Consider the following 57,671-nt stretch of genomic DNA (forward strand, 5'->3'; position numbering starts at 1 on the left):
AAACTGGTGATGGTGCGCCTCTCAGGCTTTGGCCAAACCGGGCCGATGAAGGATCAACCGGGTTTCGGAGCCGTGGGCGAATCCATGGGTGGCTTGCGCTACATCACCGGTTTCGAGGATCGACCGCCGGTGCGCACCGGGATCTCCATCGGCGATTCGATTGCGGCGCTGTGGGGCGTGATCGGCGCGCTGATGGCGCTGCGTCATCGTGAGGTCAACGGCGGTTTGGGCCAAGTGGTTGATGTCGCACTGTATGAAGCAATCTTCGCCATGATGGAAAGCATGGTGCCGGAGTTCGACGTGTTCGGTTTCATCCGCGAGCGCACCGGCAACATCATGCCCGGCATCACGCCCTCCTCGATCCACACCAGCGCCGACGGCAAGCATGTGCAGATCGGCGCCAATGGCGATGCGATTTTCAAGCGTTTCATGCTGACCATCGGCCGTGAAGATCTGGCCAACGACCCGATGCTGGCCAGCAACGACGGGCGCGACAGTCGACGTGACGAGTTGTATGGGGTAATCGATCGCTGGGTCAATTCGCTGCCACTGCAAACCGTGCTGGATCTGCTCAATCAGGCCGACGTGCCGGTCAGCCGGATCTTCAGCGCCGAGGACATGTTCACCGATCCACAATATCTGGCCCGGGAAATGTTCCTGCACGCCAAATTGCCGGATGGCAAACCCTTCAAGATGCCCGGCATCGTGCCGAAACTCTCAGAGACACCGGGCTCCTCCGAATGGGTCGGGCCGCAGCTTGGTGAACACAATGCGCAGGTACTCCACGATCTTGGCTACGACGAGAAGCAGATCGCCCGGCTGCGTGAAGACGGAGCCATTTGAGCTGAAACGCCTGCAGATATCGGACGCTCCAAACGCCCTCCACTGGTGGACGTGGCGGCTGTTCGGCCTGTTGTTTCTGCTGGCCCTGCCGGCCTGGGCACAGGCGAAACCGACGTTGATCTGGTTACTGCGCGACATGCCGCCACTGACCATTTTCGAAGGTCCGAAAAAGGGTCAGGGAGTCATCGACCACCTGATGCCGATGCTGATCGCCGGCATGCCGCAATACGAACACACGCTGATGCGGGTCAACCGCGCCCGGGGCATTCAGATGCTTCAAAACGCAACCTTCACGTGCGACCCGTCGCTGATGTGGAGCAAGGAGCGGGCGCAATGGATCGCTTTTTCCATCCCGGCGTTCCGCGCTGTCAGCAATGGGCTGGTGGTGCGCCAGAAAGATCACGACGTATTGGCGCCTTTTCTGGTGGACGGTGAGGTCGATCTGGCGGCGCTCCTGGCCAATGGCGAAGAAAAGGTCGGCGTCGTCGCGGAGCGCAGTTACGGTGAGTTGGTCGACAATTTGCTGCGCCAGGCACCGAAGGATTCACTGACCGCTCATTACGGCAACGACGCCCTGAACAGTCTGCTGCTGATGCAGCGCCTCGGGCGGTTGCAGGTGGTCTTGGGATACTGGCCGGAGATCCGTTATCAGGCTCAATTGGCGCACATTGCCGAAGACGAATTGCGCTTCTATCCGATTCGCGACAACGGCAAATATCTTTCGGGTTACATCGGCTGCTCCAACACGCCTCAGGGGCGCCAGGCGATCACCGAGATCAACCAGTTGCTGCGCACCCTCCCTCACGATCCATTGAACCAGCGCTACGCCGACTGGCTCGATCCTGAGAGGCGCACCGATTACGTCGAACAGGCCCGAAGGTTTTTCGAAAATCAATCGGCGCATTGAATAAATTGCGGACAAAAGAAACCCCGAGAAGTGGGGAGACGACTCGGGGTTAAACGTGGCCTACATAAAGGCCAGTAGCAGCAAGCGACAAGCACCGGAGCACAATGCTTGATCTTGCTGTTACGGGGTCTGACTGACAGGGATGCAGGAAGGTTCCCACAAAGGACATTTCATTTTTCAAACCGCCGGACGCTTATCCAGAGCTGCATTGCGCAAGGCCGCGATCACGCAGGGTTCCAGGCGTCCTTCGGCAATCAGGATGTCACGGTGCAGGCCGTCGACAACATCGGTCAACTGACGCTTGTCGGTCAGTTGCGCCTGATTGAATTCACGTTCCACCACAATCGCGCCGCTGCTGTTCTTCAAGCTCACCAGGCATTCGCCATGAGCACCGTTTGGAGACAACGAAACCTGATACGGGCTCAGAGCCTCACCGAGCAATAGACTGATACTTTCCATCTCGATCTCCACTCAATAGTCCGAAAACATTGTGTCTGGGGCATGTCTACAGTAAATGACAATCGGCCCGAGAAGAAAGTTCTGTATTCCGGTCGCAAGCATTGGAGTGTCACCGGTCTGTCAGAGCATGCACGGCGAAGGTGACAGAAAAAAAACCGTACGCATCAAACCTCGGCGGGTTGCAGGGGCGCGATCAGGTAACTGTCCAGCAAACCTCGCATCAATACCGCCGATACCGGCGTTTGCAGACGTCCCAACAGTCGCAATCGATGAGTGCTCAACAGCGGCCCGAGATCGTTCAGCAGTCTCGGTGCGACCGCGCCCAATAGAATCAGCGCACGCGCCTCACGCTGCACCGCCAGATGCTGGATCAACGCCAGGCCATGGCCGCCCTTGAGCTGTGGATCGCAAATGGCGATGTCGACCGCACCACGATGATCCAGCGAACACAAGGCCGATGCCAGCGACGGCGCGGTGAGTACGTTATAGATGCCGATGGCATTGAGCATTTGATGCAATGCCATCATCTGAAACGGATCGGGTTCAAGAATCAGGACTTTAAGCGAGCGCATGGGCGACCTCTGGGGCGACAATCGCGGACTCACACCGCATTTATCGTCCACTCTAGGGCAGCCCTCTTAAGCCTCCCATCGGAAAAGTAGCCGCGTCTTATAGGACATTTCCGATCTTCAGTGCTGACATCGGCACCCACTTTCCGTCCGACGCTGGGTTATGTCCGTCCACCCGCCCAGCAAACCACGCAGATTGCCGTCGGCACTGTAGAACGGCACGGTCCACTGATAGACCTCGCGGCGACCGCTCTTGAGCTGCAAATAGCGCTTGCTGAAGCGCGACTTGCGCGTGCGCAACTGCACCATGAACTCGTTGTGCAGCATCAGCGCTGTCGCTTCGGGCAACGCATCGCTCTCGATCAATAGCCGCCCCTGAATCTGATCCAGCCGAACCGAAAGCGCCTCTTCGTAACTGCGGTTGCACATGATCAAACATCCCTGCAGATCACGAACGAATATCGGATCGGGCATGGAGTCGATCAGCGCATGTTGAAAGGCCAATTGATCGCCAAGGCTTTTCTCGGCCGCGCGCCGCTGCTTGATGACCACCGTCAGCCGTCGGTTCCACACCAGCGAGAGCAGGCCGAATATGCCAGTGACTACCGCTGCCCAACAGCCCCACTCAATTATCCGTTGCCAGAGCGAAGGCGCCGGAGCCGGGGATATACCCTCCAGCCATTTGAGGCGAATGGCGCGCAGTTCGGCCGCGGGAAACGCCTCCAGCGCCTTGTTGAGGATACTCAAGAGTTCGGGCATGCCTTTGCGTACCGCCAGGTGCTCAGCCTCCCACTTGCCCTCCACCAGAGCGCCAACCTTGAGCAACCCCAATGGATAAAGCTGCGCACCGATTTCGTTTTCGATGGTTGCGTAGGCCTCACCGCTCTCGACCAGTGCCCGCGCTTCGGCGTAGGTCTTGACCGAGCGGATCTCGATCGATGGGTATTCGCGGCGGATCACATTCTCCAGAGCATGCCGGGCCGGTAGCACCAGCACCCGCGTGGCCAGTTGCTCCAGAGACTCGACCGATGGCGCTCCGGCGCGGCCGACAAACACCCACCCTGCGCCGCCAAATGCATGACTGAAATCCAGAAACACTTTGCGCTCATCGCTCATGGCCAGGGTGGTACTCATCTCCGCCTGCCCACTCTCGAGACGCTCAAGCATCTGATCGGTGGAAAACGACTCGTGATGCTCAAACCGCAGCCCGGTCATCGCAGTGACGCGCTTGAGCACATCAATGTTCAGACCGCTCCAGTGCCCATGTTCATCCTGAAACAGATACAACGGGTACTGCACCGACGCCACCGTCACCTTGGGGTTGTCGCGAATCCATTGGCGCTCGCGGGCGTCCAGCTCGACAGGCTGGACGCCAAGCAAGTCGGCGTTTTCATGCAGTGCCAGTTGCGCCGCCACACTGCAGCGCACCAGTCCCATCACTGCGAAAAAGACCAGGCAAACCAGTGCCGGTTTCAATCCTCTATAAAACAGCATTGCCACATCCTTCGTGATCGACTCACCCGTCCTTCGTGGGTGAAAACCCGAACAGTGTGGCAGTAGAAACAAAAAAGCCCGTCAGGAGACGGGCTTCAAAATGTGACAGCTTTCGCGGGCTTAAAGTGGCTTGCCGCGGTTGCCATGCTGGCTGACAAAGGCCTGCACGGCTTTCAGGTCATTCGGCAGAACGGTGCAGCGCTCATTTCGCTCAAACAAATCAGAAAGATGTGCAGGGAGCTCGAGAGCTTTTCCTACACCGGCCTTCTCCACCGCATCCGGGAATTTCACCGGATGGGCAGTACCCAAAATGACCATCGGGATGTCCAGGCTGCGACGGCACTCGCGCGCGGCTTTGACACCGATGGCCGTGTGCGGATCCAGCAGTTCACCGGTCTGCTCGTAAACGTCGGCAATGGTTTCACAGGTCTGCGCATCGTCGACGGCCAACGAGTCGAACAGTTTGCGGGCTTCGGTCCAGCGCTCTTGTTCGACGCTGAACCCACCGCCCTGCTTGAACGAATCCATCAGCCCGGCAATCGCTGCTCCGTTACGACCGTGCAGGTCGAACAGCAGGCGCTCGAAGTTCGACGAGACCATGATGTCCATCGACGGCGACAATGTCGCGTGCAGGGTTTCCTTGACGTACTGGTTACCGCTCATGAAGCGGTGCAGGATGTCGTTGCGGTTGGTGGCGACGATCAACTGGTTGATCGGCAGGCCCATGTTGCGCGCCAGGTAACCGGCGAAGATGTCGCCGAAGTTGCCGGTCGGCACCGAGAACGACACCGAACGCGCCGGGCCGCCCAACTGCAGGGAGGCGTGGAAGTAGTAAACGATCTGGGCCATGATCCGCGCCCAGTTGATGGAGTTCACTGCCACCAGACGCGTGCCTTTGAGGAAGCTTTGGTCGGCGAAGCTGGCCTTGACCATTTCCTGGCAGTCGTCGAAGTTGCCTTCAATAGCGATGTTGTGGATGTTCTCGCCGAAAATCGTCGTCATCTGGCGACGCTGCACTTCGGACACACGGTTGTGCGGGTGCAGGATGAAGATGTCGACATTTTCGCAGTGCTTGCAGCCTTCAATGGCAGCCGAACCGGTATCACCCGAGGTGGCACCAACGATCACCACGCGCTCGCCGCGCTTTTCCAGCACGTAGTCGAGCAGACGACCGAGCAGTTGCAGGGCAAAGTCCTTGAACGCCAGGGTTGGGCCGTGAAACAGTTCCAGCACCCATTCGTTGCCGTTCAGTTGACGCAGCGGCGCGACGGCACTGTGCGAGAACACGCCGTAGGTTTGTTCAAGAATCTTTTTGAAATCGGCGTCCGGAATGCTGCCGGTCACGAACGGTCGCATAACCCGAAAGGCCAGCTCGTGATACGGCAGGCCAGCCCAGGAAGCGATTTCTTCCTGCGTGAAACGTGGCAGGACTTCCGGGACGTACAGACCGCCATCGGTGGCGAGACCTGCCAGCAGGACGTCTTCGAAATTCAGGGCCGGTGCCTGGCCGCGGGTACTGATATAACGCATGAGGGCAAACCTTTGGTTTGAGCTGCAAGCTTCAAGCTACAAGCGCAAGAAAAGGCCGAACCGCTTTGTCTTGCCGCTTATGGCTTGCCGCTTGTAGCTGCTGTTAATTCAAATGTTCGACACGGATCCGCACAACCGGACCGTCCACGCCGGCCAGGGCCTCGAGAGCGGCGATCGCATCGTTGATCCGCTGTTCCACCACTCGGTGGGTCAGCAGGATCATTGGCACCAGACCGTCGTGTTCCTCGACTTCCTTCTGCATGATCGACTCGATGTTGATGCCACGCTCCGAGAGGATGCTCGCCACCTGAGCGAGAACGCCCGGATGGTCCTTGGCCTGAATGCGCAGGTAATAGGCGCTTTCACAGGCTTCGATCGGCAGGATCGGATGGGCCGACAGCGAATCCGGCTGGAAGGCCAGATGCGGTACGCGGTTTTCCGGGTCGGAGGTCATGGCGCGAACCACGTCCACGAGGTCGGCGATCACTGACGAAGCCGTCGGCTCCATGCCAGCGCCAGCACCGTAGAACAGGGTCGAACCGGCAGCGTCGCCGTTGACCATCACCGCGTTCATCACGCCGTTGACGTTAGCGATCAGACGATCGGCCGGGATCAGCGTCGGGTGTACGCGCAACTCAATGCCGGCGTCAGTGCTGCGCGCCACGCCGAGGTGCTTGATGCGATAGCCCAGCGCTTCAGCGTAATTGACGTCAGCCGTGGTCAGCTTGGTGATGCCTTCGGTGTAAGCCTTGTCGAATTGCAGCGGAATGCCGAACGCGATGGAGGCCAGAATCGTCAGCTTGTGCGCCGCGTCGATGCCTTCAACGTCGAAGGTCGGATCGGCTTCGGCGTAACCCAGTGCCTGAGCTTCGGCCAGCACGTCTTCAAAGGTGCGACCCTTCTCACGCATTTCGGTGAGGATGAAGTTGCCCGTGCCGTTGATGATCCCGGCGACCCAGTTGATCCGGTTGGCGGACAGGCCTTCACGGATCGCCTTGATCACCGGAATGCCACCGGCCACTGCCGCTTCGAACGCCACGATCACGCCTTTCTCGCGTGCCTTGGCGAAAATTTCATTACCGTGAACGGCAATCAGAGCCTTGTTCGCGGTGACCACATGCTTGCCATTCTCGATGGCCTTGAGTACCAGCTCGCGGGCAACGGTGTAGCCGCCCATCAGCTCTATGACGATGTCGATCTCAGGGTTCGTGGCCACTTCGAAGACATCGTTGGTAATCGCAATACCGGTCGTCTGGAACTGAGGCTTTGGCGTGCGCATGGCAATTTGTGCCACTTCGATCCCACGCCCGGCACGACGAGCAATTTCCTCGGCGTTGCGCTGAAGTACGTTGAAGGTTCCGCCACCGACGGTCCCTAACCCACAGATGCCTACTTTGACCGGATTCACTGTGAACTCCCCATAAAACGGCCGACGCAGGGTCGGCCGGAAAACAACCGCGTGCTCGCGGCTCTCTATTAATGGCCCGGCGATGCTACCACCGGACCATGATCGTCAAAGGCTGACCGTGACGATGCGAATTACTTGGCGCCCAGCGCCAGTTTGGCGACTTGTGGCGCCGGCTGATAGCCCGGAATGACTTGTCCGTCGGCCAAAACGATGGCCGGTGTGCCGTTCACGCCAATCGACTGACCGAGGGCGAACTGTTTGGAAACCGGGTTCTCGCACTTGGCGGCCTTGATTTCCTTGCCATCGACCATTTTGTCCATGGCGGCTTTCTTGTCTTTGGAGCACCACACGGCTTGCAGTTGCTCGTCACCCGGCGAACCGAGGCCCTGACGCGGGAACGCCACATAACGCACTTCGATACCGCGCTTGTTCAGCTCAGGCACTTCGGCGTGCAGTTTGTGGCAGTACGGGCAGGTGGTGTCGGTGAATACGGTGATGTGCGATTTGGTTTCGCCCACGGCCGGGTAAACCACGGTTTCGGCAACCGGAATGGCGTTGACCAGTTTGGAGACGCCCAGACGTTCGGTCTTCTCGGTCAGGTTGACCGGCTTGCCGTCCTTGAGCTGAAACAGATAGCCCTGAACGATGTACTGGCCGTCGGCGCTGGCGTACAGCACGCGGCTGCCCTTGAGCTTGACTTCATACATGCCTGGCAGCGGGCTGGCGTTGATGCTTTCTACCGGAACCTCGAGTTCGAGTTTTTCGAGGCTTTGACGAATTGCTTTGTTGGCCGCGTCATCGGCGACGGCAAAGGTACTGACCAACGCAATGGCTGCGGCGGCGAAAATCTGGGTCAGACGCATGAGAACTCCTGAAGGCGGACAAATGGATCGATCAGAACGCCCGTGCCGAAACACCGGGTCATAACCGTCCACCGTGCAAACCGGCAAAGCCTAACACATAAGGCCACGGTGGCCGAATGCGCCTGTCACAACACTTGTGGCCACGTTGATCAGCCTCTGGGGTGGTGCTTGGCGTGCAGGTCCTGCAAGCGTGCCCGGGCGACGTGGGTGTAGATCTGCGTGGTCGAGAGATCGCTGTGCCCAAGCAACATCTGCACCACGCGCAAGTCCGCGCCATGGTTGAGCAAATGCGTGGCGAACGCATGGCGCAAGGTGTGCGGCGACAGCGACTTGCCGATCCCGGCGACCTTGGCCTGATGCTTGATTCGGTGCCAGAAGGTCTGGCGAGTCATCTGCTCGCCCCGCTGACTGGGGAACAGCACGTCACTGGGCCGGCCGCCGAGCAGCTCGCTGCGACCGTCACGCATATAACGCTCGACCCAGACAATCGCCTCCTCGCCCATCGGCACCAGCCGCTCCTTGCTGCCCTTGCCCATCACCCGCAGCACGCCCTGACGCAGGTTGACCTGTTCGAGCGTCAGACTGATCAACTCGGTGACCCGCAGACCACAGGCGTAAAGCACCTCAAGCATGGCGCGGTCGCGCTGACCGATGGCTTCGCTCAGATCCGGCGCTTTGAGCAGTGCCTCGACGTCGGCTTCCGATAGTGACTTGGGCAGCGGCCTCCCGAGTTGGGGCATGTCAATGCGTAGCGTCGGGTCAACGGTGATGATCTTTTCTCGCAGCAAATACCGATAAAAGCCACGCACGCCGGAGAGAAATCTGGCAGTAGAGCGTGGCTTGTAATTTTGCTCCAGGCGCCAGGACAGATGATCGAGAATGAGTTCGCGACCGGCGTTGATCAGCTCCAGGTTCTTTTCCTGCAGCCAGCCGTTGAATAGCGCCAGATCACTGCGGTAGGCGTCGCGGGTGTTGTCGGACAGGCCTTTTTCAAGCCACAAAGCGTCGAGGAATTGGTCAATCTGCGGATGGTCGATGGCAGGCATGGGCGCTCAAGGCATGCAGTCTCAAAGAATGCACGCAAATGAAGAGTGAACTGTAGGAATGGGCGCTAGTCTTTCATAGCCCGCCATTTCAAGGAACAGGGAGCTTCAATGAACGAACAGCAAATCCTGATGGCGTTTGGCGCAATCGGAGCGGCGGCGCTGGGGTGCCAGTGGCTGGCCTGGCGCTTGAAATTGCCGGCAATTTTGTTTCTGTTGCTGACCGGCATTCTGGTAGGCCCGGTGCTGGGCTGGCTTGATCCACAGGAAATGTTCGGCCCCCTGTTGATGCCGCTGGTGTCGCTGGCAGTGGCGTTGATCCTGTTCGAGGGCAGCCTGACCCTGCATCTGTCGGAATGGCGCGAGATTGGTAGCGTCGTCCACCGACTGGTGACTATCGGTGCGATCTCGACCTGGATAGTCATCGCGGTCGCGACCCACTTTCTGCTCGGGTTCGACTGGATGCTGGCCATTCTCTTCGGCAGTCTGACGCTGGTGACCGGGCCTACGGTGATCGTACCCATGCTGCGTGTGGTGCGCCCAAAAGCGTCTATTGCCAACATTCTGCGCTGGGAAGGGATCGTCATTGATCCGATCGGCGCCCTGCTCGCCGTTGTGGTCTACAGCTTCATCATCGCCAGTGCCGAGGGGCATGGCCTCAAGCAAAGCCTGTTCACTTTCGGCGGCGTCATTTTGTGCGGCGCGGTGTTCGGGATCGTCGGTGGCTGGGTGCTGGGCACGGTCATTCGTCGGCAATGGCTGCCCGAGTACCTGCATAACCTCGCCTCCCTGGCGGCAGTGCTGGGGATTTTCATTGCGTCCAACGAGGTCATGCACGAGTCCGGCCTGCTGGCGGTGACGCTGATGGGCATGTGGCTGGCCAACATGAAGGGCGTGGATGTGCGGCACATTCTGCACTTCAAGGAAAACCTCAGCGTGCTGCTGATTTCCGGATTGTTCATTCTGCTGGCAGCGCGTCTGGACCTTTACGCCCTGATCGGATTGGGGCCGCTGGTGTTGATTCTGTTGCTGGTGATTCAGTTGATCGCCCGGCCGCTGAACGTACTGCTCAGCACCGCCGGTTCCAGCCTCAGTTGGCGTGAGCGGGCGCTGTTGTGCTGGATTGCCCCACGGGGAATAGTGGCGGCGGCGGTGTCGGCGATTTTTGCGATTCGCCTCGACGAAGCCGGACATGAAGGTGCGCTGCTGCTGGTGCCGCTGACCTTTGCGGTGATCATCGGCACGGTGGTCCTGCAAAGTGCCACGGCGCGCCCCCTTGCCCGACTATTGAAGGTCGCCGAGCCGGCCCCCAGCGGTTTTTTGATCGTTGGCGCGAATGGTCCGGCGCGGGAGCTGGGCAAGTCGCTGCAACAACTCGGCAGCCGGGTTTTGCTGACCGATTCCAGCTGGGAAAACATTCGTGCCGCACGCATGGAAGGCATACCGACGTACTTTGGCAACCCGGCGTCGCAGCATGCAGATGCGCACCTGGATCTGGTCGGGCTGGGGCACTTGCTGGCGCTGTCGCCGTCAGGAGAACTCAACACCCTGGCGGCAATGCGCTTTCGCCACGACTTCGGGCATCAGCGCCTTTTCGGATTGGCGAGCGGTCATGAAAGCCGCCGCAGCGATAAGCATCGGGCGAGTCTGGAGCACCGTGGTAATCAGTTGGGCAGTGAGGCTCTCACTTACGCGAAACTGGCCAGCCGGCTGAGTCAGGGTGCCGAGTTGTACAGCACGACGCTGACGGATGGGTTTGGCTGGGATGATTACCGCGCGCTGCATGGTAATCGGGCGACGCTGCTGTTCATGCGCGATGACAGTGGATGGGTGCATGTGGTGACGCCGGAGACTACGGTGAAGCCGGGATCCGGGTGGACAGTGTTGGCTCTGATTCAGCCTGAGATCAGCGGCGCCTGACCTGACGTCTTCGCGAGCAGGCTCGCTCCCACAGGTTGTGTGCCGGACATGAATTTCGTGTTTACCCTGATCACTGTGGGACGAGCCTGCTCGCGAATGACGCGACTCAGTTCTGGATCAGGCAGCAAACCCTGGCAGCACCGGCACCGGGCGCTTGTCATCATCAATTGCCACAAAGCTGAACTGACCATGAATCGCTTTCTCGCGACCGTCGCAGCTCATGCTCTCGACAAACACTTCCACTTCGACCTTGAGGCTGGTGTTGCCGACCTTGATCACTTTCCCTACCAGCTCAACGATGGAGCCCGCCGGGATTGCATGATTGAAGTCGATGCGGTCAGTGGACACGGTCACCAGCGGCAAGCGGCAGAAACGCGTGGCGGTGATGAACGACACTTCATCCATCCACGCCAGCGCAGTGCCGCCGAACAGGGTGTTGTGGTGGTTGGTGGTCGGCGGAAAGACAGCTTTGGTGACGCGGGTCACCGAGAGTTCGGTGCGGCGTTCGATTTCCTGGTCGCGGAGGGTCATGGTGTTACTGCTCTTGTGTGACGGGCTTCCGAATGAAAAGCAAGATCAACAGATCGCAGCCTTCGGCAGCTCCTACAGGGGAGATTTGGTGAATTTCGGACAACAAAAAAGCAGCCCGAAGGCTGCTTTTTTCTGCATCGGAAGCTGGACTTAAGCCAGTTTTTCCTTGATGCGAGCTGCTTTGCCCGACAGGTCGCGCAGGTAGTACAGCTTGGCTTTACGTACGTCACCGCGACGTTTAACAGCCATGCTGTCGATCTGCGGGGAGTAGGTCTGGAAAGTACGTTCTACGCCAACACCGTTGGAGATTTTACGTACGGTGAACGCACTGTTCACGCCGCGGTTACGCTTGGCGATTACAACGCCTTCGAACGCTTGCAGACGGGAACGATCGCCTTCCTTCACTTTCACCTGAACGACAATGGTGTCGCCTGGGGCAAAGGTAGGGATTTCTTTGGTCATCTGCTCTGCTTCGAGTGCAAGGATGATTTTGTTGGTCATGCTGTGCTCCTAAGGTAAATCAACTGATCTACCATCGATACGTTGTTAACTATCGTCCCGCTCGCGGATATATTCCTCGAGCAGCTTCTTCTCTTCTCCAGAAAGCGAGCGGCTTTCCAGAAGATCGGCGCGTCGTTCATAGGTCCTACCAAGGGACTGCTGTAAACGCCAACGCCGGATATGCGCGTGATTGCCACTTAGCAACACGTCGGGAACACGCTGATCCGCATACACCTCAGGTCGGGTGTAGTGCGGGCAATCCAGCAAACCATCCGTAAAGGAATCTTCCTCAGCGGAGTCCGCATGCCCTAAAGCTCCAGGCAGCAGCCGTGTAACCGCATCGATCAGGACCATGGCCGGCAGCTCACCGCCAGACAGTACATAATCGCCAATCGACCACTCTTCATCGACATGAGCCTCAATAAAGCGCTCGTCAATGCCTTCATAGCGGCCGGCAATCAGGATCAATGCATCCGATTGTGCCAACTCGCGTACCGCCGACTGATTCAGTTGACGGCCTTGGGGGGACAGGTAAATAACCTTCGCCTCCTCCCCGGCTGCTGCCTTGGCCTGAGCCAGCGCATCTTCCAGGGGCTTGATCTTCATCACCATGCCCGGACCACCGCCAAACGGGCGATCGTCCACAGTGTGATGCCGATCCGTCGTGTAATCTCGCGGATTCCAACAGGTCAGCTGCAAGAGCCCCTGTTTGACCGCACGACTGGTGATGCCGTAGTCGCCAATGGCGGAAAACATCTCGGGAAACAAACTGATCACTTCTACGCGCAAGTTAGCCACGCTTAGAAGTCCGCGTCCCAATCCACCTTCATCTCGCCCGCTGCGAGGTCGACTGCCAACACGCATTGCTCCGTATAGGGCAACAGGCGTTCGCGATCATCCAGGCTGCCAGCGCAAGGCTTGACTACCATTACATCATTGGCGCCGGTTTCCAGAAGATGATCGATTTTCCCGAGCAGCTGGCCCAGTTGATCAATGACCTTCAGACCTTCGAGTTGGTACCAGTAGTACTCACCGTCGGTCAATTCAGCGAACATGTTGCGTGGCACGCAGATCTCGTAACCGGCCAGAAGACGAGCTTCTTCACGATCATCAAGATCCTTGAGCTTTGCGACCAGGAACTTATCGCTCCCGCGTCCACTGACCAGCTCGACCTGTTTGACATTGCCTTCGCGCTTGAGCGTCCAGGTTTTGTACTGCAACAGGTTTTCAGTCGGATCAGTAAAGGAATAAACCTTCACTTCGCCGCGAACGCCATGAACAGAATAAATTTTGCCAATAACGATCAAATCATCAGCAACAGCAGGCGTCGCGTTCATATTGCTCAGGCCGCAGCCTTGGCAGTTTCCTTCAACAACTGAGCAACGCGCTCAGAAGGTTGTGCACCAACGCTCAGCCAGTAGGCTACGCGCTCTTGGTTCACGGACAGACGGATTTCCTGACCACGGGCAACAGGGTTGAAGAAGCCAACCTGTTCTTTGTGGGAGCCGTCACGCGGGTTACGCGAGTCGGTTACGGTCAGGTGGTAAAACGGGCGCTTTTTGGAGCCGCCAAGGGCAAGACGGATTGTTAGCATGTGAACATCGTTCCTGTAGTCGGTGCTGCAAATCTAAATGCACAGCGGGCATAGGTGCCCGAAAGGCCGCATATTCTAAGGAATATCCGGACTTTTGCAAATGACTTTTTCCGGCGCCTATGGCATGCCGTGCAGATTTGCATATAGAGCCGTCGTTTAAAACGGCCAGTCAGCTCCCGCCAAGCGCGGGTTTGCTGTTGATCCCGCATCCTTGCGGGGCCTGCGCCGGTGCGACGACCGGCGAGTTTCTGCGATCTCGCCTCTCTCATTTCACTCACTTTTGGCGAGACGCAGCCATCAGTGAGCAGAATGGGTGAGGCAGGACACCTTACATTTTTGGCATGCCGCCGCCGGGCAACATACCGCCCATGCCGCGCATCATTTTCGCCATTCCGCCTTTGGCGGTGAATTTCTTCATCATCTTCTGCATCTGCTTGTGCTGCTTGATCAAGCGACCGATGTCCTGCACCTGAGTGCCGGAACCCATGGCAATCCGGCGTTTGCGCGAACCGCTGATCAGCTCAGGGTCGCGGCGCTCGGCCGGGGTCATGGAGTTGATGATGGCTTCCATCTGCTTGAACTGCTTCTCTGCGGCGTTCTGGGCATTGCCCATTTGCGACAGGTTGACGCCGCCGATGCTCGGCAGTTTGTCCATGAGACCACCGAGGCCGCCCATGTTTTTCATCTGTTGCAGCTGATCGCGGAAGTCTTCGAGATCGAAGCCCTTGCCCTTCTTCAGCTTTTTAGCAAGCTTGTCGGCTTTGTCTTTGTCGAGGGTCGCTTCAGCCTGTTCGATCAGGCTGAGCACGTCGCCCATGCCGAGAATCCGCGAAGCGATACGCTCAGGATGAAACGGATCGAGCGCTTCGCTCTTCTCGCCCATACCGATGAACTTGATCGGCTTGCCGGTGATGGCGCGCACCGACAGGGCAGCACCACCACGTGCATCGCCGTCGACCTTGGTCAGGATCACACCGGTCAGCGGCAGTGCATCACCGAAGGCCTTGGCCGTGTTGGCGGCGTCCTGACCGGTCATGGCATCGACCACGAAGAGGGTTTCGACCGGGTTGATCGCGGCGTGCAGCGCCTTGATCTCGCCCATCATCTCTTCGTCGATGTGCAGACGACCGGCGGTGTCGACGATGACCACATCAATAAACTTGAGCTTTGCTTCTTTAATAGCTGCGCTGGCGATGTCGACCGGCTTCTGGCTCAGGTCGGACGGGAAGAAGGTCACACCGACTTCACCGGCCAGCATTTCCAGTTGCTTGATCGCTGCCGGGCGGTAAACGTCCGCCGACACGACCATGACCGACTTCTTCTTGCGCTCTTTAAGGAAGCGCGCAAGTTTACCGGCCGTGGTGGTTTTACCCGCACCCTGCAGACCGGCCATCAGAATGACGGCGGGCGGCACGGCGCTGAGGTTCAAGTCTTCGTTGGCTGCGCCCATCAGGCTTTCGAGTTCGGCCTGGACGATCTTCACGAACGCCTGGCCCGGCGTCAGGCTGCGCGACACCTCGGTGCCGACAGCGCGCTCCTTGACCGAATTGACGAAGTCCTTGACCACCGGCAGGGCGACGTCGGCTTCAAGCAACGCCATGCGCACTTCACGCAGGGTGTCTTTGATATTGTCTTCAGTCAGCTTCGCCTTGCCGGTGACATGGCGCAGCGTCTGCGAGAGACGGTCGGTTAAGTTTTCAAACATTGCGCGATCCTTTCAGGCCCTGTGTAGACCGGGATAATGGCGGCCCAGACCGGAATCAACATGTGCTCGGCGAGCCTGCGGCGTGGGCAGGTCGCGGATTATAGCGAAGACTGCGTCTGGCGGACACCTCGCTGTCAGCTTCCTGAGTCTTTCGTGTCATGGGGGTTCTATGCCAAACTCAGCGCCTTTCGGGCTTGCCTAACAGGATTTATGCTCCCCTTGTCACCCAGTTTGCTGACTACCCTCGCCGCCGCCCTTCTATACGCCGCTGCGACTATTTATCAGAGCACTCGTCTGGCCACCGGCGCCAAGGCGAACAAGCGCCTGCTGGTTACGCTCGGCGTCCTCGCCGTGGTGGCTCACAGCGCCAGCCTGCTCACTCATTTGCTGACCCCGATCGGTCTGGGCCTGGATTTCTTCAGTGCCTCCAGTCTTATCGCGGCGGCAGTGATCGCCCTGACGCTGCTCGCCTGCTCGCGGATTCCGGTCGAGAACCTGCTGGTGTTGCTCTTCCCGCTGGGTGCGATCACCGTGTTGCTCGCGCAATTCGCGCCGACCGGCACGGTGCAGATCATCGATGAAGAGCCGGGTATCCTCGCGCACATTCTATTGTCGATCCTCGCCTACGGCATGTTCACCATCGCGGTGTTCCAGGCCTTGCTGCTGCTGGTGCAAGACCACCAGCTCAAGCACAAGCACCCGTCCGGGCTGATCAAGAACTTCCCGCCGCTGCAAACCATGGAAAGCCTGCTGTTTGGTTTCCTCTGGGCCGGCTGGACGCTGCTGTCGCTGTCGTTGATCTCCGGGTGGCTGTTCGTCGAGAACCTGTTCGCCCAGCATCTGGTGCACAAGACCCTGCTGGCGTGCCTGGCCTGGGTCGTATTCAGCGTGCTGTTGTGGGGCCGCAACCGTCTCGGATGGCGTGGCCACAAGGCGATTCGCTGGACCCTCGCCGGTTTCTGTCTGCTGATGTTGGCGTATTTCGGCAGCAAACTGGTTCGTGAATACATTCTGCACATCTGACGGGCGGCATAAATGGACGGTTTGCCCATAGGGCCGATGCTCGCGGTATTTGTCCTGCTGGTTTTATGGTCGGGGCTATTTACCGCCGTCGAAATCGCGCAGCAGCACCTGCTCGCACAACGCACCGCCTCACGCGCCAGCGATAAACCGCTGGCGAAGCTGAGCTTCCCGCTCGACAGCCTGATCCTCTGCAACACCCTGTGCCGTGCGCTCGCGGTGGTGATCGCCACGTTACTGGCAATTTTCCTCTGTGAAGAAAACGGCCCTTGGGCGGCGTGCCTGGGTGTCGGTGCGGTGTTGTTGGTGTTTGCCGATTACTTCCCGCGCACCATCGCCCGGCGTTATCCGGATGCCGTGCTGGCGTTTGGCAATTCGCTGCTGGCGGTGCCGCTGAAGATCATTTATCCGTTGGCGTGGCTGTTCAGCCGCATCAGCGCTTTGCTCCTGGCGCCGCTAGTGCGCAAAGCCCAGGTCGTGCAGCAAAGCGAAGACGATGAGCCGGTTGATCGTCACGCTGACCCGGAGCACCCGGTTCGCGCGCACCCGGTGTCGGGCATCCACGCCCTGGACAACATTACGGTCAACGACATTCTGGTACCGCGCAGTGACGTCGACGGTATCAACCTCGACGACCCGATCGAAGAAATCATCGAACAACTGCGCAACACCAAGCGCACGCGCCTGCCGCTGTTCCACAGTGATATCAACCAGGTTGAGGCCGTGCTCAACACCCGGCAGATTCGTCACTTGCTGAACAATAACGACCTGACCCGCGAAGCACTGCTGGCCGCCAGTTACGAGCCGTACTTCGTACCCGAAAGCACACCGCTGCAGCTGCAACTGCTCAACTTCCACAAGCAGCAGCGACGCTTGGGCATGGTGGTCGACGAGTACGGCGAAGTGCTCGGCATCGTCACGCTGGAAGACATTCTCGAAGAGATCGTCGGCGAATTCGAAAGCGAGCACAGCCTCGATAATCCGCACATTCACCCGCAAGCCGATGGCCGCATGATGATCGACGGCGCCGCCTCGATCCGTGAATTGAACAAGTGCCTGGGCTGGCACTTGCCCAGCGATGGGCCGAAAACCCTCAATGGCCTGGTAACCGAGGCGCTGGAAACCATTCCCGAAAGCGCTGTTTGCCTGAAGATCGGCCGTTATCGGCTGGAGATTCTCGAGACCGAGGAGAACCGGGTGAGCAAGGTGCTGATCTGGCATACCTCTTCTGTACCTGTTCTGGTGCCTGCCATTTAAAAGCGCAAAAAATCGTCCGAAGGCTCGGGCCGCGTTCGGACGATCTTTGCTCTTGTTCAATCGTTAGCCACCTTCCTATAATCGAGCCGGCTTACCCAAGCCCTGCCGAGCCTTGTGCTTACCCCGCACAAAACAGGTCTCGACCGTTTGCGCTTCACTCCGACGACTGTTCCTACTCGAAACAGCGCTCGCGTCTCATCCCACATCCCTGGGTGCTCAACCATAATAATTCGCTCCACCGGAGCTCATGACTGTCAGGGATCATTGCATGACGACCAGTACCGCTTTCAGCGAAACCGCATCTGCCCAACCGACCAACTCCGCCACCCGCGTGGCGACGGCGAGTTTTATCGGCACCGCGATCGAGTTCTACGACTTCTATGTCTACGCCACGGCTGCCGCACTGGTGATCGGGCCGGTGTTCTTTCCGCAAACGTCCGGCACCGCGCAGATGCTTTCGGCTTTCCTCACCTTTGGCATTGCCTTCCTCGCTCGACCATTGGGTTCGGCGCTGTTCGGTCACTTCGGTGATCGCATCGGGCGCAAATCGACGCTGGTCGCCTCGCTGCTGTTGATGGGCGTCTGCACAACGCTGATTGGTGTGCTGCCGGGATACGACAGCATCGGGGCCTGGGCGCCGATTTTGTTGTGTGTGCTGCGCTTTGGTCAGGGCCTGGGATTGGGCGGTGAATGGGGTGGCGCCGCGCTGCTGGCCACGGAAAACGCGCCGAAAGGCAAGCGAGCCTGGTTCGGCATGTTTCCGCAACTCGGTCCTTCGATTGGTTTTCTCGCCGCCAATGGTCTGTTCCTGACGCTGGCCATGACGCTGGATGACGAACAGTTCCGCAGCTGGGGCTGGCGCATTCCGTTTCTGCTCAGCGCAGCGCTGGTGATGGTCGGTCTGTACGTACGTCTGAAACTCCACGAAACGCCAGTGTTCGCCAATGCCATGGCGCGCCAGGAGCGGGTCAAACTGCCTCTGGTCGAACTGTTCAGCCAATATTGGGCGCCGACCCTGTTGGGCGCGGCGGCGATGGTGGTGTGTTATGCGCTGTTCTATATCTCGACGGTGTTTTCCCTGAGCTACGGCGTGTCCACCCTGGGTTACAGCCGTGAGACGTTCCTGGGGCTGCTGTGTTTTGCCGTGTTGTTCATGGCCGCCGCGACGCCACTGTCAGCCTGGGCCAGCGATCGTTATGGACGCAAACCGGTGCTGATCATCGGCGGTGTACTGGCGATTCTTTCGGGGTTTCTGATGGAGCCGCTGCTGACCCAGGGTTCGACCTGGGGCGTGGCGCTGTTTCTGTGCATCGAACTGTTCTTGATGGGCGTGACGTTCGCACCGATGGGCGCGTTGTTGCCGGAGCTGTTCCCGACCCACGTGCGCTATACCGGCGCGTCGGCGGCGTACAACCTCGGCGGCATTGTCGGAGCCTCGGCGGCGCCGTTCTTTGCGCAGAAACTGGTGGCGATGGGCGGTTTGAGTTATGTCGGCGGGTATATTTCGGGAGCGGCGGTGATCAGCTTGATCGCGGTGCTGTGCCTGAAGGAAACGCGCAATAACGATCTGAATCAGATTGCCTGACAAAAGATCAAAAGCTTCGCGAGCAGGCTCGCTCCCACAGGGTCCGTGCAGTACACAGAATTTGTGAATACAGCCGAAACTGTGGGAGCGAGCCTGCTCGCGAATGCCGCGCCTCAGTCTTAGAGATCTACAACAACAGCCTGAGCAGCACGGGTCGCCTTGGCACGAGCAGCCTCAATCGACTCGTCCCGCGCCAATGCCACACCCATCCGGCGCTGCCCATTCACTTCAGGCTTGCCGAACAGACGCAGCGCCGTATCCGGCTCGCTCAGCGCAGCACCCAGGTTGGCGAAGGCTGTCTGGGTCGACTGCCCTTCGACCAGAATCACCGCCGAAGCCGATGGGCCGAACTGACGGATCAGCGGCACCGGCAAGCCCAGAATCGCCCGGGCATGCAGGGCGAACTGCGACAGGTCCTGGGAAATCAGGGTGACCAGGCCTGTGTCATGGGGACGCGGCGAAACTTCGCTGAACCACACCTGATCACCTTTGATAAACAGCTCGACACCAAACAGACCACGGCCACCCAGCGCCTCGGTTACCGCTTTGGCAACACGCTCGGATTCCGCCAGCGCAACCGGGCTCATGGCTTGTGGCTGCCAGGATTCCTGATAGTCGCCCTTCTCCTGACGGTGACCGACCGGTGCGCAGAAGGTCGTGCCACCGATGTGGCGCACGGTCAGCAAGGTGATTTCGTAGTCGAAATCGATGAAGCCTTCGATGATCACCCGACCTTTGCCGGCACGACCGCCCTCTTGGGCGTAGTCCCAGGCTTTCTGTACGTCATCGATGCTGCGCAGCAGGCTCTGGCCTTTGCCCGACGAACTCATCACTGGTTTGACAACACATGGGAAACCCAGGTCTTCAACAGCTTTGCTGTAGTCCTCGAAGGTGTCGGCGAAGTGGTACGGCGAGGTCGGCAGGTCCAGCTCTTCGGCGGCCAGACGACGGATGCCTTCGCGGTTCATGGTCAATTGCGCAGCGCGAGCAGTCGGGATCACGGTGAAGCCTTCAGCTTCCAGCTCGACCAGAGTGGCGGTGGCAATGGCTTCGATTTCCGGCACGATGAAGTGCGGCTTCTCGGCTTCGATCACTGCACGCAGGGCGGCACCGTCGAGCATGTTGATCACGTGGCTGCGATGCGCGACCTGCATGGCCGGCGCGTTGGCATAGCGGTCGACGGCAATCACTTCAACACCCAAACGTTGCAGTTCGATCACCACTTCCTTGCCCAACTCACCACAGCCACACAGCAATACGCGGGTCGCGGTTGGCGACAATGGAGTTCCGATACGGGTCATCTCAGGTCCTCAAAGAAGCGGATCATCGAGGAAAGCGTCGCCATGCGCGCTTTCCGTGGGGAGAAAGCGCGGCATTTTACATGAACCCGAGGGTTTGGCTTCAGCTGGCGACGGCCTGTTTGCGATCGCGCCAGGCCATGATCAACCAGACGGCGGTGACGCCAGCAAACTTCGAGACCAGCGCGGTGATGATCACTGGCGGCGTCAGGGCGTCGATCATGCCGAAAAAGATGAAGGTGTCGAGGGGAATGCTCAGCGCCGAACTGATCCACAACCGGTCGCGCAATGGGCGCTTGGTGATGCTGAAGACCAGCCAGTCGATGCATTCGGAGACCGCGAACGCCGTGGCGCTGGCCAGAGCGATGGACGGATCGGACGTGACGTAGGACAACACCAGCGCTGCCAGCATGGCAACGATTGCGCCATGGCCGAATCGGGTTTGCACCATGTCCCGCAGCACGAACACCAGACCGCCCCATGCCGACCAGATGATGTCCAGGTGTGGCGCGGTGGAGAAAGCGAAGTTGATGAGTACAACGCTGCTGATGTAGGCGATGAGGAAAATCATGGGGGCGACCTGTCAGATTGGCGCACAGGTTACTGGAGCGGTAGATCAAGAGCCACCCCCTCACCCCAGCCCTCTCCCCCAGGGGGGCGAGGGGGAAAGGGAGCAGATCTTCGCGCGTTTCAAATCCGGCGCTCGGCTCGGTATATCAGGTCGGCGTATGGCGAAAGACACCTCGGTCACTCGAATCGATCACGATTTCGAAGGCATCATCCAAACCAACCCACTCGCCTTCGCCCGCTCATGACACAACCCCAACACCGCCCGCCGCTCATCGTTATTCATACGGCTCCAGCGCGTAATCTCCTCAACCGTACGCTGGCACCCGGTGCAAATATCAGCCTCATCCAGCGCACAAATATTCACGCACGGCGAGGCGACTGGTCTTTCGGGCGTAGTCATTCCTCCTGCTCAACCAGATCGCGGGCATAACGCTGAGAGTTGTGCACATAGTGGGCGGCGCTGGCTTCGAGCATTTTCTTCTGCGGCTCGGTCAGCTCACGCACGACTTTGCCCGGCGAACCCATGACCAGCGAGCCATCGGGAATTTCCTTGCCTTCACCAATCAGCGAATTGGCGCCGATGATGCAGTTTTTGCCGATCTTCGCGCCATTGAGGATCACCGCGTTGATGCCAATCAAGCTGTAATCGCCAACCGTACAGCCGTGCAACATGGCGTTATGGCCAATGGTCACACCGGTGCCGATGGTCAGGGGGAAGCCCATGTCCGTGTGCATTACCGTGCCATCTTGCACGTTGCTGTTCTTGCCGATCAGGATCAGCTCGTTGTCGCCACGCAGTACGGCGTTGAACCAGACGTTGGCGCCCTCTTCCAGCTTGACCTTGCCCACCAGTACAGCGTTGGGGGCGACCCAGCTCTGTGGATGGGTCTCGACACGGGCGTCGCCCAAGCGGTATTTCATCTTGTTTTCCTCAGGGCTCACGGGTGGCCATTCGAACGATGGCTATGATTTCAGGTGTGGATAAAACTTTTAGGCGGCTGATGCAGGCTGATTTTCGCGTCATAGAGCAGATTGATCAACTCGACGATCATGATCGCCGTCAGCCCCCAGATCTTGTACTCACCGAATCGATAGCTCGGCACATACCAACTGCGGCCCTGATAGTCGATGCGATGGGTGTGCTCACGGGGATCTGTACGGAAAAATTCCAGCGGGACGCTGAACACGGCGGCAATTTCTGCATCGTTGGGCTGGTATTCGACAAAATCGGGGATGACGGCGACATAAGGCGTGACTTTGATGCCGTGCAGGGAGATCAGCGGACTGAGCGGACCGATCACTTCGACCAGTCCTGGCGGCAGACCGATTTCTTCTTCGGCTTCGCGCAACGCGGTGAAGATCAGATCGGGGTCTTCCGGGTCGCGACGCCCGCCGGGGAACGCAACTTCGCCGCCGTGGGTCGAGAGGCCGCTGGCCCGCAGGGTCAGCACCAGTTCCGGCTCGTCACTGCGGGTGATCGGCACCAGAACGGCGGCCTCCGGAAAACGTTTGTCGGTCTCCAGCGTGCGCGGTGTGTGGTTGCTTACCCTATGCAGTAGCTCGTCCAGCATGAGTGTTCTCGATCTGTGCCTTACCCTGCATCATGCACCAATCATTGCAGCCGCCCAACCCCCTCAAGGGACCATGTCGCGAAACGACAACTTGCCGACCGACACCGCTGCACGCCAAGATAGGCGCAGCCTTCAGGAACCCAAGCATGAAATTTTGCAGCCATTGCGGTAACCCGGTGACCCAGCGCATTCCCGAGGGCGACTCGCGACTGCGATTTGTCTGTGACAGCTGTCAGACCATTCACTATCAAAACCCCAACATCGTCGCTGGCTGTGTCGCGTCCTGGGGTACTAAAGTGCTGCTCTGTCGCCGCGCCATCGAACCGCGCCTCGGTTACTGGACCCTGCCCGCCGGTTTCATGGAAAACGGCGAGACCATCGAGCAGGCCGCGATCCGCGAAACCGCCGAGGAAGCCTGCGCCCGGGTGCGCAACCTGAGCATCTATACCCTGATCGACGTGCCGCACATCAGTCAGGTGCATGTGTTCTTCCGCGCCGAGCTGGCCGAGCCGGAGTTTTCTGCCGGCCCCGAGAGCCTGGAAGTGCAGCTGTTCGACGAGGCCGACATTCCATGGGACGAGCTGGCTTTCCGCACGGTGGGGCGTACTTTAGAATGCTTCTTCGCGGATCGGCGCGCCGAGACCTACCCGGTTCGTTCCGAATCGATTCCGCCGCTGGCCCAGCCGGTCATTATTTGATCCGGCGACGGCACCGGCTAGAAGATCAAAAGATCGCAGCCTGCGGCAGCTCCTACACTTAACGTCATATTTGCGTCACTCCCTGGGGAATCGTTTCAATGCGCTGGTTGCTTGCCCTGTTCTGCCTGTCGTTCGCTATGGTCTCGCAAGCGTCATTCGTGACCACCGTGACGCCTTCAAATACCCCGATGATCGAAAAAGTCCTGGTGCTCAAATCGGCTCATCGACTGCAGTTGATTGCCGACGGCAAGCCGTTCAAGACCTACCGCATCTCGCTTGGCAAGGGCGCGAAAAAAGGGCCGAAACTGATCGAAGGCGACAAACGCACGCCTGAAGGTTTCTATTGGATCGACTGGCGCAAGACCAGCGAGAAATTCAACCTGTCGATGCACATTTCCTACCCGAACATCACTGATTCGGCCCGCGCCCGCCGTGAAGGCGTCGAGCCTGGCGGGATGATCATGATTCACGGCACGCCGGACACGGAAGAAAACCCCGAAGACCTGCTGCACACCCTGGACTGGACCGACGGCTGCATCGCCATGCGCAACGTCGATATGCGCGAAGTGTGGAGACTGGTGCCGGACGGCACGATGATCGAAATCCGCCCTTAAGCCATTAATAGTGACCATTGGTCACTCCTGAAAAAAATAAATCAAAAGATCGCAGCCTGCGGCAGCTCCTACAGGGTTGATACCACTTCCTACTGTAGGAGCTGCCGCAGACTGCGATCTTTTGCGTTTTACAGTCCAGCCCTAATACCACTTAAAGCCCACCGACCCAAAACCCGCCATTTCATTGGCCTAATGGCCATTTCACTGCGTTGACATGGTATTCAAGTGGTATTAATTTCCGCCCCACAAGCGAGCCACTACAATCCAATACTCGCGCCGGAAATGACCGACCTGAATGACCTCCACGTCCTACGCCCCGATGACTCCCAGCCGACGCCGCTGTACCTGCAACTGGCGCGCAACCTGGAAGCGGCGATTCATTCCGGTCAGTGGAAAGCCGAACAGGCAATGCCTTCGGAGCGCAATCTCAGCGAGCAGCTCGGCATCTCCCGAGTCACCGCACGCAAGGCGCTGGAAGTGTTGTTCGACCAAGGCCTGATCCGGCGCTTGCAAGGTTCCGGCACGTTCATCACCCCACGCCTGGAACAACCTCTTTCACGCCTTTCCGGCTTCAGTGAAATGCTCCGCCTCAAGGGCTTCGTGCCCAGTTCGCAATGGCTGGAGCGAGAAATCACCCTGCCGACCCACGAAGAACTGATCCGCCTCAGCCTGTCGCCGAACGACAAAGTCGCGCGCATGAAACGCCTGCGCAAAGCCGACGACACCGTGATGGCCATCGAGATGAGCACCCTGCCCGCCTCGATCATGCCCAAGCCGCAAGCGGTGGGCGATTCGCTCTACGAATACCTCGACGGCATCGGCAAACCGATCGTCCGCGCCTTGCAGCACATTCAGGCGATCAACGCCTCGGACGAGTTCGCCGCCCTGGTCGGCATCGCCCCCGGCACCGCCATGCTGCTGATGACGCGGGTCGGCTATCTGGAAGACAACACGCCGATCGAAGTCACCGACACCTATTGCCGCAACGACTACTACGACTTTGTTGCAGAGCTGCGTCGTTAAGAGCAGCCATAAGCGAGAACCAAAATGTCCGAAGACAACATCCTCACCGCCAGCGGCTGGGTTCGCGGCCGGCTGATTCACGAACACGGCAAAGTCGTGTCGATCGAAGGCGAGCCCTGCGATCCGGCAGACAACGACCTGCCGTATCTACTGCCAGGCTTCATCGACCTGCACGTTCATGGCGGCGGTGGCAAAGACATCATGGAAGGCGCCAGCGCTTTCGAAACCATTACCAAAACCCACGTGCGATTCGGCACCACCTCGCTGCTGGCCACCACCATGACCGCACCGAGCGCAGAGATTTCCAGCGTCTTGAAAGAGGTCGGCGAGTTCTGCGAGCAGCGGCCCAAAGGCAGCGCACGAGTACTCGGCGTGCACCTTGAAGGCCCGTATATCAATCCCGGCAAACTCGGCGCCCAACCGAACTTTGCCCACACCGCGTTGATGGCCGAGGTCGAAGAATATCTGGCGCTGGCGCCGATTCGCGTGATCACCATCGCTCCGGAAATCGCCGGCCACGACGCTTTGATTCGTGAACTCAGCAGTCGCGGCATCCGCATGCAGATCGGCCACACCCTCGGCAGTTACGAGGAAGGCGTCGCCGCACTGGACGCCGGCGCGACCAGCTTCACCCATTTGTACAACGCCATGAGCCCGCTGCATCACCGCGAACCTGGGATAGTTGGCGCGGCACTGGCCCACGCAACATTCGCCGAGCTGATTCCGGATTTGCTGCACGTGCATCCCGGCGCCATCCGCGTCGCCCTGCGTTCGATCCCGTGCCTGTACTGCGTCACTGATTCGACCGCCGCCGCCGGCATGCCCGACGGTGAATACAAGCTCGGCAGCCACACCGTGACCAAATGCCTGGGCGGCGTGCGCCTGCCTGACGGCACGCTGGCCGGCAGCACGCTGACCATGGATCAGGCCCTGCGCAATCTGGTGAAGATCGGTTTGCCGATTGCCGAGGCTTCGCAACGTCTTTCGCAATTCCCCGCCGACTACCTCGGCATCACCGAACGCGGGCGCCTTGAACCGGGCGCCTGGGCCGACTGCGTGCGGCTGGATCGCTCACTCACACTGACCGCCGTCATGGTCGAAGGAGAAGACATTGACTTCAAAAATGCTTGAGGAGGCGCTGTCCTCGTTCGAGGCCGTGCAAGCCCAGCTGCAACAGCTCGACCCGCAACTGATCGAGATCGCCGGGCGCCTGCGCCGTCAGCCGCCGCAAGTGGCAATGACCGTTGCGCGCGGCAGCTCCGACCACGCGGCGAGCTACTTTGCCTACCTGACCATGCAGCAACTGGGCGTGCCCGTGGCGTCGTTGCCGATGTCGGTGGTGACCATGCAGCAGGCGCCGTTGAAGGTCAGCGGCCAAGTCGCTTTTGCCTTCTCGCAATCGGGTCAGAGCCCGGATCTGGTCAACAGTCTGCGTCTGCTGCGCAAACGTGGCGCACTCAGCGTTTCCATCGTCAACGCCGCCGATTCGCCACTGGAAGCCGCGTGCGAATTCAGCGTGCCGCTGCTCGCCGGCACCGAAAGCAGCGTCGCCGCGACCAAGAGTTTCATCGCCACCCTCAGCGCCAGCGCCCGTTTGATCGCGCACTGGAAAGAAGACAGCGAACTGCTTGAGGCGCACAACGCCCTGCCCGAAGGCTTGCGTGCAGCAGCCCAGCAGGACTGGAGCGTGGCCATCGACGCCCTGCGCGATTGCGAACGCCTGATGGTCATCGGCCGTGGCGCCGGTTTTGCCATTGCCCAGGAAGCGGCATTGAAGTTCAAGGAAACCTCGGCGATCCAGGCCGAAGCGTTCAGCAGCGCCGAAGTGCGTCACGGCCCGATGGCGCTGATTGACGAGCACTATCCACTGTTGGTGTTCGCTCCACGCGGTGCCGAACAGGCCGGGCTGCTGAGCCTGGCAGCCGAAATGCGTCAACGCGGTGCTCGCGTATTGCTGGCCGCACCGGATGACGTGAGCGAACGCGACCTGACCCTGACCCGCGCCGAACACCCGGCCCTAGACCCGATTCTGGCCATCCAGAGTTTCTACGTGATGGCCGCAGGTTTAGCCGTGGCCCGAGGCATGGACCCGGATCAACCGCGCCACCTGAGCAAAGTGACGCGCACGCATTAACCACAGATACACAACTCTGTAGGAGCTGCCGCAGGCTGCGATCTTTTGATGTTGACGTCCCGAAAAACAAGATCAAAAGATCGCAGCCTTCGGCAGCTCCTACAGGGGCCAGCGAATTTCCTGATGAGACCGAGCCATGCAAAACAACAATAAAGAGCTGACCCTCAGCGCCCCGCTCAGCGGCCCGGTGCTCACGCTCGCCAAAGTCCCGGACGCGGTGTTCGCCAGCGGTGCGATGGGCGATGGCATTGCCATCGATCCACTCAACGACACCCTGTATTCGCCATGCGCCGGGGTGATCATTCACGTCGCCCGCACCGGCCACGCCCTCACCGTGCGCGCCGACAATGGCGCGGAAATCCTTCTGCACCTGGGCCTCGACACCGTTGAACTGAACGGCGAAGGCTTCTCGATGCTGGTCAAGGAAGGCGTGCGGGTCAGCAACGGTCAGCCGCTGTTGCGCTACGACCTGGACAAAGTCGGCCAGCAGTGCAAAAGCCTGGTCAGCCTGTTGATCCTGACCAACAGCCAGGATTTCCAGGTGCTGCCGATCACCCTGAAAGCGGTGAAAGTCGGTGAGCCGTTGCTGCACATCGTGGCGCGCAACGCTTCGGCGGCGAATGCGCAAGAGATCGGCGGGCCTGAGGTTAACGGTCATGTGCTTGTCGCGCATCGAGGCGGTGTGCATGCGCGCCCCGCGGCGCTGATTCGTCAAACGGCGCAAGGTTTCAAAAGCCAGTCGCAGCTGCATTTCGCCGGCAAATCGGCGCCGTGCAACAGCCTGATCGGGTTGATGGCGCTGGCGATCGGCGAGCAGGATGAAGTGCAAGTCAGCTGTCAGGGACCGGACGCCGAAGCCGCGCTGCAAGCGTTGCTCTGCGCATTGGCCACCGCACTGCCGGATGATCATCACGCCGCCGCACCTGTGCGCGTTGCATCCCCCAAGCGCCCGGCCGAGGCTGGCGTATTGCAGGGTGTTTGCGCCGCACCGGGTTTGGTCGGTGGGCCATTGTTTCGTTTGAACACCATCAACTTGCCAGTGGACGCCGGCAATAACGATCTGCTGGAACAGCAGCAGAAACTTGAGACTGCGCTGATTCAGGTGCGCAACGAAATCAACGGCACCCTTGCCCAGGCGATAAAACAACGTAACGCCGACGAAGAAGCCATCTTCGCCGCGCATCTGGCATTGCTGGAAGACCCGGCCCTGCTCGACGCTGCACAGCAATCCATCGACCAGGGCAGCGCAGCAACGCACGCCTGGAGCCAGTCGATTGATGTCCAGTGCGAAGTGCTGCAACACACCGGCAGCGCGCTGCTGGCCGAACGCGCCAACGATCTGCGCGACCTCAAGCAACGCGTGTTGCGCGCCCTGCTCGGCGAGGCCTGGCACTACGATGTACCGGCCGGCGCCATCGTCGCTGCCCATGAACTGACGCCGTCGGATCTGCTGCAACTCAGCGCGCAAGGTGTGGCCGGTTTGTGCATGGCCGAGGGCGGCGCGACTTCTCACGTGGCAATTCTGGCGCGCGGCAAAGGTCTGCCATGCATGGTTGCACTAGGTTCAGCACTGCTCGATCAACCGCAAGGCCAAGCGGTGGTGCTGGATGCCGATGGCGGTCGGCTCGAACTGACGCCGAGCGCTGATCGAATGGCCGAAGTCCAACAAGCGCAAATCGACCGCCAGCAACGCCGCGATGCGCAGCAAGCCAAAGCGCATCTGCCGGCCGAAACCCGCAACGGTGTGGGCATCGAAGTCGTCGCCAATGTCGCCTCAAGCGCTGAAGCTGCAGACGCCTTCGCCAACGGCGCCGATGGCGTCGGCCTGCTGCGTACCGAATTCCTTTTCGTTGATCGCCAGACCGCACCGGACGTCGAAGAACAACGCTTTGCCTATCAAGCCGTCATCGATGCGATGGGTGACAAATCAGTGATCATCCGCACCATCGACGTCGGCGGCGACAAGCAACTCGACTATCTGCCGCTGCCCACCGAAGCCAATCCGGTGCTGGGTCTGCGCGGTATTCGTCTGGCTCAGGCACGGCCGGAAATCCTTGATCAGCAACTGCGCGCGCTGCTGCAAGTCAGCCCGTTGCAGCGTTGCCGGATCCTGTTGCCGATGGTCACTGAAGTCGATGAGCTGCTGCACATCCGTGATCGCGTCGACGCGTTGTGTCTTGAACTGAACATCACTCAACGCCCGGAAATCGGCGTGATGATCGAAGTCCCCGCCGCCGCATTGCAAGCCGAGCAACTGGCCGAACACGCAGACTTCCTGTCCATCGGCACCAACGATCTGTCCCAATACACCTTGGCCATGGATCGCGACCACGCCGGCCTCGCCGCACGGGTCGACGCCTTGCACCCCGCGCTATTGCGCCTGATCGCCATGACCTGCGAAGGCGCGGCGGTGCACAAGCGTTGGGTCGGTGTCTGCGGCGCCCTTGCCTCTGACCCGCTGGCGACGCCGGTGTTGATCGGCCTCGGCGTCACCGAATTGTCGGTGAGCCCGGTGCAGATCGGTGAAATCAAGGATCGCGTGCGTCAGTTGCACCAAGCCGAATGCCAACGCCTCGCCCGCGACCTGCTCAAGCTGAGCAGCGCCGCCGCGGTGCGTCACGCCTGCCACCAACACTGGCCTCTGCGCTAATAACAACAAGAAGGAGAACCGCCATGTATCAACTCTTCATCGAAGGCCTGCAACGCCTGGGCCGCGCGCTGATGCTGCCGATTGCGATCCTGCCAATCGCCGGCCTGCTGCTGCGTCTGGGTGACACCGATCTGCTGAACATCGCGATCATTCACGACGCCGGCCAGGTGATCTTCGCCAACCTGGCAATGATCTTCGCCATCGGCATCGCAGTCGGTTTCGCCAAGGACAACAACGGCACGGCGGGCCTGGCCGGGGTGATCGGTTATCTGGTGATGATATCCACCCTTAAAGTGCTCGATGCGAGCATCAACATGGGCATGCTCGCCGGGATCGTCAGCGGCCTGATGGCCGGCGCACTGTACAACCGCTTCAAGGACATCAAGCTGCCGGAGTATCTGGCGTTCTTCGGTGGCCGGCGGTTCGTGCCGATTGTCACCGGGTTCGCGGCCGTCGGCCTGGGCGTGGTGTTCGGCTACATCTGGCCGCCGATCCAGCACGGCATCAACGCTTTCGGCGCCTTGATGATGGAAAGCGGCAGCATCGGCGCGTTCGTCTTCGGCGTGTTCAACCGCCTGCTGATCGTCACCGGCCTGCACCACATCCTCAACAACATGGCGTGGTTTGTGTTCGGCAACTTCACCGACCCGACCACCGGGGCACTGGTGACCGGTGACCTGTCGCGCTACTTCGCCGGCGATCCGAAGGGCGGCCAGTTCATGACCGGCATGTTCCCGATGATGATCTTCGGCCTGCCCGCCGCGTGCCTGGCGATGTACCGAAACGCCCTGCCGGAACGGCGCAAAGTCATGGGCGGGATTTTCCTGTCGATGGCCCTGACTTCATTCCTGACCGGGGTGACTGAGCCGATTGAATTCGCCTTCATGTTTCTGGCGCCGCTGCTGTATCTGCTGCATGCGTTGCTGACCGGGTTGTCGATGGCGATCACCAATGCGCTGAATATTCATTTGGGCTTTACCTTCTCTGGCGGCTTCATCGACATGATTCTCGGCTGGGGCAAATCCACCAACGGTTGGCTGGTGTTTCCTGTCGGCCTGGCTTATGCGGTCGTCTATTACGGAGTGTTTGATTTCTGCATTCGTCGCTTCAATCTGAAAACGCCGGGCCGAGAAGATGTCGCTGTCAGTGAGAAAGCCGTACTGACTGAAAACGAGCGCGCCAGTGCCTACATCAAGGCATTGGGCGGCGCTGAAAACCTGCTGACTGTCGGCGCTTGCACCACGCGATTGCGACTGGAGATGGTTGATCGCAACAAGGCGTCGGATGCTGATCTGAAAGCGCTGGGTGCGATGGCCGTTGTGCGTCCGGGTAAAGGTGGGAGTTTGCAGGTGGTGGTCGGGCCGCTGGCCGACAGCATTGCCGATGAAATTCGCTTGGCGATGCCGGCATTTGGCCGTGCTGTTATTGCCGAATCTGTTGCAGTTCTCGAAGAGCCAAAAGCAGTGATGGTCGCGGGCGCCGAGGCACAGAAATGGCTGAATGCCCTGGGCGGCGGCGCCAATGTGCTGCAACTGGATTGCATTGCCATGAGCCGGATTCGTCTGTTGCTGGCGGATGGCAAAGCACTGTCCGAGGCGCAGTTGAAAGAGCTGGGTTGTCAGGGTGTCAGCCAGTTGGAAGGTGGGGTTTGGCATTTGCTGGTGGGGGATAAGGCCGCGAGTTTGAGCGGGGCGATTGAGGCTTTGGTCAGTCGCAGTGAGGTGAGTGCCAAGGTTTAGACGTCTGGTGTCTGGACTGGCCTCATCGCTGGCAAGCCAGCTCCCACAGGGGCATGTGTTTCAAACTGTGGGAGCAAGCCTGCTGGCGATGCACGGTGACACGGTCGTCAGGTTTGCGGGTCGACTCGATCCAGCGCTCGGTTTACCACCAGCTCGGCGAGCATGACGATTTGCTGGATGCCTAACGCCGTACTGCGCTGAGAACCGCTTAGCTCATTGGCGAAGTTGCTGGCGGCGGTGCTGGCGCTGGCCAACGATTCAACGGCGTGAGCGAGCAGGCTTTCAGTGTCGACCTGCGGGCAGACCATGAACATGGTGCTCGGTCGTCGGGGCTTGGCGGGTTCGGGGCACAGATAGAAGTCGAGGGCGCGCTTGATGGCTTCGCGGTTTCGGGCCTGCTCTTCGGCGCGCAGGGCCTCTTCGAGTGGGGTTTTGGTTTCGGGTGGGTCGGGGACGGGCTTGGTCATTGCAATGATCTCTAATCAAATGATTGAAGCCATCACTGGTCGTTTCTCACGCGACGAAGAGGTGGCAGCTATGTGCGGAGTGAGAAACCGGTAAGAGATCAACCCGGCCGAACCGAAGTCCGCCCGCACACAGCCGCCATAGAACATTACCGGCAGCAAATGAGCTGGCGGCGATTATGGTGCTACTGACGTTTGATTAAAACCTCTTACCGGGTTCTCACACCCGATCACCGATTCGCGGTGACAACAAAAGACTAGAGACCTGACGTCCGACGGACAACCTGAAAACCTTGTGGGAAGGTTCGGGTTATTAGACACATCGTTAAACAGCCAAAAGCAAACCCTCACCCTAGCCCTCTCCCAAAGGGAGAGGGGACTGACCGAGGTGTTTGGGCGAGATACGCCGACGTGAAATACCGAGCCAAACTCAGGTTTTGAAAGCCCACAAATCGGCCCCCTCACCCCAAACCAAACTCAGATCTGAAAGCCCACAAATGGGCCCCCTCTCCACGAGCCAAACTCAAGTTTGAAAAGCCCAAAAATCGGTCCCCTCTCCCTCGGAAGAGGGCTGGGCGGGCGGCGTTCCGATGAGGCGCAGCCCCAACACAGAACGAAAGCCGATCCCATGCTTTTCCACCACTCAACAGGATGAGCGTTAGCTCGGCTGCAGCTCTTGATCTTGATTCACCGACCCCGTCGGCAGGCTGAGCGGAGGGATTCATCCGGGGGTGGGAGCGCAGCGACCGTTTGGCGAAGCCAAACACATCGAGAGGAGGTGCAGCGAAGCAAACCGGAGACGATGCCCCCCGGATCAATCCCGGAGCGAAGGAACCCCGAGCCTCAGCGAGTGGGCCGAACGTTGGGGCAAGCGTTTTTGGTTACTTTTGAGGCGTTTGTCAAAAGTGACCCGCCGTAAGGGCGGAACCGCCAGCCGCAGCACCCGAAGAAACGGATATTCAGACAGCCAGCCAGAACATGGTCGCCTGTCAGGGCGCCATCGCTGGCAAGCCAGCTCCCACAGTGGGATGAGTTAACACACAAAATCGCAGGCAACAAAAAACCCGCAGACAATCACTCATCTGCGGGTTTCCTGTTCAGCAGCGCAGAAGATCAGAAATCTTCCAGCCGCCACACTTCATAAGCCGGCGTCTCGTACGGATGACTAAGCTTCAAAGCCGCCACAACAGCAACAATCAACTCATCCGCAACAACAAGCTCAACCTTCCATTCCTCAACCTGCTCGACCCGCCCCGCCTCACCGATGAACGGCTGACTACCGTCCAAAGGCCGAAACTGACCAGACCCGAGCACCTGCCAGGCACAGTGGTCATAGTCACCGATCCGCCCACCACCGGCAGCGAACACAGCCCCTTTGACCACCTCGACATGACTGTCAGGAACGAAAAACGCCAGCTTGTACACAGGCCTCAGTTCACCCAAACGCGAGCATTACGGAACATACGCATCCAAGGTGCGTCTTCATTCCAGTCTTCCGAACGCCACGAGTTCTGCACGGCACGGAACACACGTTCCGGGTGCGGCATCATGATCGTCACACGGCCATCACGGCTGGTGAGACCGGTAATCCCGCGCGGCGAACCGTTCGGGTTGGCCGGATACGATTCAGTGACCTTGCCGTGGTTGTCGACGAAACGCATCGCCACGCAACCGGACAGATCGGCTTCCAGCAGTGCTTCTTCGCTGGAGAACTCGGCGTGACCTTCACCATGAGCGATGGCGATCGGCATACGCGAACCGGCCATGCCTTGCAGGAAGATCGAGTTCGACTCCTGAACCTGCACCATCGCCACACGCGCTTCGAACTGCTCGGAGCGGTTGCGCACGAAATGCGGCCAGAACTCGCTGCCCGGAATCAGCTCGTGGAGGTTGGACATCATCTGGCAACCGTTGCACACGCCGAGGGTGAAGCTGTCGTTGCGCTCGAAGAAACCCTGGAACGCATCGCGGGCGCGGCTGTTGAACAGTGCCGACTTGGCCCAGCCCTCACCGGCGCCGAGTACGTCGCCGTAGGAGAAACCGCCGCAAGCCACCAGGCCTTTGAACTCGTTCAGGTCGACACGGCCGGCCAGAATGTCGCTCATGTGCACGTCGATCGCGTTGAAACCGGCGCGGTCGAACGCGGCGGCCATTTCCACCTGACCGTTGACGCCCTGCTCACGCAGCACGGCAACCTGTGGGCGAATGCCTTTCTTGATGTAAGGCGCGGCGATGTCCTGATTGACGTCGTAGCTCAGCTTGACGCTCAGGCCCGGGTTGTCTTCTTCGAGCAGCACGTCGAACTCTTGTTCGGCGCAGTCGGCGTTGTCGCGCAGACGCTGGATCTGGTAGCTGGTCTCAGCCCAGGTACGTTGCAGCAAACGACGCTGGCCTTCGAACACGGTGTCACCGTTGAAGGTGATGTTGATCTGGCCGTTGTTCATTGGCTGACCGATCACCGACACGCAGTCGCCCAGACCGGCAGCGCTGAACTGCGCGAGGATATCCGGCGTGGCGTCCTGACGAACCTGGATCACCGCACCCAGTTCTTCGTTGAACAGGATCGCGGCGATGTCAGCCGAGGTTTCAGCCAAACCGTCAAGGTTCAGGCTCAGACCGCAGTGACCGGCGAAGGCCATTTCCACGACGCTGGTCAGCAGACCACCGTCGGAACGGTCGTGGTAAGCCAGCAGGTGACCGTCGGCGTTGAGGCCCTGGATCACGGCGAAGAAGGCTTTGAGATCTTCAGCATCATCGACGTCCGGCGCTTGCGAGCCGAGCTTGCCGTTCACCTGAGCGAGGATCGAGGCGCCCATGCGGTTCTGACCGCGACCGAGGTCGATCAGGATCAGGTCGGTGGTGCCCTTGTCCATGCGCAGTTCCGGGGTCAGGGTCTGACGGATGTCAGCCACTGGCGCGAAACCGGTCACGATCAACGACATCGGCGAGGTCACGGTTTTTTCTTCACCGTTGTCATTCCAGCGCGTGGCCATGGACATCGAGTCCTTGCCCACCGGAATGGTGATGCCCAGCTCAGGGCACAGTTCCATGCCGACCGCTTTCACGGTGTCGTACAGACGTGCATCTTCTCCAGGGTGGCCGGCAGCGGACATCCAGTTCGCCGACAGTTTGATGTCGGAGATCTTGTTGATGCGCGAAGCGGCAATGTTGGTCAGGGTTTCACCGATGGCCATGCGGCCCGACGCCGGAGCGTCCAGCAGAGCCAGCGGAGTGCGCTCGCCCATCGCCATCGCTTCACCGGTGTAAACGTCGAAACTGGTGGCGGTCACGGCAACGTCGGCCACCGGAACCTGCCATGGGCCGACCATTTGGTCACGGGCAACGAGGCCGGTGATGGTGCGGTCGCCGATGGTGATCAGGAAGCTCTTGCTCGCAACAGCCGGGTGATGCAGAACGCGTTCGATGCTTTCGGTGATGTCGAGATTCGACGGATCGAAGTCATCACCCAACTCGGCTTCACGAACAACCGAACGGTGCATGCGCGGGGCTTTGCCCAGCAACACTTCCAGTGGCATGTCCACCGGGTTGTTACCGAAGTGGCTGTCGGTGACGGTCAGTTGCGGTTCGGCGGTGGCTTCACCCACGACGGCAAACGGGCAACGCTCACGTTCGCAAATCGCCTGGAAGCGCGCGAAGTCTTCAGGGCCCACGGCCAGCACGTAGCGTTCCTGGGATTCGTTACTCCAGATTTCGTGCGGGGCCATGCCCGGCTCGTCGTTTGGAATATTGCGCAGTTCGAAACGGCCACCGCGCTCGCCATCGTTGACCAGTTCCGGGAAGGCGTTGGACAGACCGCCCGCGCCGACGTCGTGGATGAAGCTGATCGGGTTCTTGTCACCCAATTGCCAGCAACGGTCGATCACTTCCTGGCAACGACGCTCCATCTCAGGGTTTTCACGCTGTACGGAAGCGAAGTCCAGATCCGCCGAGCTGGTGCCGGTGGCCATGGAGGAAGCCGCGCCGCCGCCCAGACCGATCAACATCGCCGGGCCGCCGAGCACGATCAGCTTGGAGCCAACGACGATTTCGCCTTTCTTGACGTGTTCTTCGCGAATGTTACCCATACCGCCGGCCAGCATGATCGGCTTGTGGTAACCGCGAACTTCGTCACCGTGCGGCGTGGTAATCGATTGTTCGAAGGTACGGAAGTAACCCGTCAGGGCCGGACGACCGAATTCGTTGTTGAACGCGGCGCCGCCGAGCGGGCCTTCGATCATGATGTCGAGGGCCGTAACGATGCGCTCAGGCTTGCCGTACGGCACTTCCCACGGCTGTTCGAAGCCCGGGATCTGCAGGTTGGATACGGTGAAACCGGTGAGGCCAGCCTTTGGCTTGGCGCCACGACCGGTTGCGCCTTCGTCACGGATCTCGCCGCCAGAACCGGTGGATGCGCCCGGGAACGGGGCAATCGCGGTCGGGTGGTTGTGGGTTTCAACCTTCATGAGGATGTGCACCGGCTCCTGCACCGCGCCGTACTGGCGGGTTTCAGGATTCGGGAAGAAACGGCCGGCAACGTTGCCGACGATCACCGAGGCGTTGTCCTTATAAGCCGACAGAACGCCTTCGCTGTGCATCACGTAGGTGTTCTTGATCATGCCGAACAGGCTTTTTTCCTGGTTTTCACCATCAATATCCCAACTGGCGTTGAAGATCTTGTGGCGGCAATGCTCGGAGTTGGCCTGGGCGAACATCATCAGTTCGATGTCGTGCGGGTTGCGCTTCAAACCGTTGAAGGCGTTGACCAGATAGTCGATTTCGTCTTCAGCCAGGGCCAGGCCCAGTTCGGTGTTGGCCTTTTCCAGCGCGGCGCGACCGCCGCCGAGGATGTCGATCGCCGTCAGCGGCTTCGGCTCGGCATGGCTGAACAGACCGGCTGCCTGCTCAAGGTTGCCGAGGACGATTTGCGTCATGCGGTCATGCAATACATCAGCAATCTGCTGCGCTTGGGCGTCGCTGAACTGACCGGCAACGTAGAACGCGATGCCGCGCTCCAGACGCTGGATCTTGCTCAGGCCGCAGTTGCGGGCGATGTCGCTGGCCTTGCTCGACCATGGCGAGATGGTACCGAACCGCGGCAACACCAGGAACAGACGGCCGGTCGGCTCTTGAACCGGAACACTTGGACCGTACTTCAGAAGGCGCGCAAGCACCTGCTGTTCGTCGCCGGTCAGGACGCCGGTAACTTCGGCGAAGTGAGCGAATTCAGCATATAAGCCACTGACAGCCGAAACTTTCTGGCTCAGTTGCTCAAGGAGTTTGCTGTGGCGAAAGGCAGAAAGGGCAGGAGCGCCGCGCAGGATCAACATCTTCGGGACAGCCTCGGGAAGGGGTGTGCTTTGAGGCCGTGCATTCTAGCCTAAACCGCCCTCAACATCACCCGAAACGCTACGCACGGTTGCACTCGGGTGTCGATCTGTGTTTCTGCCTCGAGAGTCAAATTTACGGGACACGTGAACAACGTTAATTTTTACTGTAACAAAATGCCCTTCACGCCCGTTTCTGCGGGGTTTCGGCTGGTTTTGTGATCTCTAGCAGAGTCGCCCTGCACTGTCGAGATATGGCGCCCGCAGTCCTTTGCGTATACTGCGCAAATGTTTTTCCCAACGGCTTTGCGTCCGCGGTACGCCAAATGGCTGATCGCAACCGGACTCTTCCTGATGCTCGGCGGCTGTGTTGATAAACCCAACACACTCGAGCGCGTAAAGGAGGATGGCGTGCTGCGGGTGATTACCCGAAACAGCCCCGCCACCTACTTCCAGGATCGCAGTGGTGAAACCGGCTTCGAATACGAGCTGGTAAAGCGCTTTGCCGACGATTTGGGTGTCGAACTGAAAATCGAGACTGCCGACAATCTTGACGACCTCTTCAACCAGATCGGCAAACCCAACGGGCCGGTGCTGGCGGCTGCCGGTCTGGTCAGCAGCGACCAGCGCAAGCAGCAGGTGCGATTCTCCCACTCCTACCTCGAAGTCACTCCGCAGATCATCTATCGCAACGGCCAGTCGCGGCCGACCGACGCAGCAGATCTGGTCGGCAAGAAGATCATGGTGCTCAAGGGCAGCACCCACGCCGAGCAACTGGCCGAGCTGAAACAGAAATTTCCCGGCATCGAATACGAAGAATCCGACGCTGTCGAGGTGGTCGACCTGTTACGCATGGTCGATGAAGGCCAGATCGACCTGACGTTGGTCGACTCCAACGAAGTGGCGATGAATCAGGTGTATTTCACCAACATCCGCGTGGCCTTCGACCTTGGCGACGCGCGCAGCCAGAGTTGGGCGGTAGGCCCGGGCGAAGACAACAGCCTGCTCAACGAGATAAACAACTATCTGGACAAGGTGCAAAAGAACGGCACCCTGCAGCGCTTGAAAGACCGCTACTACGGTCACGTTGACGTGCTCGGTTACATGGGCGCCACCACGTTTGCCCAGCACTTGCAGCAGCGTCTGCCGAAATACGAACAACACTTCAAGAACTACGCGAAGAAAGAGAAAGTCGACTGGCGCCTGCTCGCCGCCATCGGTTATCAGGAATCGCTGTGGCAACCGACGGTCACCTCGAAAACCGGCGTGCGCGGTTTGATGATGCTGACCCAGAACACCGCTCAGGCGATGGGCGTGTCCAACCGCCTCGACCCGAAGCAGAGCATCATGGGCGGCGCCAAGTACATCGCTTATATGAAGGATCAGCTTGATGATTCGATCAAGGAGCCGGATCGCACCTGGTTTGCACTGGCGGCGTACAACGTCGGCAGCGGGCATCTGGATGACGCGCGCAAACTGACGGCCAAGGAAGGTCTGAATCCGGACAAGTGGCTGGACGTAAAGAAAATCCTGCCACGTCTGTCGCAGAAACAGTGGTACAGCAAAACCCGCTACGGCTACGCCCGAGGCGGCGAGCCCGTGCATTTCGTGGCGAACATCCGTCGTTACTACGACATCCTGACCTGGGTGACCCAACCGCAGCTTGAAGGTGATCAAGTGGCCGAGGGCAACCTGCATGTGCCGGCGATCGACAAGTCCAAGCCTGCGCAAGAACCTGCCCCGCTTTAAAAACACCCCAAAAACAAATGTGGGAGCGAGCCTGCTCGCGAAGGCGTCGTGTCAGTCGATATCATCTTTGACTGATACACCGCTTTCGCGAGCAGGCTCGCTCCCACAGGTGGGGTTGTGTTGCCGCTTAGTGTTTGGCAGCCGCCAGAATCAGCGCTTTCATCTCAGCCACTGCAGACTTGAAACCCACGAACAACGCATGCGCCACCAGCGCATGGCCGATGTTCAATTCGTTGATGCCCTTGATCGCCGCGACCGCTTCAACGTTGTGGTAGTGCAGACCGTGACCGGCATTGACGATGAGACCCTGCGCCAGACCAAACGCCACACCGTCCGACACACGCTTCAACTCTTCAGCGATTTGCGTCGGGGTTTCAGCGTCGGCATAGCGTCCGGTGTGCAGTTCAATCGCCGGTGCGCCGACACGTTTGGACGCAGCAATCTGGCGCTCGTCGGCGTCGATGAACAGCGACACTTCGCTGCCGATTTTCGACAGACGCTCAACCGCAGCCTTGATCCGCGCTTCCTGCCCCGCCACGTCAAGACCGCCTTCAGTGGTCAGCTCCTGACGGGTTTCCGGTACCAGGCAGATGTGCGCCGGGCGAATAAGCTCGGCGAACACCATCATTTCTTCGGTGACGCCCATTTCGAAGTTCATGCGGGTTTGCAGCACATCCTTGAGCAGCAGCACATCGCGTTCTTGAATGTGGCGGCGATCTTCACGCAGGTGTACGGTGATGCCGTCGGCGCCCGCCTCTTCCGCGTCCAGCGCAGCCTTGACCGGATCCGGATAGCGCGTGCCACGGGCCTGACGCAGAGTGGCGACGTGGTCGATGTTCACGCCAAGAAGAATGCGATTGCTGGTGGTCACGGATGCGCTCCTGAATTGAGAGATTCGGCGCACAGCATACGGTGAGATCAGGGCTTGCGAAACAGTTCGCGACTGACGAGGGGGCGGCCGCCCAAGTGAACGGCCAATGCCTGACGCATCAAACGCTTGGCAGCGGACAAAGCACCGGGGGCCGACCAATCGGCTTCAGCCATGGCCAGCAGTTCGGTGCCATTGAACAGCCCCGGCTGCAACAGATAGACGCGCTCAAGCCCTGCATCCACTTGCAGGCGATAAAGTCCGTCCGGCGCGACAGGTTCGCCGTGAACATCAGTGTTCATGGCGAATCCGTAGCCAAGATCATCCAATAATCGCCACTCGAAGGAGCGCAGCAAGGGTTCCAGCGGTCGACCTTCAGCCAGGGCCGACAGCGTGGCGGCGTAGTGATCGAACACTGCCGGATGCGGATCTTCGGCGGGCAGCAAGCGAATCAACAGTTCGTTGAGATAGAGGCCGCTGAACAGTGCCTCGCCGACCATCCAGGTCGCGGTTCCGGCACTCTCCATGCGCCCGACGTTCTTCAGTTCACCCTTGCCGCGAAACTCCACTTCCAGCGGCACGAATGGCCGCGCCAGTGTCCCGGCCTTGCCCCGCGCACTGCGCAACACCGCCCGCAGCCGACCTTGCGGCGTGAGGAAGTCCACCAAAGCGCTGGTTTCGCGGTACGCGCGCGAATGGAGGACGTAGGCGGGTTGGGCGGGAGGTGGGCTTTGCGACATTGAGTTCTCGATGAAGAAACGCAGTTTTACACACAACCCAAAACCACTGTGGGAGCGAGCCTGCTCGCGAAAGCGGAGTGACAGTCAACATCAATGCTGAATGTTACATCCTCTTCGCGAGCAGGCTCGCTCCCACAGTGAGTATCGGTGTTCTTGAAATCAGTGCTTACAGATCGCCGTAACCCAGCGAACGCAATGCACGCTCGTCGTCGGACCAGCCGCCCTTCACCTTGACCCACAGGTTGAGCATGATCTTGGAGTCGAACAGCAGCTCCATGTCCTTGCGCGCTTCGGTGCCAATGCGTTTGATACGCTCGCCCTTGTCGCCGATGATGATCTTCTTCTGGCCATCACGCTCAACGAGGATCAAGGCGTGGATGTGCAGAGTCTTGCCCTGCTGCTTGAATTCTTCGATCTCGACGGTGATCTGGTACGGCAGCTCGGCGCCCATCTGACGCATGATTTTCTCGCGCACCAGTTCGGCGGCAAGGAAACGGCTGCTGCGGTCGGTGATCTGGTCTTCCGGGAAGAAGTGATCATTTTCCGGAAGGTGGTTGGCAATCACCTTTTCCAGCGCTTCAAGGTTGTGCCCGTGCTGCGCCGATATCGGGATGATCTGCGCGTTCGGCAGCTGTTCCTGCAACCACGACAGGTGCGGCATCAGCTCGGCCTTGTCTTCGATGCGGTCGGTCTTGTTCAGTGCGACGATCAGCGGGCCGGTCACGTACTGCACGCGCTCCAGAACCATCTGGTCTTCGTCGGTCCACTTGGTGCGATCGACCACGAAGATCACCACATCGACGTCTTTCAACGCCGCCGAAGCGGTCTTGTTCATGTAGCGGTTCAGCGCCTTTTCGCCACCCTTGTGCATGCCCGGGGTGTCGACGTAGATCGCTTGCACGTCACCCTCGGTCTTGATCCCGAGCATGTTGTGGCGAGTGGTCTGCGGCTTGCGCGAGGTGATCGCGAGCTTCTGGCCCAGGATGTGGTTCAGCAGCGTGGACTTGCCCACGTTGGGACGGCCGACGATGGCAACATAGCCACAGCGAGTTGCGTTTGTATCAGTCATTGCCATTCTCCACGCCCAGGGCAATCAGTGCTGCGGCGGCCGCTACCTGTTCGGCAATACGACGGCTCACACCCTGACCTCGGCTTTTTTCATTCAGTAAGACAACTTCGCATTCGACGAAGAAGGTTCGGCAGTGCGGCTCACCCTGGATATCCACCACTTCGTAACGTGGCAGGTCACAACCGCGCGATTGCAGATGTTCCTGCAGGCGGGTCTTGGGATCCTTGTTGGTGTCGACCAGCGTCAGGCCTTCGAACTCGCCGGCCAGCCAGGCCAGTACGCGTTCGCGGGCGACGTCCATGCCGGCGTCGAGGTAAATCGCACCGATCAGCGCTTCAAGGGCGTCGGCCAGAATCGATTCGCGACGAAAACCGCCGCTTTTCAGTTCTCCGGAACCCAGACGCAGATAATCGCCGAGGTCGAAACCGCGAGCCAGTACGGCCAGCGTCTCACCTTTGACCAAACGTGCGCGCAAACGCGACAACTGGCCTTCGCGGGCCAGCGGGAAGCGATCAAACAGTGCTTCGCCGGCGACGAAATTGAGGATGGCGTCACCGAGGAATTCCAGGCGTTCGTTGTTGCGCCCGGCAAAACTGCGGTGCGTAAGGGCCAGGAGCATCAACTCCTGATCCTTGAAGGTGTAACCGAGCTGACGCTCGAGACGGCTTAATGAGGCGCTCACGGTTTACCCACGCTGTGTTCAAAGCTGGATTCCACCGCCATCGCCGGGATACGGCGCAGGCCTGGGACAATTAACGCTGTGTTCAAAAATTAAATCCTGGCGATTGCGAAGCCGATTGTGTCGACTCCAGAAATGCATTCGGCGCTGTGGTCAACAGCGCCGTGTGTGATTACTTGATCAGGCCAACCCGCGAGAAATTCGGCAGGTGGCTGAGTTTCGGTTCCGGCCAGCTCATCCAGACCGCGAAGGCCTTGCCGACGATATTCTGGTCGGGAACCATGCCCAGCAGATCCTTGGGAATGTTCGGATCATCCCAGTAACGGCTGTCGTTCGAGTTGTCGCGGTTGTCACCCATCATGAAGTAGTGCCCGGCAGGCACTGTCCACGTACGATCCGGCGGGGTGCGGTAGCGGCTCATTTCCTTGCGGATAAGGTGCTCGGCTGCGCCGAGTTTTTCCTTGTAGAGCTCTGCGCTGCCCAGCGTGCCCGGCTCGGAGCCGACCAGTTGCTCGGCAATCGACTCGCCATTGACGAACAGACGCTTGTCAGCGGTGTACCGCACGGTGTCACCCGGCAGGCCCACTACACGCTTGATGTAGTTGACGGCAGGGTCGCTCGGGTAGCGGAACACCATCACATCGCCACGCTGAGGATCACCGACTTCGATGATTTTCTTGTCGATCACCGGCAGGCGGATCCCGTAAGAAAACTTGTTCACCAGAATGAAGTCGCCGACGTCCAGGGTCGGTTTCATCGAGCCGGATGGAATCTGGAACGGTTCCACCAGGAACGAACGCAGCACCAGCACGATGAACAACACCGGGAAGAACGACTTGCCGTATTCAACCAGCAGCGGTTCCTTGTTCAGTTTCTCGACCACCACCCCGTCAGGCTGGCTGACGCTGCCCTGATAGGAGGCAATGGCAGCACGCCGACGCGGCGCGAGGATCAACAGATCAAGCAACGCCAACAGGCCGCAGACGAAAACGGCGATGACCAGCAACAGCGGGAAATTTAGTGACATAGGACCTAACTATCCAACCTGAGCACTGCAAGGAAGGCTTCTTGTGGAATTTCCACGTTGCCGACCTGCTTCATGCGTTTCTTACCGGCCTTTTGCTTCTCCAGCAGTTTCTTCTTACGGCTGACGTCACCACCGTAGCATTTGGCCAATACGTTCTTTCTGAGTGCCTTGACGGTTGTCCGGGCAACGATCTGACCACCGATGGCGGCCTGGATCGCGACGTCGAACATCTGACGCGGAATCAGTTCTTTCATCTTCTCGGTCAACTGGCGACCTTTGTAGTGCGAGTTGTCACGGTGCACGATCAACGCCAGGGCATCGACCTTGTCGCCGTTGATCAGCACATCCAGTTTCACCAGATTAGCCGATTGGTAACGATCGAAATGGTAGTCCAGCGAAGCATAGCCGCGGCTGGTGGATTTGAGACGGTCGAAGAAGTCCAGGACCACTTCGTTCATCGGCAGGTCGTAGGTGACCTGCACCTGATTGCCGAGGAACAGCATGTCGACTTGAACGCCACGCTTCTCGATGCACAGGGTGATGACGTTGCCCAAGTGTTCCTGCGGCACCAGAATATTGGCCCGCACGATCGGCTCGCGCATGTCTTCGATCGACGACACATCCGGAAGCTTGGATGGGTTGTCGACGTAAATCGTTTCACCGGTTTTGAGCAGCAGCTCGAAAATTACCGTCGGCGCCGTGGTAATCAGGTCCAGGTTGTACTCGCGCTCGAGTCGCTCCTGGATGATTTCCATGTGCAGCATGCCGAGGAAGCCGCAACGGAAGCCGAAGCCCAGTGCGTCGGAGCTTTCCGGGGTGTATTGCAGCGACGAATCGTTGAGGGTCAGCTTCTGCAACGCTTCGCGGAAATCTTCGAAGTCGTCGGAGCTGACCGGGAACAGACCGGCGTAAACCTGCGGCTGGATGCGTTTGAAGCCTGGCAGCACTTCAACGTCCGGCGTCGAGCTCAGCGTCAGGGTGTCACCTACCGGCGCACCGTGAATGTCCTTGATGCTGGCGATGATGAAGCCCACTTCGCCGGCCTTCAGATCAGCCGTGGCGGTATGTTTCGGGTTGAACACGCCAACGCTGTCGACCAGATGGATCTTGCCGGTGGACTTGACGAGGATCTTGTCGCCCTTCTTCACGCGACCATGACGGACACGCACCAGGGAAACAACGCCCAGGTAGTTGTCGAACCAGGAATCGATGATCAACGCTTGCAGCGGATCTTCGATATTGCCGGTTGGCGCAGGAATGGTATGCACCAGACGCTCGAGTACTTCGTCGACACCCAGGCCGGTCTTGGCGCTGCAGGTGACGGCGTCAGTGGCGTCGATGCCGATGATCTTCTCGATCTCGTCCTTGACGCGATCAGGGTCTGCCTGTGGCAGGTCGATCTTGTTCAGTACCGGCATGACCTCAAGGCCCTGCTCGATCGCGGTGTAGCAGTTGGCCACGGACTGGGCTTCAACACCCTGCCCCGCGTCGACGACCAGCAATGCACCTTCACACGCAGCCAGGGAACGGCTGACTTCGTAGGTGAAGTCGACGTGGCCCGGGGTGTCAATGAAGTTCAGCTGATATTTGATGCCGTCTTTGGCGGTGTAATAAAGGGTGACGCTGTGGGCCTTGATGGTGATCCCGCGTTCACGCTCCAGATCCATGGAATCCAGTACCTGGGCTTCCATTTCACGCTCGGCCAGGCCGCCGCACATCTGGATGAAGCGATCGGCCAGCGTCGACTTGCCATGGTCAATGTGGGCGATGATGGAGAAATTGCGGATATGACTCAAATCACTCACGGATCAACACTCAAAAAGGCTGCAGGCATAGCCCGCCGAAAAATAGCCGGGAATTGTACCTGATACACGGCGCAAGCGTCACGCTCACCTGTCACCCGGATAGCATGCAAAAACGCCCCGATCTGTCGACCGAGGCGTTTTCAAGGTTAAACAGTGGATGAAAGCTTGTTCATCAACCGGCTCGTCTAAGCAGCCAGACACCCGCCAGCGCACAAACCCCGGCCGGTACCAGCACCGCAAACAAGGGCGAGAAACCGAACACCAGGCTCGACGGCCCGAGCAAATCCTGGACGATGCGGAAGGTGAAGCCCACCAGCACGCCCGTGAACACACGCTGCCCCAAGGTCACCGAACGCAACGGGCCGAAGATAAAGGAGATCGCCATCAGTACCAGCGCAGCGGTAACCAGCGGCTGCAACACCTTGACCCAAAATGCCAGCCAGTAACGACCATTGCTCAGCCCCTGTTCAGCCAGATAGTGGATATACCCCCACAAACCGCTGATCGACAGCGATTCCGGCGCCATGACCACGGTGCTGAGCAATTGCGGGCTCAGTGCCACATCCCAACGCTCGGTTGGCATGTTCACGACTTCAGTGCTGCGCTCATTGAACTTGGTGGTCGACACGTCGCTGAGCTGCCAGTGATCGCCGTCGAACTCGGCCTTTTTGGCAAAGCTCGAACTCAGCAGGTGGCGCTCCTTGTCGAAGTGGTAGCGGGTCACGCCATACAACAGGCCGTTGGGTTGCACGGCGTTGATGTGGATGAACTCTTCACCCTGACGGTGCCACATGCCGTGCTTGGCGCTTTGCGCGTCGCCACTGCCCTGAGCCAGCGAGCGGTTGGCCTGGGCCATGCTTTCGGTGGCTGGCGCGACGTATTCGCCGATCAGCACGCCGGCCAGCATCAGCACCAGCATCGGTTTCATGACCGCCCACACGATACGGCCGATGGACACACCCGCGGCGCGCATCACGGTCAGCTCACTGCTGCTGGCCAGACTGCCGAGGCCAATCAGACAGCCGATCAACGCCGCCATCGGCAGCATTTCGTAAAGACGACGCGGTGCGGTCAGCAGCACGAAGCTCAGCACGTCAACCAAGGTGTAGGTTTCGCTGACGTCACCCATTTCATCGATGAAGGCAAACAGTGTCGCCAGGCCGAGAATGATCGCCAGCACAGCGATGATCGCCATGAAAACGCTGCTGCCGATGTAGCGGTCGAGTTTAACCACGAGCCACCTCCAGCGCAGCGGCACGACGGCTGGCCATCTTCAGGCGCAGCGGCTCCCAGTAGAGCAGGCCGAGGCCGATGAACAGGAAGATCGCATGCACCCACCACAAGCCGAGCGTCGGGTGGATCTTGCCTTTTTCAAGGGCGCCGCGCGCGGCAATCAGGATGGTCAGGTAAGCCATATAAAGAAGAATCGCCGGCAGAAGCTTGAGGAAGCGCCCTTGACGCGGATTGACTCGCGACAGCGGCACCGCCATCAGGGTCACGATAAACACCAGCAACGGCAAGGACAGGCGCCATTGCAGTTCGGTCTTGGAGCGGATGTCGTCACTGCCCAGCAAGGACGACGTCGGCATGGCGTCACGGTCGGTGACTTCTTCACTGACGTCCGGCTTGGGCAGCAGCACGCCATAGTTCTCGTAATGAATGGCGCGGTAATCAGCCTGGCCCGGGCTGCCGTCGTAGCGATAGCCGTTATCGAGGATCAGGTAACGATTGCCGTCGGGGCGGATTTCCTGACGACCCGACTCGGCTACCAGGACGGAAATCCCACGGTCCTTCTGATCGGCGCCGAGGTTCTTCTGCGAGATGAACACGCCACCCAGATTGACGCGATCATCGCTCAGGGTTTCGGTGTAAGTCACCCGACTGCCGTCGCGCAGGGCCTGGAAGCGACCAGGCTCCAGGGTGTCGAATTCGGTCAGCGCGTCCTGCTTGTTCAGCAGCAACTGGAACTGGTTGGCACCTTGCGGCGCCAGGCCCAGGCTCAGCCATGCCACGACCAGCGCAACCAGCGTCGCCGGAAACAGGGTCATGCGCAGCAGCTTCTGCTGACTCATGCCAGTGGCCGAGAGCACGGTCATTTCGCTTTCGAGGTACAGACGACCGTAGGCCAGCAGGATCCCGAGGAACAGGCCCAGCGGTAGAATCAGTTGCAGGAAGCCCGGCAGGCGAAAGCCCATGATCAGGAACAGCGAGCCCGGATCGAGCTGACCGGCAGCGGCCTGCGCAAGGTATTTGATAAAGCGACCGCTCATGATAATGACCAGCAGCACCGCACTCACGGCACTGAGGGTCAACAGAACTTCGCGGGACAGATAACGGAAGACGATCAAACCAGACACTCCAGGGTTGTCAGGCTAAGGCGGCCAAACAAGCAAACACACCGACCGGCCCGCAACGCAGAGCCGTCGGAAAAAGATGCGGCATTATCCTGTGATTGAGGGCGCCTGTCACTGCGCACACTCATCCTCGCACGCAATACGTTGAAGATCGTACAACCCAGGGGGCGCTCTCAATTAGTTTTCACACCGCGCCGGGGTCTGCTGTTGTGCAGGGCAAGGCGCGAGAATCGTGGATTGGTCATTCCAGATAAACATCGAGCAACGCAGCCCTGCACAACAGCAGGCCCGGCCCTTTGGGTTGTGCCTTAAAGCCGGCCAGTCTGCGTTGCAAGCCTTGGAAAGGAACAACCACTCCCAGCGGCCTGCGCCTTGCATGGCCGGCTTTAAGGCGACAACGCGGTGTGGAAACTGAGCGAGAACGCCACCTAGGGTTGTCAGGCGCGGGGAGCGAGGTTCAAACTGCGGCCCTTGTCGCAGGCTTTGGCCTGCGCTCTTCTATTTATAAGCAGGCGACTGCGGACACCGTCGAACGCCTGCGTGTTGACCATTCATTCAGGGATCCGGACATGGAACTGGTTGTAAAAAGCGTTAGCCCAGAAACGTTGAAAACCGCCACCCTGGTGGTTGCCGTCGGCGAAGGCCGCAAACTCGGCGCTGCTGCCAAGCAGATCGACGAACTGAGCGGCGGCGCCATCAGCGCCGTCCTCAAGCGTGGCGATCTGGCCGGCAAGGTCGGTCAGAGCCTGCTGCTGCACAGCCTGCCGAACCTCAAAGCCGAGCGCGTGTTGCTGGTCGGTGTGGGCAAAGATGAAGAACTGGGCGATCGCCCGTTCCGCAAAATCGTGGCCGGCATCCTCAACACCCTGAAAGGCCTGAATGGCAGCGATGCCGTGCTGGCGCTGGACGAAGTCATCGTCAAGGGTCGCGACAGCTACGGTAAAACCCGTCTGCTGGCCGAAACCCTGGTCGACGGCGAGTACAGCTTCGATCAATTCAAGAGCGTGAAAGCCGAACCGCGCGCCCTGAAAAAAATCACCCTGTTGACCATCAAGGCTGCACAAGCCGAAGTACAGCGTGCAGTGACCCACGCCACAGCAATCGCCAACGGCATGGCCTTCACCCGCGACCTGGGCAACCTGCCACCGAACATCTGCCACCCGACGTTCCTTGGCGAGCAAGCCAGGAATCTGGGCAAAGAGTTCAAGGATCTGAAAGTCGAAGTCCTCGACGAGAAGAAGATCAAATCCCTGGGTATGGGCTCGTTCTACGCCGTCGGCCAGGGCAGCGAACAACCGCCCCGCCTGATCGTCATGCAATACAACGGCGGCAAAAAATCCGAGAAGCCGTACGCGCTGGTCGGTAAAGGCATCACGTTCGACACCGGCGGCATCAGCCTGAAACCGGGCGCCGGCATGGACGAAATGAAGTACGACATGGGCGGTGCTGCCAGCGTGTTCGGCACCCTGCGTGCCGTACTCGAGCTGAAACTGCCGATCAACCTAGTGTGCATCCTCGCCTGCGCCGAAAACATGCCAAGCGGCAATGCAACCCGTCCGGGCGACATCGTCACCACCATGAGCGGCCAGACTGTGGAAATCCTCAACACCGACGCCGAAGGCCGTCTGGTGCTGTGCGATGCCCTGACCTACTCCGAGCGCTTCAAGCCGCAAGCGGTGATCGACATCGCCACCCTGACCGGCGCCTGCGTGGTTGCTCTGGGTGCACACACCTCGGGCCTGCTGGGCAACAACGACGAACTGATCGGTCAACTGCTCAGCGCCGGCCAGACTGCCGACGACCGCGCCTGGCAACTGCCGCTGTTCGACGAATATCAGGAACAGCTGGACAGCCCGTTCGCCGACATCGCCAATATTGGCGGGCCGAAAGCCGGCACCATCACGGCTGCGTGCTTCCTGTCGCGCTTCACCAAGAACCTCAACTGGGCGCACCTGGACATCGCGGGCACCGCGTGGACCAGCGGCGGCAAGGACAAGGGCGCCACTGGCCGTCCGGTGCCTCTGCTGACCCAATACCTGCTGGACCGCGCCAAAGCCTGAAACCGCTGACGAGCGGCGTCACTTTCGGGTGACGCCGTTTGCCGCTCTGGAATCGCAATGACCAAAGTCGACTTCTATATCCTGCCCAGCGCCGATCCTTCCGCGCGCCTGGACTTCGCCTGCAAGCTCACCGAAAAAGCCTGGCGCATGGGCCACCGCATCTACCTGCATTGCAGCGATGCCGCTCAGCGTGATGATCTCGATGCGCGCCTGTGGGCGTTCAAGGGCGAGAGCTTCGTACCGCATGGCCCGGCCGACAGCGAACCGGACGGTTTGATTGTCCTGGGGCTGGGCGATGACTGTGGTCAGCATCAAGACTTGCTGGTCAATCTCGACCTGAAAGTCCCGGCTTTCGCCAGCAAATTCGCCCGTGTGGCGGAAGTGGTGGTAGAAGATCCGACCATTCGCGCCGCTGCGCGGGAGAGTTTTCGCTTCTACCGCGAACAGGGCTATCCTCTGCAAGATCACCGTTTACAGCGACTCTGAGCATTCCAATGGACACTCCGAAACCGCAGCAAAAGTCCGCGCACTTGCTGGATGATCTCGAATCAATCCGCCAGTTGCTCGGCGATGACAACCTGCAACCGCCACTGCTGACCGATACGGTCGATGACGGTGAGCAGGAACAGATTCCGATGTTGTTCGATCCGGTTGGCAGCGAACCGCCAGCCGTTGAACCGCCGCAGGCACCTGTTGCGCAACCTGCAGCGACTGTCGACAAAGGCCCCGATGCCCTGCTGCACCTGGACAGCGAACTGCGCGCCGCCGCGCAATTGATCATGCAAGACGTGATCGACGACTTCGCCCCGCACATCGAAACCGAAATCAAACGCCGCCTAGATGCGCGGATGGAACGGCTACTCAGTCAGTACGAATAACCTGCCCTCCACGCGCCGGACCCGCAATTGAGTGGCAGCCCCAGCAAATCGCCAGCGCTAAATTGTCTGACTGCGATGCCAATCCAGTACTTTCGCATGTCGGGGGGTGGCAACCATTCCGCCTCCCCGGCTCACAAACGCTTGCGCCCAGTGATCTGGAACAGCGGTATTCACAGACCTGTAAAAATCAAACAGCTCGCTACTGCTTTCAATAATTGTCCACTGTCCTTGATTGACCATCGCTATCGGAAACGGTCCCGGTCGAGCCACCGCCCCCAGATATCCATTATCCCGTTTGACCTTATCAAATTCATGTCTCCACATATGGGCCACAAAGTTCACCTGCGGTCCATGACGGATCATATTCATCGAAGTGTTATCGAATGGCCTCACCGGGTCCAGTTCTGCAATAGCATGATTTAGCGAATCCATTACTTGTGCCTCTTCGACACTTCCCGAACCGGGCACGATGCCTTTTCCTCCTTTAACTTGGATAATGTCGTGCATGTCGTAATCTCCCGTGTAAGGTGTGACGACTTTAAACTTTATCCAAGCATCAACCAGCTCGTGCTCTACTGGATTTTGCAAGTTAACGCGATAAGAAACATCCTCTTCACTTATGCTATTGCGCGCATAGATCCCTCGAACACCTGCCCTGTTCCACTGTCCCACTCGCCCGACCAACCCACTCCTTTCAGCTTGTTCAAGCAGCGCCTCAGCCCTCTCGCCATAGGCCGACTTCAAAGAAGCGGGTTTAATGGTTTTTTCAAGAATGTTATGCCCTTTGGCCGCCGCACCCTCACCCAACGCCTTGATCGTGTGACTGCCTGACTCTGTTACACTTACTGCAACGCTGTGCTCTTTTGAAACCTTTTCGAAGGCTGGCATATGCAGAGGATGGACAAAAGTCTCGCCAACCAACTGCCTCGCTTCCTGCCCTTCTTTATACAATCCATTGGTATCGCAAAACGTGACCGGGTTATTCCCGACCATGACAAACAAGTTTATGCCATCCTTCGTCCCCGCCGGGTCAGCGCTTAACCAGCGCCCCACCCAAGGCTGATAATAACGCCAGCCATAGTAATAAAGTCCTGTCGCGTCCCGCTCCTTTCCCGAATATCTGATGGTTTTGAAACTTGCCTCTACTGCATCTCTAGTCGTCCACACCGCCGTCCCGCCGTACGGGTAATATTCTTCCTGGCTGATAACTTTCCCTTCGCCGTCCACCTCCAGTCCGCTACTACCGATCAGATTGTCGTAGCTGTAACGATACTGATTATTGCTGATGCTCTTCGGCTTCCGCCCGTCCCAGTGCAGTACCCGCACCGGTGACCGACCGGATGTTCCCACGCTGATGACCTGCAAACGCTCGGTCTCAAGTGCGCTGCCAATCGGCGCCCTCAGTTCCAGCGAGGGCAGATAGATGACCCGCTGCAGCCGCGTACGGTTACTGACTTTCTGCGAGCTGAACTTCATTCGTCGCTGACTGGCGCTGTCATAACGGTAAATTTCACTGTCGTCCACCGCGCTGTCACGCATTACCGGCGTTACCTTGAAGAGCTCGTTACGTGCGCTCCAGAGAAGCGGCTGTCCGGGTTGCAGCACCTTCTGCTGCCCACTCGTCGTGAACAACGCGTCAACGTCTTCGGGATTCTCTGTGAGGGTGTTCAGTACACCGCGATTGCTGCGATTGCTGATCGTTATGTCTGTGATCTGGTTATTGTTCGTGGCTGGCGCACGGTGGCGGATCTGAATCAGATTGCCGGCCGCATCGTAGCTGTATGCGCGGGTATAGTTCGTGTAAGTGGCGTTGTCGGAACTGGCTACGGGAGGGAAACTGTCTCGCCCATCAGCATTCGCCATTTGCCGTCCGGTTGCTTTCACCACTTGATAGAGGCTGTCGTAGACATAGGTGTTCCCCGGCACCACTTTCTGATTACGCCAGAAGCGGGTCTCTTCCGAATCGCTACGTACGCCAAGTACGTTGCCTACCGGGTCATACTCATAGCTCAGATCCTGCAATACCTTCGCCCCGCAGACATGCCCGACCGGCCGGGCCGTTTCAATCCTTGCCAGACGTTGCGTTTCGGCCTCGTAAGTCCAAAGGGTCAGCACACCGTTACCATGCTCTTCGCGCAGTGCCTGCCCCGTCGCCGAGTACGCTCGAGCCTTCACGACAACCTGCTCCGTATGGCCCTTCACCGTCAGCCAGCTGCCCGCGAGAAGACCTGCCACATCGTACGTCACCCGCTGCTGGTTGCCTGCAGCATCCGTGGATGCATACACCGCGCCCGTCGCATCTATGACGGTCAAATGCGTAAAGTCTTCTGCGGCCAGCGAGCCATTCCAGACCGAGGCATTTCCGCCCCGCCAATCGACGACCGTGTCCGGGTCATCTGCATCCTTCAACAGGCGACGGGTAATGGACTGCGGTACACCGGTCAGCGCCACGCTGTTTGACTGAACCAGACCCGCCGCATCGTAGTGACTCACACATTGTCCGGCCAGGTTCAGCGCGACTTCAGCATCACTGTTTCCTGCGTACACCAGAAGCTCGCTGATCCGGCAGACTTCATCGGCGGTCTGCTCGGTAACGCTCACCAATCTACCCGGAAGGTGACTTTCCTCGTATTGAAAGGTACGGGTCACAACCTGACTTCGGTCTGCTCCTTCGCCAACACCGGGAATGTTGTTCGCCACCAGCAAAGAACGACCGGCGGCGTCAGCCAGCGTCACGCGGCTGCCATTGTCGGCGCCTTGCAGACTCAGAACGCTACCAGAGAGACTGGCGATATAAACAAAGTTGGCTAATCCGGCTTCGCTCAAGCGCGGATCAGCGCTCTGCGCCAGGAATCCCCGGGCATCGTACTGATGAAGGGTAATACGCTCACTTGTAATCGTCGGTGAATCGGGATGGCGGTGGTAGCACAGATCCCGAATCCTCAGATTACGGGCATCGAATACCGTGATCGATGGCGTGTTGGCATGAAGTGATGTTTTGAGTTTGTGCATTTAGTCTGTCCCTCGTCAGAAAAGTATTAGCAGAGAACGCACGCCGTCGCCCACGCAGTCGTGACGGATTCGCCCCGCTCGCCCTCGGCCCCATGCCTCGCTATACTTCCCGGCTTTTCCTGAATAAATGCCAATAGGGTCCCGCCGCGCATGGATAAGACCTACCAGCCGCACGCCATTGAAACTTCCTGGTACAACACCTGGGAGTCCGAGAACTACTTCGCACCGCAAGGCGCGGGCGATTCCTACACCATCATGATCCCGCCGCCGAACGTCACCGGCAGCCTGCACATGGGTCACGGTTTCAACAACGCGATCATGGATGCTCTGATCCGTTTCCGCCGCATGCAGGGTCGTAACACCCTGTGGCAGCCGGGCACCGACCACGCTGGTATCGCCACGCAGATGCTGGTGGAACGTCAACTCGAAGCCAAGGGCCAGAGCCGTCACGATCTCGGCCGCGAGAAATTCCTCGAGAAAATCTGGGAATGGAAAGATGAATCCGGTGGCAACATCAGCCGTCAGATCCGTCGCCTCGGCTCGTCCGTTGACTGGAGCCGCGAGCGCTTCACCATGGACGACGGTCTGTCCGAAGCGGTTAAAGAAGCGTTCGTGCGCCTGCACGAAGACGGTCTGATCTATCGCGGCAAGCGTCTGGTCAACTGGGACACCAAGCTGCACACGGCGATTTCCGACCTCGAAGTGGAAAACCACGACGAGAAAGGTTTCCTGTGGAACCTCAAGTACCCGTTGGCTGACGGCGCGAAAACCGCTGAAGGCAACGATTTCCTGATCGTCGCGACCACCCGTCCGGAAACCATGCTCGGCGACTCCGCCGTCGCGGTGAACCCGAACGACGAGCGCTACAAAGCCCTGATCGGCAAGTTTGTCGAGCTGCCACTGGTTGGCCGTCGCATCCCGATCATCGCCGACGATTACTGCGATCCAGAATTCGGCACCGGCTGCGTGAAAATCACCCCGGCCCACGATTTCAACGACTACGAAGTCGGCAAGCGCCACAACCTGCCGCTGCTGAACATCTTCGACAAAAATGCCCACGTACTGCCGGCCTGTCAGGTGTTCAACCTCGACGGCACGCTGAACGAGAGCATCGATGGCAAGATCCCGGCTGAATACGCCGGCCTCGATCGTTTCGAAGCGCGCAAGCAGATCGTTGCCGCGTTCGACGCCGCCGGCCTGCTGGTCAGCGTCGACGACCACGGCCTGAAAGTGCCGAAAGGCGACCGGTCCGGCACCATCATCGAGCCGTGGCTGACCGACCAGTGGTACGTGTCGACCAAGCCTTTGGCCGAGCCCGCGATTGCTGCTGTCGAAGACGGCCGCATCCAGTTCGTGCCGAAACAATACGAAAACATGTACTTCTCGTGGATGCGCGACATTCAGGATTGGTGCATCAGCCGTCAGTTGTGGTGGGGCCATCGGATTCCGGCCTGGTACGACGAGTCGGGCAAGGTCTACGTCGGTCGCGATGAAGCCGAAGTGCGTGCCAAGAACAACCTTGGCCCGGACGTTGCGCTGCAACAGGACAGCGACGTTCTCGACACCTGGTTCAGTTCGGGTCTGTGGACGTTCTCCACCCTCGGCTGGCCGGAAAAAACCGAGTTCCTGAAGAAATTCCACTCCACCGACGTGCTGGTCACCGGTTTCGACATCATTTTCTTCTGGGTCGCCCGGATGATCATGATGACCATGCACCTGGTGAAGAACGAAGACGGCACGCCGCAAGTGCCGTTCAAGACCGTTTACGTGCATGGTCTGGTGCGTGACGGCCAAGGCCAAAAGATGTCCAAGTCCAAGGGCAACGTCCTTGACCCGCTGGACATCATCGACGGCATCGACCTGGAAACACTGGTGCAGAAACGCACCTCGGGCCTGATGCAGCCGAAACTGGCGAAGAAGATCGAGAAGCAGACCCGCGACGAGTTCGCCGACGGCATCGCCAGCTATGGCACCGACGCCCTGCGCTTCACCTTCTGCTCGCTGGCGTCCACCGGTCGCGACATCAAGTTCGACATGGGCCGCGTCGAAGGCTATCGCAACTTCTGCAACAAGATCTGGAACGCCGCGCGTTATGTTCTGGACAAGGGCGAAGACTGCGGCCAGAACGGCGAAGCCTACGAACTGTCGCTGGCAGATCGCTGGATCATCTCGCAACTGCAGCGCACCGAAGCCGAAGTCACCCGTCAACTGGATCAGTTCCGTTTCGACCTTGCGGCGCAAGCGCTGTACGAGTTCATCTGGAACCAGTACTGCGACTGGTATCTGGAATTGTCCAAGCCTGTGCTGTGGGACGAAAACGCTCCGGTCGAGCGCCAGCGCGGCACTCGTCGCACGCTGGTTCGCGTACTGGAAGTGGCGCTGCGTCTGGCGCACCCGTTCATGCCGTTCATCACTGAAGAAATCTGGCAGCGCATTGCACCGCTGGCCGGTATTCAGGGCAAGACGATCATGCTGCAACCTTGGCCAGTGGCCAATGAAGAGCGCATCGATCCGGCTGCCGAGAGCGACATCGAGTGGCTCAAGGAGCTGATGCTCGGCACGCGTAACATCCGTGGCGAGATGAATATCGGCCCGGGCAAACCACTGCCGATCTACCTGAAAAACGTCAGCGCCGAAGACCAGCGCCGTTTGACCGAGAACGAAGCGCTGCTGAAGAAGCTGGCGCGTCTGGAGTCGATCACCGTCCTGGCCGCTGGCGAAGAAGCACCGCTGTCCGCCACCGCACTGGTCGGCGAGATGGAAGTGCTGGTGCCGATGGCCGGCCTGATCGACAAGGCTGCTGAACTGGCGCGCCTTGACAAGGAAATCCTGCGTCTGCAGGGCGAAGTCCAGCGCGTTGGCGGCAAGCTGTCCAACGCCGGTTTCGTCGACAAGGCCCCGGCCGAAGTCATCGAGAAGGAACGCGCCAAACTGGCCGAGGCTGAACAGGCCCTGGGCAAGCTGGCCGAGCAGCACGCGCGGATTGCCAGCCTGTAACGGTAAATCGCAATGAAAAAGGGAGGCCCGTAATGGCCTCCCTTTTTTATTTCTGCAACACGCCCCCTTCGGCAGCTCCTACATGGGTTCGGCGTATTCGACCTCAATGTGGGACAATACCCGCCACTTTCAGCCATACCCGAATCGACCACGCCCATGAACGCCCCCCGTACACCTCGCCCGCCGCGCAAGAAGCCTGATTCCGCCACCTCGGCCAAAGCCGTGGAACCGCGGGAAAAGGCCAGCCTGCACCCGCGCAATCGCCATCAGGGTCGTTACGACTTCCCGGCGCTGATCAAAACCACGCCGGAACTGGCAAAGTTCGTGATCACCAACCCGTACGGCAAGGAAAGCATCGACTTCGCCAGCCCCGACGCGGTGCGCGTGTTCAACCGTGCGCTGCTCAAGTCGTTCTATGGCATTCAGCATTGGGACATTCCGGCAGACTACCTCTGCCCTCCGGTTCCGGGCCGTGCCGATTACGTGCACTTTCTTGCGGACCTGCTGGCGAGCATGAACGAGGGCAAGGTGCCGCGCGGCGCGATCGTCAATGTGCTGGACATCGGCATGGGTGCCAACTGCGTGTATCCGCTGATCGGCAACAGTGAATACCGCTGGCATTTCCTCGGCTCGGAAATCGACCCGACGGCCGTTGCAGCGGCCAAGGCGATTGTCCAGTCGAACGACCTGAGCAAGGTCATCCAGCTGCGCCAGCAGGAGAATCGCAAGCACATCCTGATCGGCTTGCTGGAACCAGGCGAGCGTTTCGACCTGACCATGTGCAACCCGCCGTTCCATGCCTCGATGGACGAAGCGACCAAGGGCAGCGAGCGCAAATGGCGTGCACTGGGTAAAGCTGATCCGAAACGCAAGTTGCCGGTGCTGAACTTCGGCGGCCAGTCGGCAGAGCTGTGGTGCGAGGGAGGTGAAGCGCGCTTCGTGACGCAACTGATCGCCGAAAGCGCCAATTTCCAGCACAAGGTGCTGTGGTTCAGCACACTGGTGTCGAAAGCCTCCAACCTGCCGGCCATCGAAACCGCGCTGAAAAAGGCTGGCGTACTCGAAAGCCAGGTGGTGGAAATGTCTCAAGGGCAGAAACAGAGCCGTTTCGTGGCCTGG

At 59.4% G+C, this 57,671-nt stretch carries 49 protein-coding genes (2 of these 49 running past the window's edge); 19 read left to right on the plus strand and 30 right to left on the minus strand.

Annotated features, from left to right (window positions below; genetic code table 11):
• Together IEQ42_RS02975 and IEQ42_RS02980 are read left to right on the plus strand one after the other, a co-directional pair.
• Positions 1–843: the 3' portion of a CaiB/BaiF CoA transferase family protein gene (locus IEQ42_RS02975; RefSeq protein WP_042557837.1), read on the plus strand. Its footprint begins 357 nt before the window's first position; 843 of the gene's 1,200 nt are visible here — the last part of the coding sequence; the start codon falls outside the window, past its left edge; the stop codon is at positions 841–843.
• Positions 824–1,750 carry a TIGR02285 family protein gene (locus tag IEQ42_RS02980; RefSeq protein ID WP_395593405.1) on the plus strand — a complete coding sequence of 309 codons (927 nt, stop codon included), beginning with the start codon at positions 824–826 and terminating at the stop codon, positions 1,748–1,750. The genes IEQ42_RS02975 and IEQ42_RS02980 overlap by 20 nt, the downstream gene beginning before the upstream one ends.
• Before the next feature lie 177 nt (positions 1,751–1,927).
• Here the strand turns inward: IEQ42_RS02980 and IEQ42_RS02985 are convergent, their stop codons facing one another.
• The 7 genes from IEQ42_RS02985 to xerD all read right to left on the minus strand — a co-directional run bounded on the left by IEQ42_RS02985 (position 1,928) and on the right by xerD (position 9,119).
• Positions 1,928–2,209 (minus strand): DUF3509 domain-containing protein, encoded by a 282-nt coding sequence (locus tag IEQ42_RS02985; protein WP_042557835.1) that lies wholly within the window; start codon positions 2,207–2,209, stop codon positions 1,928–1,930.
• 164 nt (positions 2,210–2,373) lie between these two features.
• Positions 2,374–2,781, minus strand: coding sequence for a response regulator (locus IEQ42_RS02990; RefSeq protein ID WP_210702499.1), 408 nt, complete (start codon positions 2,779–2,781; stop codon positions 2,374–2,376).
• 117 nt (positions 2,782–2,898) lie between these two features.
• Positions 2,899–4,272, minus strand: a complete 1,374-nt coding sequence (locus IEQ42_RS02995; protein WP_210702500.1) for a transporter substrate-binding domain-containing protein — start codon at positions 4,270–4,272, stop codon at positions 2,899–2,901.
• A gap of 120 nt (positions 4,273–4,392) precedes the next feature.
• Positions 4,393–5,802: a threonine synthase gene (gene thrC, locus IEQ42_RS03000; RefSeq protein ID WP_210702501.1), complete on the minus strand. Its 1,410-nt coding sequence runs from the start codon at positions 5,800–5,802 to the stop codon at positions 4,393–4,395.
• A gap of 103 nt (positions 5,803–5,905) precedes the next feature.
• The gene (locus IEQ42_RS03005) at positions 5,906–7,210 is read right to left on the minus strand and encodes a homoserine dehydrogenase (RefSeq protein ID WP_047299866.1); all 1,305 of its coding nucleotides are present in this window, start codon (positions 7,208–7,210) and stop codon (positions 5,906–5,908) included.
• Between the two features lie 131 nt (positions 7,211–7,341).
• On the minus strand, positions 7,342–8,073 hold the full coding sequence (gene dsbC / locus IEQ42_RS03010) for a bifunctional protein-disulfide isomerase/oxidoreductase DsbC (protein ID WP_150603768.1): 732 nt from the start codon (positions 8,071–8,073) through the stop codon (positions 7,342–7,344).
• A 149-nt stretch (positions 8,074–8,222) separates the two neighbouring features.
• Positions 8,223–9,119: a site-specific tyrosine recombinase XerD gene (gene xerD, locus IEQ42_RS03015; protein ID WP_042557828.1), complete on the minus strand. Its 897-nt coding sequence runs from the start codon at positions 9,117–9,119 to the stop codon at positions 8,223–8,225.
• 108 nt (positions 9,120–9,227) lie between these two features.
• Here xerD and IEQ42_RS03020 point away from each other — a divergent pair, with 108 nt between their 5' ends.
• A complete protein-coding gene (locus tag IEQ42_RS03020) occupies positions 9,228–11,036 on the plus strand; it encodes a cation:proton antiporter (RefSeq protein ID WP_210702502.1) in 1,809 nt (602 codons plus the stop codon).
• Positions 11,037–11,153: 117 nt separating this feature from the next.
• Here IEQ42_RS03020 and IEQ42_RS03025 read toward each other — a convergent pair whose 3' ends face one another.
• From IEQ42_RS03025 to ffh, 6 genes are all read right to left on the minus strand, one after another.
• On the minus strand, positions 11,154–11,567 hold the full coding sequence (locus IEQ42_RS03025) for an acyl-CoA thioesterase (protein WP_210702503.1): 414 nt from the start codon (positions 11,565–11,567) through the stop codon (positions 11,154–11,156).
• Between the two features lie 150 nt (positions 11,568–11,717).
• Positions 11,718–12,068 carry a 50S ribosomal protein L19 gene (rplS, locus tag IEQ42_RS03030; RefSeq protein ID WP_003175895.1) on the minus strand — a complete coding sequence of 117 codons (351 nt, stop codon included), beginning with the start codon at positions 12,066–12,068 and terminating at the stop codon, positions 11,718–11,720.
• Between the two features lie 45 nt (positions 12,069–12,113).
• On the minus strand, positions 12,114–12,866 hold the full coding sequence (gene trmD, locus IEQ42_RS03035; RefSeq protein WP_042557825.1) for a tRNA (guanosine(37)-N1)-methyltransferase TrmD: 753 nt from the start codon (positions 12,864–12,866) through the stop codon (positions 12,114–12,116).
• A gap of 2 nt (positions 12,867–12,868) precedes the next feature.
• Complete coding sequence (rimM, locus tag IEQ42_RS03040) at positions 12,869–13,405, minus strand: ribosome maturation factor RimM (protein ID WP_042557824.1); 537 nt, start codon at positions 13,403–13,405, stop codon at positions 12,869–12,871.
• 5 nt (positions 13,406–13,410) lie between these two features.
• Positions 13,411–13,662, minus strand: a complete 252-nt coding sequence (rpsP, locus tag IEQ42_RS03045; RefSeq protein WP_042557823.1) for a 30S ribosomal protein S16 — start codon at positions 13,660–13,662, stop codon at positions 13,411–13,413.
• 328 nt (positions 13,663–13,990) lie between these two features.
• On the minus strand, positions 13,991–15,367 hold the full coding sequence (ffh, locus tag IEQ42_RS03050; protein WP_150594913.1) for a signal recognition particle protein: 1,377 nt from the start codon (positions 15,365–15,367) through the stop codon (positions 13,991–13,993).
• Positions 15,368–15,577: 210 nt separating this feature from the next.
• Between ffh and IEQ42_RS03055 the strand changes: the two genes are divergently transcribed.
• The 3 genes from IEQ42_RS03055 to IEQ42_RS03065 all read left to right on the plus strand — a co-directional run bounded on the left by IEQ42_RS03055 (position 15,578) and on the right by IEQ42_RS03065 (position 19,229).
• Positions 15,578–16,390 (plus strand): cytochrome C assembly family protein, encoded by an 813-nt coding sequence (locus tag IEQ42_RS03055; RefSeq protein WP_210702504.1) that lies wholly within the window; start codon positions 15,578–15,580, stop codon positions 16,388–16,390.
• 12 nt (positions 16,391–16,402) lie between these two features.
• Positions 16,403–17,644, plus strand: a complete 1,242-nt coding sequence (locus IEQ42_RS03060; RefSeq protein WP_210702505.1) for a transporter associated domain-containing protein — start codon at positions 16,403–16,405, stop codon at positions 17,642–17,644.
• Between the two features lie 268 nt (positions 17,645–17,912).
• Entirely contained in the window at positions 17,913–19,229 is a 1,317-nt protein-coding gene (locus IEQ42_RS03065) for an MFS transporter (RefSeq protein WP_210702506.1), read from the plus strand.
• Positions 19,230–19,348: 119 nt separating this feature from the next.
• Here IEQ42_RS03065 and purT read toward each other — a convergent pair whose 3' ends face one another.
• The 5 genes from purT to IEQ42_RS03090 form a co-directional block, all read right to left on the minus strand.
• Positions 19,349–20,530 (minus strand): formate-dependent phosphoribosylglycinamide formyltransferase, encoded by a 1,182-nt coding sequence (purT, locus tag IEQ42_RS03070; RefSeq protein WP_210702507.1) that lies wholly within the window; start codon positions 20,528–20,530, stop codon positions 19,349–19,351.
• 100 nt (positions 20,531–20,630) lie between these two features.
• Positions 20,631–21,098 (minus strand): VUT family protein, encoded by a 468-nt coding sequence (locus tag IEQ42_RS03075; protein WP_047299862.1) that lies wholly within the window; start codon positions 21,096–21,098, stop codon positions 20,631–20,633.
• Positions 21,099–21,287: 189 nt separating this feature from the next.
• A complete protein-coding gene (locus IEQ42_RS03080; protein WP_210702508.1) occupies positions 21,288–21,497 on the minus strand; it encodes a DUF1289 domain-containing protein in 210 nt (69 codons plus the stop codon).
• A complete protein-coding gene (locus IEQ42_RS03085) occupies positions 21,494–22,018 on the minus strand; it encodes a gamma carbonic anhydrase family protein (RefSeq protein ID WP_034154816.1) in 525 nt (174 codons plus the stop codon). Before IEQ42_RS03085 ends, IEQ42_RS03080 begins: the two co-directional genes overlap by 4 nt.
• 50 nt (positions 22,019–22,068) lie before the next feature.
• On the minus strand, positions 22,069–22,668 hold the full coding sequence (locus IEQ42_RS03090) for a CoA pyrophosphatase (RefSeq protein ID WP_210702509.1): 600 nt from the start codon (positions 22,666–22,668) through the stop codon (positions 22,069–22,071).
• A 146-nt stretch (positions 22,669–22,814) separates the two neighbouring features.
• Between IEQ42_RS03090 and IEQ42_RS03095 the strand changes: the two genes are divergently transcribed.
• From IEQ42_RS03095 to nagE, 7 genes are all read left to right on the plus strand, one after another.
• Positions 22,815–23,366, plus strand: coding sequence for an NUDIX hydrolase (locus IEQ42_RS03095; protein WP_210702510.1), 552 nt, complete (start codon positions 22,815–22,817; stop codon positions 23,364–23,366).
• A gap of 98 nt (positions 23,367–23,464) precedes the next feature.
• Positions 23,465–23,980 (plus strand): L,D-transpeptidase family protein, encoded by a 516-nt coding sequence (locus tag IEQ42_RS03100; RefSeq protein ID WP_210702511.1) that lies wholly within the window; start codon positions 23,465–23,467, stop codon positions 23,978–23,980.
• A gap of 282 nt (positions 23,981–24,262) precedes the next feature.
• Positions 24,263–25,003 (plus strand): GntR family transcriptional regulator, encoded by a 741-nt coding sequence (locus tag IEQ42_RS03105; protein ID WP_210702512.1) that lies wholly within the window; start codon positions 24,263–24,265, stop codon positions 25,001–25,003.
• A gap of 24 nt (positions 25,004–25,027) precedes the next feature.
• Entirely contained in the window at positions 25,028–26,134 is a 1,107-nt protein-coding gene (nagA, locus tag IEQ42_RS03110) for an N-acetylglucosamine-6-phosphate deacetylase (protein WP_042557810.1), read from the plus strand.
• The gene (locus tag IEQ42_RS03115; protein WP_210702513.1) at positions 26,115–27,137 is read left to right on the plus strand and encodes an SIS domain-containing protein; all 1,023 of its coding nucleotides are present in this window, start codon (positions 26,115–26,117) and stop codon (positions 27,135–27,137) included. The genes nagA and IEQ42_RS03115 overlap by 20 nt, the downstream gene beginning before the upstream one ends.
• Positions 27,138–27,273: 136 nt before the next feature.
• On the plus strand, positions 27,274–29,787 hold the full coding sequence (gene ptsP, locus IEQ42_RS03120; protein WP_210702514.1) for a phosphoenolpyruvate--protein phosphotransferase: 2,514 nt from the start codon (positions 27,274–27,276) through the stop codon (positions 29,785–29,787).
• Positions 29,788–29,810: 23 nt separating this feature from the next.
• Positions 29,811–31,526, plus strand: a complete 1,716-nt coding sequence (gene nagE, locus IEQ42_RS03125) for an N-acetylglucosamine-specific PTS transporter subunit IIBC (protein ID WP_210702515.1) — start codon at positions 29,811–29,813, stop codon at positions 31,524–31,526.
• 107 nt (positions 31,527–31,633) lie between these two features.
• On the opposite strand, the gene IEQ42_RS03130 is transcribed toward nagE, so the two are convergent.
• The 3 genes from IEQ42_RS03130 to purL form a co-directional block, all read right to left on the minus strand.
• Positions 31,634–31,993, minus strand: a complete 360-nt coding sequence (locus IEQ42_RS03130) for a DUF6124 family protein (protein ID WP_210702516.1) — start codon at positions 31,991–31,993, stop codon at positions 31,634–31,636.
• Positions 31,994–33,103: 1,110 nt separating this feature from the next.
• Entirely contained in the window at positions 33,104–33,415 is a 312-nt protein-coding gene (locus IEQ42_RS03135; protein WP_210702517.1) for a YqfO family protein, read from the minus strand.
• A gap of 5 nt (positions 33,416–33,420) precedes the next feature.
• On the minus strand, positions 33,421–37,317 hold the full coding sequence (purL, locus tag IEQ42_RS03140; protein WP_210702518.1) for a phosphoribosylformylglycinamidine synthase: 3,897 nt from the start codon (positions 37,315–37,317) through the stop codon (positions 33,421–33,423).
• A 285-nt stretch (positions 37,318–37,602) separates the two neighbouring features.
• Here purL and mltF point away from each other — a divergent pair, with 285 nt between their 5' ends.
• The gene (gene mltF, locus IEQ42_RS03145; protein ID WP_210702519.1) at positions 37,603–39,063 is read left to right on the plus strand and encodes a membrane-bound lytic murein transglycosylase MltF; all 1,461 of its coding nucleotides are present in this window, start codon (positions 37,603–37,605) and stop codon (positions 39,061–39,063) included.
• 127 nt (positions 39,064–39,190) lie between these two features.
• On the opposite strand, the gene pdxJ is transcribed toward mltF, so the two are convergent.
• From pdxJ to lptF, 8 genes are all read right to left on the minus strand, one after another.
• Positions 39,191–39,934 (minus strand): pyridoxine 5'-phosphate synthase, encoded by a 744-nt coding sequence (pdxJ, locus tag IEQ42_RS03150; protein ID WP_210702520.1) that lies wholly within the window; start codon positions 39,932–39,934, stop codon positions 39,191–39,193.
• Between the two features lie 47 nt (positions 39,935–39,981).
• Complete coding sequence (gene recO / locus IEQ42_RS03155) at positions 39,982–40,671, minus strand: DNA repair protein RecO (protein ID WP_210702521.1); 690 nt, start codon at positions 40,669–40,671, stop codon at positions 39,982–39,984.
• A 166-nt stretch (positions 40,672–40,837) separates the two neighbouring features.
• A complete protein-coding gene (era, locus tag IEQ42_RS03160; RefSeq protein ID WP_042557789.1) occupies positions 40,838–41,740 on the minus strand; it encodes a GTPase Era in 903 nt (300 codons plus the stop codon).
• Entirely contained in the window at positions 41,733–42,422 is a 690-nt protein-coding gene (gene rnc, locus IEQ42_RS03165; RefSeq protein ID WP_042557788.1) for a ribonuclease III, read from the minus strand. The genes era and rnc overlap by 8 nt, the downstream gene beginning before the upstream one ends.
• Before the next feature lie 169 nt (positions 42,423–42,591).
• The gene (gene lepB / locus IEQ42_RS03170) at positions 42,592–43,446 is read right to left on the minus strand and encodes a signal peptidase I (RefSeq protein ID WP_042557787.1); all 855 of its coding nucleotides are present in this window, start codon (positions 43,444–43,446) and stop codon (positions 42,592–42,594) included.
• Positions 43,447–43,451: 5 nt separating this feature from the next.
• Positions 43,452–45,251, minus strand: coding sequence for a translation elongation factor 4 (gene lepA / locus IEQ42_RS03175; protein ID WP_042557786.1), 1,800 nt, complete (start codon positions 45,249–45,251; stop codon positions 43,452–43,454).
• Between the two features lie 172 nt (positions 45,252–45,423).
• Positions 45,424–46,485: an LPS export ABC transporter permease LptG gene (gene lptG / locus IEQ42_RS03180; RefSeq protein ID WP_210702522.1), complete on the minus strand. Its 1,062-nt coding sequence runs from the start codon at positions 46,483–46,485 to the stop codon at positions 45,424–45,426.
• Positions 46,478–47,599, minus strand: a complete 1,122-nt coding sequence (lptF, locus tag IEQ42_RS03185; protein ID WP_150617215.1) for an LPS export ABC transporter permease LptF — start codon at positions 47,597–47,599, stop codon at positions 46,478–46,480. Before lptF ends, lptG begins: the two co-directional genes overlap by 8 nt.
• Before the next feature lie 575 nt (positions 47,600–48,174).
• Here lptF and IEQ42_RS03190 point away from each other — a divergent pair.
• Genes IEQ42_RS03190 through IEQ42_RS03200 form a run of 3 tightly spaced genes read left to right on the plus strand, consistent with a single transcriptional unit; the run spans position 48,175 to position 50,543 of the window.
• Positions 48,175–49,665 carry a leucyl aminopeptidase gene (locus IEQ42_RS03190; protein WP_210702523.1) on the plus strand — a complete coding sequence of 497 codons (1,491 nt, stop codon included), beginning with the start codon at positions 48,175–48,177 and terminating at the stop codon, positions 49,663–49,665.
• A gap of 57 nt (positions 49,666–49,722) precedes the next feature.
• Entirely contained in the window at positions 49,723–50,151 is a 429-nt protein-coding gene (locus tag IEQ42_RS03195) for a DNA polymerase III subunit chi (RefSeq protein WP_115146341.1), read from the plus strand.
• A gap of 8 nt (positions 50,152–50,159) precedes the next feature.
• A complete protein-coding gene (locus IEQ42_RS03200) occupies positions 50,160–50,543 on the plus strand; it encodes a DNA polymerase III subunit chi (RefSeq protein ID WP_210702524.1) in 384 nt (127 codons plus the stop codon).
• A gap of 57 nt (positions 50,544–50,600) precedes the next feature.
• On the opposite strand, the gene IEQ42_RS03205 is transcribed toward IEQ42_RS03200, so the two are convergent.
• On the minus strand, positions 50,601–53,555 hold the full coding sequence (locus IEQ42_RS03205; RefSeq protein WP_210702525.1) for an RHS repeat-associated core domain-containing protein: 2,955 nt from the start codon (positions 53,553–53,555) through the stop codon (positions 50,601–50,603).
• Between the two features lie 150 nt (positions 53,556–53,705).
• On the opposite strand from IEQ42_RS03205, the gene IEQ42_RS03210 reads away from it, so the two are divergent.
• Both IEQ42_RS03210 and rlmF read left to right on the plus strand, forming a co-directional pair.
• The gene (locus tag IEQ42_RS03210; RefSeq protein WP_210702526.1) at positions 53,706–56,552 is read left to right on the plus strand and encodes a valine--tRNA ligase; all 2,847 of its coding nucleotides are present in this window, start codon (positions 53,706–53,708) and stop codon (positions 56,550–56,552) included.
• Positions 56,553–56,708: 156 nt separating this feature from the next.
• Positions 56,709–57,671, plus strand: partial view of a 23S rRNA (adenine(1618)-N(6))-methyltransferase RlmF gene (rlmF, locus tag IEQ42_RS03215; protein WP_150597503.1) — the 5' portion only. The gene runs 57 nt beyond the window's last position; the window shows 963 of its 1,020 coding nt (coding positions 1–963); its start codon is at positions 56,709–56,711; its stop codon lies off the right edge, out of view.

It is taken from the genome of Pseudomonas iridis (assembly GCF_017980685.1).
In the GTDB taxonomy this organism is placed as follows: domain Bacteria; phylum Pseudomonadota; class Gammaproteobacteria; order Pseudomonadales; family Pseudomonadaceae; genus Aquipseudomonas; species Aquipseudomonas iridis.

What these genes read in the sequence shown, in the direction of transcription:
- IEQ42_RS03130 (WP_210702516.1), bottom strand. Translation starts at nt 31,993, where the DNA reads ATGACCAAGCCCGTCCCCGACCCACCCGAAACCAAAACCCCACTCGAA.
- rimM (WP_042557824.1), bottom strand. Translation starts at nt 13,405, where the DNA reads ATGAACGCGACGCCTGCTGTTGCTGATGATTTGATCGTTATTGGCAAA.
- IEQ42_RS03060 (WP_210702505.1), top strand. Translation starts at nt 16,403, where the DNA reads ATGGACGGTTTGCCCATAGGGCCGATGCTCGCGGTATTTGTCCTGCTG.
- mltF (WP_210702519.1), top strand. Translation starts at nt 37,603, where the DNA reads ATGTTTTTCCCAACGGCTTTGCGTCCGCGGTACGCCAAATGGCTGATC.
- lepB (WP_042557787.1), bottom strand. Translation starts at nt 43,446, where the DNA reads ATGTCACTAAATTTCCCGCTGTTGCTGGTCATCGCCGTTTTCGTCTGC.
- rplS (WP_003175895.1), bottom strand. Translation starts at nt 12,068, where the DNA reads ATGACCAACAAAATCATCCTTGCACTCGAAGCAGAGCAGATGACCAAA.
- IEQ42_RS03020 (WP_210702502.1), top strand. Translation starts at nt 9,228, where the DNA reads ATGAACGAACAGCAAATCCTGATGGCGTTTGGCGCAATCGGAGCGGCG.
- IEQ42_RS03200 (WP_210702524.1), top strand. Translation starts at nt 50,160, where the DNA reads ATGGACACTCCGAAACCGCAGCAAAAGTCCGCGCACTTGCTGGATGAT.
- nagE (WP_210702515.1), top strand. Translation starts at nt 29,811, where the DNA reads ATGTATCAACTCTTCATCGAAGGCCTGCAACGCCTGGGCCGCGCGCTG.
- era (WP_042557789.1), bottom strand. Translation starts at nt 41,740, where the DNA reads ATGACTGATACAAACGCAACTCGCTGTGGCTATGTTGCCATCGTCGGC.
- IEQ42_RS02985 (WP_042557835.1), bottom strand. Translation starts at nt 2,209, where the DNA reads ATGGAAAGTATCAGTCTATTGCTCGGTGAGGCTCTGAGCCCGTATCAG.
- ffh (WP_150594913.1), bottom strand. Translation starts at nt 15,367, where the DNA reads ATGTTTGAAAACTTAACCGACCGTCTCTCGCAGACGCTGCGCCATGTC.
- IEQ42_RS03190 (WP_210702523.1), top strand. Translation starts at nt 48,175, where the DNA reads ATGGAACTGGTTGTAAAAAGCGTTAGCCCAGAAACGTTGAAAACCGCC.
- IEQ42_RS03105 (WP_210702512.1), top strand. Translation starts at nt 24,263, where the DNA reads ATGACCGACCTGAATGACCTCCACGTCCTACGCCCCGATGACTCCCAG.
- IEQ42_RS03210 (WP_210702526.1), top strand. Translation starts at nt 53,706, where the DNA reads ATGGATAAGACCTACCAGCCGCACGCCATTGAAACTTCCTGGTACAAC.
- IEQ42_RS03055 (WP_210702504.1), top strand. Translation starts at nt 15,578, where the DNA reads ATGCTCCCCTTGTCACCCAGTTTGCTGACTACCCTCGCCGCCGCCCTT.
- rpsP (WP_042557823.1), bottom strand. Translation starts at nt 13,662, where the DNA reads ATGCTAACAATCCGTCTTGCCCTTGGCGGCTCCAAAAAGCGCCCGTTT.
- purT (WP_210702507.1), bottom strand. Translation starts at nt 20,530, where the DNA reads ATGACCCGTATCGGAACTCCATTGTCGCCAACCGCGACCCGCGTATTG.
- IEQ42_RS03080 (WP_210702508.1), bottom strand. Translation starts at nt 21,497, where the DNA reads ATGACTACGCCCGAAAGACCAGTCGCCTCGCCGTGCGTGAATATTTGT.
- IEQ42_RS03065 (WP_210702506.1), top strand. Translation starts at nt 17,913, where the DNA reads ATGACGACCAGTACCGCTTTCAGCGAAACCGCATCTGCCCAACCGACC.
- thrC (WP_210702501.1), bottom strand. Translation starts at nt 5,802, where the DNA reads ATGCGTTATATCAGTACCCGCGGCCAGGCACCGGCCCTGAATTTCGAA.
- IEQ42_RS03090 (WP_210702509.1), bottom strand. Translation starts at nt 22,668, where the DNA reads ATGCTGGACGAGCTACTGCATAGGGTAAGCAACCACACACCGCGCACG.
- IEQ42_RS03095 (WP_210702510.1), top strand. Translation starts at nt 22,815, where the DNA reads ATGAAATTTTGCAGCCATTGCGGTAACCCGGTGACCCAGCGCATTCCC.
- purL (WP_210702518.1), bottom strand. Translation starts at nt 37,317, where the DNA reads ATGTTGATCCTGCGCGGCGCTCCTGCCCTTTCTGCCTTTCGCCACAGC.
- IEQ42_RS03205 (WP_210702525.1), bottom strand. Translation starts at nt 53,555, where the DNA reads ATGCACAAACTCAAAACATCACTTCATGCCAACACGCCATCGATCACG.
- IEQ42_RS02990 (WP_210702499.1), bottom strand. Translation starts at nt 2,781, where the DNA reads ATGCGCTCGCTTAAAGTCCTGATTCTTGAACCCGATCCGTTTCAGATG.
- IEQ42_RS03075 (WP_047299862.1), bottom strand. Translation starts at nt 21,098, where the DNA reads ATGATTTTCCTCATCGCCTACATCAGCAGCGTTGTACTCATCAACTTC.
- IEQ42_RS03025 (WP_210702503.1), bottom strand. Translation starts at nt 11,567, where the DNA reads ATGACCCTCCGCGACCAGGAAATCGAACGCCGCACCGAACTCTCGGTG.
- ptsP (WP_210702514.1), top strand. Translation starts at nt 27,274, where the DNA reads ATGCAAAACAACAATAAAGAGCTGACCCTCAGCGCCCCGCTCAGCGGC.
- dsbC (WP_150603768.1), bottom strand. Translation starts at nt 8,073, where the DNA reads ATGCGTCTGACCCAGATTTTCGCCGCCGCAGCCATTGCGTTGGTCAGT.
- IEQ42_RS02995 (WP_210702500.1), bottom strand. Translation starts at nt 4,272, where the DNA reads ATGCTGTTTTATAGAGGATTGAAACCGGCACTGGTTTGCCTGGTCTTT.
- IEQ42_RS03100 (WP_210702511.1), top strand. Translation starts at nt 23,465, where the DNA reads ATGCGCTGGTTGCTTGCCCTGTTCTGCCTGTCGTTCGCTATGGTCTCG.
- nagA (WP_042557810.1), top strand. Translation starts at nt 25,028, where the DNA reads ATGTCCGAAGACAACATCCTCACCGCCAGCGGCTGGGTTCGCGGCCGG.
- recO (WP_210702521.1), bottom strand. Translation starts at nt 40,671, where the DNA reads ATGTCGCAAAGCCCACCTCCCGCCCAACCCGCCTACGTCCTCCATTCG.
- IEQ42_RS03085 (WP_034154816.1), bottom strand. Translation starts at nt 22,018, where the DNA reads ATGAAATACCGCTTGGGCGACGCCCGTGTCGAGACCCATCCACAGAGC.
- xerD (WP_042557828.1), bottom strand. Translation starts at nt 9,119, where the DNA reads ATGCCTGCCATCGACCATCCGCAGATTGACCAATTCCTCGACGCTTTG.
- IEQ42_RS03195 (WP_115146341.1), top strand. Translation starts at nt 49,723, where the DNA reads ATGACCAAAGTCGACTTCTATATCCTGCCCAGCGCCGATCCTTCCGCG.